The 57671-nt window shown below is 60.1% G+C and carries 38 protein-coding genes and 1 pseudogene (2 of these 39 cut by a window edge); 21 read left to right on the top strand and 18 right to left on the bottom strand.

The features are described 5' to 3' along the window. The 6 genes from U1A53_RS13695 to U1A53_RS13670 all read right to left on the bottom strand — a co-directional run. Nucleotides 1-1666, bottom strand: partial view of a PVC-type heme-binding CxxCH protein gene (locus U1A53_RS13695; RefSeq protein WP_322281733.1) — the 5' portion only. 1064 nt of this gene lie to the left of the window's left edge; the window shows 1666 of its 2730 coding nt (coding positions 1-1666); its start codon is at nucleotides 1664-1666; its stop codon lies beyond the left edge, outside the window. Nucleotides 1667-1768: 102 nt separating this feature from the next. Then, nucleotides 1769-2260: an OmpA family protein gene (locus U1A53_RS13690; protein ID WP_322281731.1), complete on the bottom strand. Its 492-nt coding sequence runs from the start codon at nucleotides 2258-2260 to the stop codon at nucleotides 1769-1771. A gap of 54 nt (nucleotides 2261-2314) precedes the next feature. After that, the gene (locus U1A53_RS13685) at nucleotides 2315-3532 is read right to left on the bottom strand and encodes a hypothetical protein (protein ID WP_322281729.1); all 1218 of its coding nucleotides are present in this window, start codon (nucleotides 3530-3532) and stop codon (nucleotides 2315-2317) included. A 9-nt stretch (nucleotides 3533-3541) separates the two neighbouring features. Then, nucleotides 3542-4402, bottom strand: coding sequence for a TonB C-terminal domain-containing protein (locus U1A53_RS13680; protein ID WP_322281727.1), 861 nt, complete (start codon nucleotides 4400-4402; stop codon nucleotides 3542-3544). Between the two features lie 6 nt (nucleotides 4403-4408). Next, the gene (locus tag U1A53_RS13675) at nucleotides 4409-4825 is read right to left on the bottom strand and encodes a biopolymer transporter ExbD (RefSeq protein ID WP_322281725.1); all 417 of its coding nucleotides are present in this window, start codon (nucleotides 4823-4825) and stop codon (nucleotides 4409-4411) included. Next, nucleotides 4822-5664, bottom strand: coding sequence for a MotA/TolQ/ExbB proton channel family protein (locus tag U1A53_RS13670; RefSeq protein ID WP_322281724.1), 843 nt, complete (start codon nucleotides 5662-5664; stop codon nucleotides 4822-4824). Before U1A53_RS13670 ends, U1A53_RS13675 begins: the two co-directional genes overlap by 4 nt. A 256-nt stretch (nucleotides 5665-5920) precedes the next feature. Here U1A53_RS13670 and U1A53_RS13665 point away from each other — a divergent pair, with 256 nt between their 5' ends. The 4 genes from U1A53_RS13665 (at nucleotide 5921) to U1A53_RS13650 (ending at nucleotide 9775) form a co-directional block, all read left to right on the top strand. Continuing rightward, the gene (locus U1A53_RS13665; RefSeq protein WP_322281723.1) at nucleotides 5921-7561 is read left to right on the top strand and encodes an autotransporter outer membrane beta-barrel domain-containing protein; all 1641 of its coding nucleotides are present in this window, start codon (nucleotides 5921-5923) and stop codon (nucleotides 7559-7561) included. A 111-nt stretch (nucleotides 7562-7672) separates the two neighbouring features. Further along, complete coding sequence (gene fbaA, locus U1A53_RS13660) at nucleotides 7673-8704, top strand: class II fructose-bisphosphate aldolase (protein WP_322281721.1); 1032 nt, start codon at nucleotides 7673-7675, stop codon at nucleotides 8702-8704. Between the two features lie 757 nt (nucleotides 8705-9461). After that, a complete protein-coding gene (locus U1A53_RS13655) occupies nucleotides 9462-9593 on the top strand; it encodes a hypothetical protein (protein WP_322281720.1) in 132 nt (43 codons plus the stop codon). A 14-nt stretch (nucleotides 9594-9607) separates the two neighbouring features. Continuing rightward, nucleotides 9608-9775 carry a hypothetical protein gene (locus U1A53_RS13650; protein ID WP_322281718.1) on the top strand — a complete coding sequence of 56 codons (168 nt, stop codon included), beginning with the start codon at nucleotides 9608-9610 and terminating at the stop codon, nucleotides 9773-9775. 156 nt (nucleotides 9776-9931) lie between these two features. On the opposite strand, the gene U1A53_RS13645 is transcribed toward U1A53_RS13650, so the two are convergent. Then, nucleotides 9932-11344: a DUF1501 domain-containing protein gene (locus U1A53_RS13645; protein WP_322281717.1), complete on the bottom strand. Its 1413-nt coding sequence runs from the start codon at nucleotides 11342-11344 to the stop codon at nucleotides 9932-9934. A gap of 178 nt (nucleotides 11345-11522) precedes the next feature. Then, entirely contained in the window at nucleotides 11523-12509 is a 987-nt protein-coding gene (locus U1A53_RS13640; protein ID WP_322281715.1) for a malate dehydrogenase, read from the bottom strand. A 261-nt stretch (nucleotides 12510-12770) separates the two neighbouring features. Here U1A53_RS13640 and U1A53_RS13635 point away from each other — a divergent pair, with 261 nt between their 5' ends. Next, nucleotides 12771-15257, top strand: a complete 2487-nt coding sequence (locus tag U1A53_RS13635) for an Amuc_1098 family type IV pilus outer membrane protein (protein ID WP_322281714.1) — start codon at nucleotides 12771-12773, stop codon at nucleotides 15255-15257. A 29-nt stretch (nucleotides 15258-15286) separates the two neighbouring features. On the opposite strand, the gene U1A53_RS13630 is transcribed toward U1A53_RS13635, so the two are convergent. Then, nucleotides 15287-15568 carry a 4a-hydroxytetrahydrobiopterin dehydratase gene (locus tag U1A53_RS13630; protein ID WP_322281712.1) on the bottom strand — a complete coding sequence of 94 codons (282 nt, stop codon included), beginning with the start codon at nucleotides 15566-15568 and terminating at the stop codon, nucleotides 15287-15289. A 98-nt stretch (nucleotides 15569-15666) separates the two neighbouring features. On the opposite strand from U1A53_RS13630, the gene lepA reads away from it, so the two are divergent. The 6 genes from lepA to lepB all read left to right on the top strand — a co-directional run bounded on the left by lepA (nucleotide 15667) and on the right by lepB (nucleotide 33889). After that, entirely contained in the window at nucleotides 15667-17463 is a 1797-nt protein-coding gene (gene lepA, locus U1A53_RS13625; protein WP_322281710.1) for a translation elongation factor 4, read from the top strand. A 411-nt stretch (nucleotides 17464-17874) separates the two neighbouring features. Then, complete coding sequence (locus U1A53_RS13620; protein WP_322281708.1) at nucleotides 17875-22692, top strand: S8 family serine peptidase; 4818 nt, start codon at nucleotides 17875-17877, stop codon at nucleotides 22690-22692. Nucleotides 22693-23049: 357 nt separating this feature from the next. Continuing rightward, complete coding sequence (locus U1A53_RS13615) at nucleotides 23050-30981, top strand: cadherin-like beta sandwich domain-containing protein (RefSeq protein ID WP_322281706.1); 7932 nt, start codon at nucleotides 23050-23052, stop codon at nucleotides 30979-30981. Nucleotides 30982-31040: 59 nt separating this feature from the next. Continuing rightward, nucleotides 31041-32201: a histidine decarboxylase gene (locus U1A53_RS13610; protein ID WP_322281704.1), complete on the top strand. Its 1161-nt coding sequence runs from the start codon at nucleotides 31041-31043 to the stop codon at nucleotides 32199-32201. After that, on the top strand, nucleotides 32198-32602 hold the full coding sequence (locus U1A53_RS13605; protein ID WP_322281703.1) for an ACT domain-containing protein: 405 nt from the start codon (nucleotides 32198-32200) through the stop codon (nucleotides 32600-32602). Before U1A53_RS13610 ends, U1A53_RS13605 begins: the two co-directional genes overlap by 4 nt. 72 nt (nucleotides 32603-32674) lie before the next feature. Then, nucleotides 32675-33889, top strand: a complete 1215-nt coding sequence (lepB, locus tag U1A53_RS13600) for a signal peptidase I (protein WP_322281701.1) — start codon at nucleotides 32675-32677, stop codon at nucleotides 33887-33889. Between the two features lie 43 nt (nucleotides 33890-33932). Here lepB and accC read toward each other — a convergent pair whose 3' ends face one another. The 3 genes from accC to U1A53_RS13585 form a co-directional block, all read right to left on the bottom strand. After that, complete coding sequence (gene accC / locus U1A53_RS13595) at nucleotides 33933-35294, bottom strand: acetyl-CoA carboxylase biotin carboxylase subunit (protein WP_322281699.1); 1362 nt, start codon at nucleotides 35292-35294, stop codon at nucleotides 33933-33935. A 95-nt stretch (nucleotides 35295-35389) separates the two neighbouring features. Next, nucleotides 35390-35938: an acetyl-CoA carboxylase biotin carboxyl carrier protein gene (accB, locus tag U1A53_RS13590; protein WP_322281697.1), complete on the bottom strand. Its 549-nt coding sequence runs from the start codon at nucleotides 35936-35938 to the stop codon at nucleotides 35390-35392. 136 nt (nucleotides 35939-36074) lie between these two features. Continuing rightward, entirely contained in the window at nucleotides 36075-36512 is a 438-nt protein-coding gene (locus U1A53_RS13585; RefSeq protein ID WP_322281695.1) for a YidB family protein, read from the bottom strand. A gap of 141 nt (nucleotides 36513-36653) precedes the next feature. On the opposite strand from U1A53_RS13585, the gene htpG reads away from it, so the two are divergent. The 3 genes from htpG (at nucleotide 36654) to ruvA (ending at nucleotide 40665) form a co-directional block, all read left to right on the top strand. Continuing rightward, nucleotides 36654-38495: a molecular chaperone HtpG gene (gene htpG, locus U1A53_RS13580; protein WP_322281693.1), complete on the top strand. Its 1842-nt coding sequence runs from the start codon at nucleotides 36654-36656 to the stop codon at nucleotides 38493-38495. 135 nt (nucleotides 38496-38630) lie between these two features. Next, complete coding sequence (locus U1A53_RS13575) at nucleotides 38631-39986, top strand: hypothetical protein (protein ID WP_322281691.1); 1356 nt, start codon at nucleotides 38631-38633, stop codon at nucleotides 39984-39986. A 73-nt stretch (nucleotides 39987-40059) separates the two neighbouring features. Continuing rightward, the gene (ruvA, locus tag U1A53_RS13570; RefSeq protein ID WP_322281689.1) at nucleotides 40060-40665 is read left to right on the top strand and encodes a Holliday junction branch migration protein RuvA; all 606 of its coding nucleotides are present in this window, start codon (nucleotides 40060-40062) and stop codon (nucleotides 40663-40665) included. 54 nt (nucleotides 40666-40719) lie between these two features. On the opposite strand, the gene U1A53_RS13565 is transcribed toward ruvA, so the two are convergent. Continuing rightward, nucleotides 40720-43485 carry a cytochrome c gene (locus U1A53_RS13565; protein ID WP_322281687.1) on the bottom strand — a complete coding sequence of 922 codons (2766 nt, stop codon included), beginning with the start codon at nucleotides 43483-43485 and terminating at the stop codon, nucleotides 40720-40722. 105 nt (nucleotides 43486-43590) lie between these two features. Here U1A53_RS13565 and U1A53_RS13560 point away from each other — a divergent pair, with 105 nt between their 5' ends. Beyond that, nucleotides 43591-44418: a LamG-like jellyroll fold domain-containing protein gene (locus U1A53_RS13560; RefSeq protein WP_322281685.1), complete on the top strand. Its 828-nt coding sequence runs from the start codon at nucleotides 43591-43593 to the stop codon at nucleotides 44416-44418. Between the two features lie 120 nt (nucleotides 44419-44538). Here U1A53_RS13560 and U1A53_RS13555 read toward each other — a convergent pair whose 3' ends face one another. The 3 genes from U1A53_RS13555 to U1A53_RS13545 form a co-directional block, all read right to left on the bottom strand. Continuing rightward, entirely contained in the window at nucleotides 44539-45174 is a 636-nt protein-coding gene (locus U1A53_RS13555; RefSeq protein ID WP_322281683.1) for a transposase, read from the bottom strand. Nucleotides 45175-45279: 105 nt separating this feature from the next. Continuing rightward, nucleotides 45280-46509: a serine hydrolase gene (locus U1A53_RS13550; protein ID WP_322281682.1), complete on the bottom strand. Its 1230-nt coding sequence runs from the start codon at nucleotides 46507-46509 to the stop codon at nucleotides 45280-45282. Between the two features lie 60 nt (nucleotides 46510-46569). Further along, entirely contained in the window at nucleotides 46570-47163 is a 594-nt protein-coding gene (locus tag U1A53_RS13545) for an acyloxyacyl hydrolase (protein WP_322281680.1), read from the bottom strand. A gap of 6 nt (nucleotides 47164-47169) precedes the next feature. Here U1A53_RS13545 and U1A53_RS27085 point away from each other — a divergent pair. From U1A53_RS27085 to U1A53_RS13520, 6 genes and pseudogenes are all read left to right on the top strand, one after another. Continuing rightward, nucleotides 47170-47367, top strand: a pseudogene (locus U1A53_RS27085) (hypothetical protein); the annotation flags it as partial. A gap of 79 nt (nucleotides 47368-47446) precedes the next feature. Next, nucleotides 47447-48412 carry a phosphoglycerate dehydrogenase gene (locus U1A53_RS13540; RefSeq protein ID WP_322281679.1) on the top strand — a complete coding sequence of 322 codons (966 nt, stop codon included), beginning with the start codon at nucleotides 47447-47449 and terminating at the stop codon, nucleotides 48410-48412. A gap of 79 nt (nucleotides 48413-48491) precedes the next feature. Beyond that, entirely contained in the window at nucleotides 48492-49586 is a 1095-nt protein-coding gene (locus U1A53_RS13535) for a sugar kinase (RefSeq protein ID WP_322281678.1), read from the top strand. A gap of 130 nt (nucleotides 49587-49716) precedes the next feature. Beyond that, nucleotides 49717-50910, top strand: coding sequence for a carboxynorspermidine decarboxylase (nspC, locus tag U1A53_RS13530; RefSeq protein ID WP_322281677.1), 1194 nt, complete (start codon nucleotides 49717-49719; stop codon nucleotides 50908-50910). 117 nt (nucleotides 50911-51027) lie between these two features. Beyond that, the gene (locus tag U1A53_RS13525) at nucleotides 51028-54372 is read left to right on the top strand and encodes a PVC-type heme-binding CxxCH protein (RefSeq protein ID WP_322281676.1); all 3345 of its coding nucleotides are present in this window, start codon (nucleotides 51028-51030) and stop codon (nucleotides 54370-54372) included. A 149-nt stretch (nucleotides 54373-54521) separates the two neighbouring features. Next, nucleotides 54522-56570 (top strand): hypothetical protein, encoded by a 2049-nt coding sequence (locus U1A53_RS13520; protein ID WP_322281674.1) that lies wholly within the window; start codon nucleotides 54522-54524, stop codon nucleotides 56568-56570. A 29-nt stretch (nucleotides 56571-56599) separates the two neighbouring features. Here the strand turns inward: U1A53_RS13520 and U1A53_RS13515 are convergent, their stop codons facing one another. Further along, the gene (locus U1A53_RS13515; protein ID WP_322281672.1) at nucleotides 56600-57082 is read right to left on the bottom strand and encodes a glycine cleavage system protein H; all 483 of its coding nucleotides are present in this window, start codon (nucleotides 57080-57082) and stop codon (nucleotides 56600-56602) included. Nucleotides 57083-57223: 141 nt separating this feature from the next. Then, nucleotides 57224-57671 carry the 3' end of an ABC transporter ATP-binding protein/permease gene (locus U1A53_RS13510; protein ID WP_322281670.1) on the bottom strand. 1307 nt of this gene lie beyond the right edge of the window, so the window shows 448 of its 1755 coding nt (coding positions 1308-1755); its start codon lies off the right edge, out of view; its stop codon occupies nucleotides 57224-57226.

Below are 57671 nucleotides of genomic sequence, written 5' to 3'. Positions count from 1 at the left end.
GCCACTTGCGCGTGGCGATGATGCCACTCTCGCCGAGTTGTGCCACGAGCCAGACGGCACGGGAGGCGATGTAAGGATTGGCATGGTCTCGCAGTTTAAGAACCTGCGGCAGCACCGAGGTTCCCGCTTCCTTCAGGCGCGTGAAGGCGACGTGACGGACGTTGGTCACGGGTGATTGCAGTGCGGCGAGCTGTCCTTCGACGGTGTCGAGATTGAACGCGGGGATTTGCGGTTTGAATCCTTTGGGTGCGACGCGGTAAATCGTGCCGCTGCAGGTTTCATCGGTGTCCTGGTGGCCGCCGGTGCGTTTGTCGAACCAGTCGGTGATGTAAACCGCGCCATCGGGTCCGACGCATACATCGCTGGGTCGGAAGAGCGTGTGACGGTCGTCAGAGAGGTTGTTCGCGCCGCCGACGAAGTCGCTGCCTTTGAAGACACCGGTGGTGTTGGTGGTGCAGAAGTCGAAGCGTTCGAGTTTGAAGCCCGCGCCGTTGGGTTTGGGCAGGTAGCCGAAGACGACGTTGCGTCCGGTTTCGCAGCTCAGCAGCAGGCCGTTCCATGAGTCGCCGAGGGCGCCGTTTTCATAGAAGCACATGCCGGTGGGAGCGCCGCCGCCATAGACATCGCCCGCAGGGATGCTGCCGGGATCATCCTGACGCCATTCGGCTTCGGGAATGGTCTGGCCAGGGCGTTTGTCGGCACGCCACTGGCGTTTGCCGTCGCGGGAGAAGAATCCAAAGCTGCCGCCTTCGATGAGATGGCTCACGCGGCAGGCGGGTGGATCATCGTTGTCGTTGAGGAACATGTCGCCGAAAGAGGTGCGTACGCCTTCGTAACTGTTGCGATAGTTGTAGCCGAGAACCTTCGCATTGTGGCCGCTCGGGTCAATGCTCGCCGTGAAGCCGCCGACATAGACGTGACCGTCATCGCTCTTCTGACCGGCGTAGTCGTTGTTCAGGTAAGCGCCGCCGATGCGAAAGGTGTTGCCGCTTTTGTCGCTGAATTGAGCGCCGCAGTTGCCATTGCTGAAATACAAACGGCCATCGGGTCCGGCATAGACGCTGTGCAGGCTGTGATCGTGCTGCGGCTGCTCGAAGCCGGTGAGGAAGACCTCGCGCTTGTCCACGGCAGGATCGAACTTCAAATCGCGGTTCACATCGGTGTACTTGATGATGTTGGGCGTGTTGGAGACGAAGATGACGTTGTCGAACACGGCAACGCCGAGCGGGCACTCGAGTTCTTTCTCACGCACGAAGACATGGCTGGTGTCGCACTTGCCATCGCCATCGGTGTCCTGCAAAACGCGGACGCAATCGCCCTCGCGGCTGCGACCGCTGTGGCGGCGGTAATTGACGCCCTCGGTGACCCAGATGCGACCCGCGTGGTCGATGTCCATGTTTGCCGGATTGAACAACTGCGGTGACGTGGCCCACACGGTGATTTCGAGACCCTCGGGCACTTTGAACGCACTCGGCTCCAAATGATCGGGCTTTACCTTGGCGGGGTCGAACGCGGGATTTTTATAATCTGGCGTGAAAGCAGGTTTGGCAGCCACGAACGGGCCTTTTTCCTTCTTGGGCTTGTTCGGTTTGTCTGGCGCGGCGGCGAGCAAGGCCAGTGGAGCGACGAGAGCGAGTACGACGAGGAGGTTGTTACGATTGGGCATGACTGGGAGCGGAAGGAACGAGGGAAGTGAAATGATCTTGCCGAGTGACCGGAGTTGCGGGGAGAACGGAATGAAGCTTGGTACAGACCCGTCTTCCAGACATCAATTCTGCCGGTAGATGACGACCACGGCCGAGGACGGGCCGCTGGGGGAGAAATCGTTGCCGTAGCCGACGGTTTGCAGATTCGCGGCCTCGATGCCGAGTTCGATGAGGCGCTGGCGCACGGCCAGGGCACGGCGTTCAGAGAGGGAGCGGGCGTGATCCTGCGGGAGATTCGGCGGCGCGTAACCGGCGAGGAGGAGGGTGGCTTTTTTGTTCTCCTGCATCTCCCGTGCGACGGTGCGGATGGCGCGTTCATGCGCCTCGGTGGTCTTGAAACTCTCGTCGTCAAACTCAAGCGCCGGGCAGGCGGGCTTGAGACTGCCGTTCAAGGGGGAAGTGTAACCATCCCGGGGGCCGAGGGCATAGACGACGGCTTCATCGGAGGGATTCCTGAGGAAATCGGGCATCGGAATGCTGCCGCAGGAAGGAAGGAGGAGAAGAAGAATGACGAATGGCGAATGACGAATGATGAATGTGGCCAGAACATTCACGCGTGCCGGAGTTGGTGGAGAATTCGTCATTCTGGTTTCGTCATTCGTCATTTTTCATCTCATCCAGCGGGGTTCGGTGATGTGGCCGAAGCCACGCAGGAGGGACCGGCGGTTGCCGCTGCGGAGGTCATGCACGAAGAGCTCGCCATGTTGGACGTAGGTGATGAAATGCCCGTTGGGACTCCACGACGGGTGCTGGGCACCGCTGGCCTGAACGATGCGCACACTGCCGTTGGGATAGGGTTTGATGGCGACCGTCCATTCGCCGCCTTTGCGGATGGTGAAGGCGATGCTCTGGCCGTCAGGCGACCATTCGGGGTCGGTGCAGAAGTGGTAGCCGGTGCGCCAGCGAAAGAGCCGTGAGGCATCGCCTTCCTTCTGTGGCACTTCGACGATGTAGAGCTTCGGACCACTGCCGTCGTCGTTGGAGAAGACGATGTGTTTGCCATCGGGATTCCAGGAAGGACTGGAGGGCGCGCCGATGGAATCGCTCACACAGGCGGCGGTGTTTGAGCTGAGGTCACTGACAAAGATTTCGGGATTGCCGATGAAGCTCATCACGGCGGCGAGATGCGTACCATCGGGGGAGAACGCCGAGCCAAAGCTGCTGCCGGGCGTGTCGGTGACACCACGTTCCCAGCCGACATTCAGATCGAGCAGCCGGATGATGGGAAAGCCGCTGCGATAACTGGTGAAGGCGACCATCGAGGAATCGGGCGAAAGCGAGGGGGAGACGGCGCCGTGTTTGTCATGCGTGACCTGATGCACTTCACCGCCTTCGGCATCGCAGACATAAATCTGGCGGCGGCCTGATTTATCACTGACGAAGACGATGCGGCTGGTGGCGAGGCCGGGCCTGCCGGTGATGGTGTAGATCACGTCGTCGGTGAGCGCCTTGAGGTTTTCATCGAGGCCCGGGGCGGCGTAGCTGCGCTGAAAGAGCTCCTTGCCTTTGGCATCACGCAGCCTGCCGGTGACACGCCCGCCGATGGAGGAGCCTTCCACGGTGTAATCGATCTTTTCCTCCGCACCAGCGACGAAGAACTCGCGCGAGTCCAGCAGTTCCTTGCGCAGCGCCTGCTGGGCGCTGGCCCCGGTACCACCGGTAAAGGTGCCGATGAGAATGCGCGGCATCGTTTTCTTGGACTCCGCGCTCTTGTTTTTGCCGCCCAGGCCGATCCAGCCGCGCACGGTGTCCAAGATGCCAGCCTCGGCCTGCGTGCCGTGGCAGGCGGCGAGGGCCAGAGTGAGAAGCAGAGCGCGTGCGTTCATGCGTGGGGATCAGGGCAGCAGGAGGAAGTTCAACTCCAGATCGTAGCTGTCTTTGGAGAAATTTGAAGGCAGTGCTGCGGAAATTTTTTTCACCTGGCCGGCGGCCTCGAGAATGGACTGGTCCAGGGCATGCGAACCCGAGAACTTGCTCATCTGCGCCTTCAAGATGGTGCCATCCTTGCCGATGGAAATGTTCAACCGCGCCTCGCGCTGCGCGACGGGCACGGCATCAATGGGCGGAGCGGTCCAAGTGGTGAGGAACGCGGTGTTCACGGCTTCATCGACGGCGTCCAGGTTCACTTCTACCTTGGCGGCCGCGTCGCTGTCTTCAGGCGGTGGCGGGGGTGTCGGACGCAGGGTGTTGAGGCGTGCGATGTCCAGCAGCGTGGGGCTGGCCATCGGTGGAGCAGGAGAGCCAAAGGGTGTGGTGGCAAGGGGCTTTTCGGGTGCCCGGCGCAGCGTGATGCTGCGGTTGGCGGCAGGCTTGGATGGCGGTGAGGCGGAGGCAAACAGCGGCGTGCCTGATTCATTCGGCACCGGCACCATTTGATGCTGTTGCGGTGGTGCGGCGACCAGCGTGGCCTTTTGCACGGGTGGATCGTCCGTTTTCTTCGGTTCGGCGGTCGTGATCTTGGCGGCCTTCGGTGCTGCTGCCACAGGTTTGGAAACGGGGGTGGCAGCGGGCGGCATGGACAATTTGAAATCACTGGGATACATCCAGGCAAGCTGTGATTCCCCGGCGTTTCGTTGTCTGGCTCCATTTTCCTGCCGCCACCACCAGACACCGAACGCTGCGGCGATGTGCAGCGACACGATGACAAACATCGCCGCCGAGATCGGTTCCAGCGTGGTGGGACGACTGCGTTTCATCGTGAATCAGGGTTCGTCCGCATGCGTTGTGACGGCGGTCTTCCGGATGCCTGCGGTTTCAAGCATGTGCATCGTTTCCACAAGCTGATGCACAGGCAGATCGCGATGGATGCGCACTTGGATTCCGAGGCCGGGGCGGCGCTCCGCAAGCTGTTTCAATGAGGCCGGCAGATCCGCCCGCGCGAGCATGGCGCCGTCGAGCGTGACGGATTGGTCATGATTTACCACCAGCGTCATCGTTTCCGCCGGAACAATCACGCTTGCAGGAGCCGGGGCGCCTGCGGCTGGCATCCCTTTGCTTGCTTTGAGCAACGGAGCGGTCAGCAGGAACACAAACAGCAGCACGAGCACCAGATCGAGCAGCGGGGTAAGGCTGATCTCGGTGATGAGGCGGAGCTGATGCCGGTTCGAATGACGTTTCATGCGCGGAGGTGGGCGGCGTGCATGGCCGCAGGCAAGGGGGATGCGTTGGTGCCAGTGAAGGCGGGCATGGACGGGCTGCCGAGGGCGCTCATGCTCGGCAGAATCTCGGTGCTGAAACGATGGTCCACAAAGGTGCGGTCAAGGCCGGCGCTCAGCTCGCTGGCAAAGTTGTCCAGACGCACGACCATGCCGCGGATGCGGTTCACGAGGGAGTTGTAACACACCATGCTCGGAATCGCCACGAGCAGGCCCAGCACCGTGGTGACGAGAGCGGTGGTGATGCCTGGTGCCAGAGCCGCAAGATCAGCGGCACTCTCGGAAGCCGTCATCATGGCGAAGGTGTCCAGCATCCCCCAGACGGTGCCGAGCAAACCGAGAAACGGCGCACCACTCAACGCGGTGGCCACCCAGCTCATGCGTGCTTCGAGCCGCAGGGACGCCTCCGCCACGCTGCGTTCCATGGCGCTTTGCACAGCGCCCATTTGCGAAGGCGTGATGCGTCCTGCTCCTTGCAGCCGTGCGGCGAAGGTCTCGCCCGGTTCATCCTCACCCACCAGATACCACGCCATCTCCCGGCAGGCGGCATGGTAGATGTGGTAGTAGGGCGAGTACTCATGATGCTCGCGTCGTTGAAACTGCTCCAGTGCATGATTGCTGTCGCGATATTCGCGCAGGAAGGACAGGTTCGCACGGTGCACACGGGAGAGCAGGAAGTGCTTGCTCAAAATCACCGCCCAGCTTGTGATCGAGAGCAGCGCCAGGATGCCGCAGATGATCCAGCAGGTCAGAGTGCTGTGTTCCAGGCCATATTGCAGGCCAGGCGAGAGAAGGGATTCCATGGGCGGCATTGCGGGAGAGGGAGGGAAGTTGCCGCTAGTTAAAGAACCTTAACTGTCTGGCGTCAACTGACGAGTGTGGGGAGATGGCGGTGATGGAGGAATTGTGGTCCGTGATCTTGGCGTGCAAAGCACTTCTTGAAAGCATGTCGGAACTTGCTCCTTGTCGCCCTGCTCAACCAGGCGCGTCTCATTCATTAAATCCATAGTCATGATCCTTCGTGTTCCTCCTTGCCCTCGATCTTTTTCCATCCTTGGAATGCTGGCACTGCACCTCTTCGGCGGGGCCATGCCTGTGTGGTCAGAGACGATCTATTCGCAAACCGCGGCGGGTGGCAGCCGCCAGGTGATGCCCTATCCCACTGGCGACAGTGTTATCAACTGGATCACCAACGAGGGGCCGGGAACGCAGGCCCAGCCTTTCACCGTGCCTGGCAGGAACTACCTGCTGAACTCGGTGACGCTACAGATGAGCGATGCCACCAGCACTCTGGGCGGGTTTTCAGTGAGTCTCCGAACGTTGAACACCGGGGCAACGACTTCTCTCAGTTTGGTGGAAGCCCTCTCCGGTTCATCCAACCCCTCCACGGCCGGCAGCTACACCTACACCGGTTCTGGCTTGGTCCCTCTTGCTGCCAACAGCTCTTTCTGGGTGCTCGCGGAAGTTGGAACTGGCGGCGGCACCTACCTCTGGGACAAGTCCACCACAGGCGTCGGGCAGACGCTGATCCTGGCGAATGGTCCTGCCAGCCCCACCCTTAACGGCCCGCTTGATCTGAACGACGTCGTGATTTTTATCGACAGTGGCAGTGGTGGTCTGATGTTCTCCGTGGACGCCACGTTGATTGATGTGGAAGGCGGTCTGCAATTCGCCAATGCGCAGGGGCAGGCGCTTCTCGCCGGAGGTCAGACGGTGCTTGGCGACCTCAACAACCATCTCTTCAATCTTCGCGCTGGCGGTGGCGAGGAGTCCTCCGACGGCAGCATCGCTTCCTCGCTGGACGAGGGCGTCATCGAGGGGCAGGGGGATGGTCCTGAGAACCCCATCGCCAAGCGCGTGCGGCGTTCCCGTCAGTGGGAAGTTTTCACCACCGTCAATTACGGCAACGTCAACCTCAACGCCGTCGGCGGTCAGGCGGGTGTGAAGGTGGATTCCTGGGCTCCCGGTCTTGGCATCGAGCGCCATCTTTCCCGTGGCCTCACCCTTGGCTTCGCCGTTTCCTTCCTCTCCAGCCACCAGAGCTACACAGGGGGGCTTGGCAGCCTCGATCTCGAAGGTCCGGCTCTCTCCGCTTACCTCTCCTTCGTACGCCGCAACTTCTGGAGCGACCTGCTCTACAGCTTCGGCGCTTACGAGTTCGACACCGCGCGCAATCCCGGCCCCGGCATTCCCACCGCCAATGGCAGCACCCGCGCCTACACCAACGCCATCCAATACAACACCGGCTGGAACTTCCGCTTCCAGAACAACACGCTGGTCACCGGACCCTTTGCCGGCATCGACTGGCTGCATGGCAGTTTGGACGGCTATAGTGAAACAGGCGGTGGTCTTGCCGCGCTGCGCTATGCCCGTCAGAGCTTCGAGTCCCTCGTCACCCGCGTGGGCTGGTCGGTGTCCAAGAGGCTCAAAACCGATTGGGCCACCATCACACCGCAGGTGCGCCTGAGTTATGAGCGGCAGCACCTCAGCAACAACGGCACCAGCGTCTCGGCGATCAATGCGCCCTTCAGCGCCGCCGGCGGCAACCAATCTCCCGGTCAGGATTACATGGTGGCTGGTTCAGGCGTGAACTTCGAGTTCAGTCCGGCATTCAGCATGCTGCTCACCTATCAGGGCCAGTTTTTCCGCAGCGACATGCAGGCCCACTTTGGTGGCGTGCGCTTCAGTTACAAATTCTGAAGCAGGAGGTCACCGCTTCTGGCTGCACCGGCCGCCCAACCGAAGCCTCCCTTGCACCCGGCCCGAATCTTGCTCCCCTTCGGCGCTCAACTCCCCAACACACACCCAAAGATGCCCGTCGCCACCCCCGCCCAATACCGTGCCATGCTCGATGCCGCCCAAAAAGGCGGTTATGCTTACCCAGCCATCAATGTCACCTCCATCACCACCATCAACGGTGCGCTGAAGGCCTTCGCCGAGTCCAAGTCTGACGGCATCATCCAGGTCTCCACCGGCGGTGGTGAGTTCGCCTCCGGCACCGCGCTCAAAGACCAGGCCTTTGGGGCCATCGTCCTCGCCGAGGCCACGCATCGCCTGGCGGAAAAGTACAACATCCTCGTCGGCCTCCACACCGACCACTGCCAGCCGAAGAAGGTGGACAGCTTCCTCAAGCCGCTCATCGCCGAGACCGCCAGGCGCCGCGCCGCAGGCCTCAACAACCTCTTCCAGAGCCACATGCTTGACGCCTCCGAACTGCCGCTCGCTGAGAACATGCGCCTCTCCAAAGAACTCCTCGCCGAATGCGTGAAGCACGAGATCATCCTCGAAGTCGAGGCTGGCGTCGTCGGCGGTGAGGAAGACGGCCACGACACCAGCGGCGTCGCTGCGGACAAGCTCTACACCACCCCCGAGGACATGGTCACTGTGTACGAGACCCTCAACGGCATCGGCCGCTTCATGTTCGCCGCCACCTTTGGCAACGTCCATGGCAGCTACAAGCCCGGCGCCGTCAAGCTCAAGCCCACCATCCTCAAGGACGGCCAGGCCGCCGTCACCGCCAAGCACGGCGCGGCAGCCGAGATGGACCTCGTCTTCCACGGCGGCTCCGGCACCCCGCTGGAGGAAATCCGCGAGACCCTCGGCTACGGCGTCATCAAGATGAACATCGACACCGACACCCAGTACGCCTTCACCCGTCCGATCGTCGATCACATGATGAAGAACTACGCCGGCGTTCTCAAGATCGACGGTGAAGTCGGCGACAAGAAGACCTACGATCCCCGCAGCTACCTCAAGAAAGGCGAGCAGGGCCTCTGCGACCGCATGAAGGAAGCCTGCAACGACCTCCTGAGCACCGGCAAGACCATCTTCGGCACGGTTTGACCCTTACCGCACGACGACATTCATCCACTCAAAGGCAGCGCTCCGGCGCTGCCTTTTTTGTTTTTCAGCCTGTCGGTCTTCCAGCCGCTCTCTCCTTCATTTCCACAGTGGGAACGCCGGATGTCCCGCAGATTGAGTTTGCGGTTCCACAGATTGAATCTGCGAAAGCACCGAGCCATGCCATCGACAGGCTCCTTCAGCCGATTGCTGAGCCGTGGGGCTTGTTCAAAGACTCGGCGATGGCACAAGCACCCCATGAGCCAACCAGCCGCGCCGCCCCTTCAGGCGATCCCACCCGCCGACGGCCAAGGCCACACCGCCACCGGTTGTTGGGAGAGGGAATTCGGGTCTTGTTTGGTGCGGTGCTGAGTGATGGCCTCTTCCTGGGGATATTTTTCACTCTTCAATATCCGCCCACAGCGCGTCAACCGACAATTATGTTGCCTGAATACGACCTAGGAGGGTAAAACGACACCGATGCGTCCCGAAACCTGTACTCAGGCAACAAATCAGCCGGCTATAAAGCTGCTGACAAACCTCACGTTCTGTTAACCATCCACACTGTTCGGCTTCACCAGATCGATGGACAACTTAAAAGAGAACCAATCCTTGAGGTCATATCAGGCAGTGATATGGGGCACTGAACCAGAGTCGATGGGCACTCGCACCACCTTTTTAGCGACTGACCTCGAAGACGCGAAGAGACAACTGGAGTCCGCGTATGGTGCTGGTTGCATCTACACTTTGCATAACGAAGATGATGCTGCAAAACCGCGATAGCATCGCCAAGCCGAACAAAACGGATGCAGGCAACGGCTCGTATGGCATCTGTCGTGTCATCGACGCTTCCCGCTCGCCGTCGCCTGATCCGGGACGTTCGGCCAAATAGCAAAACTAACGTCCATGACGCCGCGCCATATCTCCTGGGCACTCACCATTGTGGGGATCGGAGCGCTTGCTTGTTGGTGGCTGCTAGCCACATCGGAATACGTGATGTGGATCGGCATGGCGCTTTTTATGACGGCGATCATCATCGATGGCACATGGCCTCAAAATCGCACAAAAAGGTAGTGGTGCTTCAACCTCCCAACTCCAGCCGGACTCATGAGCAGCCAGACAACGAATACTTTCAACTTTGAAGTGCGACGACTGGCCTTGGCCGTGGCGGTTTAGGTGCTGGTGGAGCGGTAGAATCGAGGACGAGTTCGAGCAGGGGGACGAGAAGATTTAAGCGATGATTTCCTTCACCACATGCCCGTGCACGTCGGTGAGGCGGAAGTCGCGGCCGGCGTGGCGGAAGGTGAGCTTTTCGTGATCAAGGCCGAGCTGGTGGAGGATGGTGGCATGCAGGTCGTGCATGTGGACTTTGTCTTCGACGGCCATGTGGCCGATGTCGTCGGTGACGCCGTGGGCGAAGCCGGATTTGAAGCCGCCCCCGGCGACCCAGACGGTGAAGCCGAGGGGGTTGTGGTCGCGCCCGGTGCCGTTGTTCTGCGCGTAGGGGGTGCGTCCGAACTCGCCGCCCCACCAGACGATGGTGTCTTCGAGGAGGCCACGTTGCTTGAGGTCGGCGAGGAGGCCGGCGATGGGTTTATCGACGGCGGCGGCGTGGTCGCCGTGCTTGGGCAGGTTGGAGTGCTGATCCCAGGCGGGATTGTTGGAGTTGTCGCCATAATTGACCTGAATGTAGCGCACGCCCTGCTCGGCGAGACGGCGTGCCATGAGGCACTGGCGGCCGTAGTTGTCGGTGGGCTGTTCGTTGATGCCGTAGAGCTTGAGGGTGGCCTCGGATTCGTCCGAGATGTCCATCGCGCCGGGTGCGTTGGTCTGCATGCGTGCGGCCAGTTCGTAGCTGCGGATGACGGCGTCGATCTCAGTGTCGCCGGGCATGGCTTTGGCGGCCTGCTCGGCATTGAGGGCGCTGAGCAGGCTGAACTGCTTGCGCTGCTGCTCGGGAGTCCAGATCGTGTTGGCGATGTTTTTGATGGTGGATTCTTTGGCCGGCTGGCCGCTGCGGCCGACGGGTGTGCCCTGAAACACGGCGGGGAGGAAGCTGTTGCCGTAATTGCGCGGGCCGCCGTTGCCCAGGCTGGGGCTGATGGTGACAAAGCCGGGCAGGTTTTCATTTTCCGCGCCCAGGCCGTACATCACCCAGGAACCCATGCTGGGGCGGATGAAGCTGGTGGTGCCGGTGTGGAGGAAGAGCGTGGCTGGGCCGTGGGCGACGCCTTCGGTGTGCATGCCATGCAGGAAGCAGAGGTCGTCGATGTGGTGGTTGATGTGGGGGAAGAGATTCGAGGCCCAGTGGCCGGTCTCGCCGTGCTGCTGGAAGTCCCACAGGGGCTTCATGACGCGCTGGGGCGCACCTTTGCCGGTCTTCGCCACAATGCGGGAGTCGGCCACGTCGATGAGCTTGCCATCGTCTTTGAGCAGGCGGGGCTTGTAGTCGTAGGAATCGACATGGCTGACGCCGCCCTGCATGAAGAGGAAAATGACGCGTTTGGCCTTGGGCTGATGATGCGGCCGCCGGATGGTGAGAGGATTGGCCAAAGCCGCCTGGCTCTGCGCCATGGCCTGCCAGGCAAGATAGCCGAAGCCGCAGCCAGTGGTCTGCAAGAAGTCGCGTCGGGTGGAAAGCATGGGGCTTTAACGTGGGCGGGAGTGTGGTTTTGCCGGGAGTGGCAAAAAAAGTCCCATGCGACCCGGAGGGTGGCATGGGACGGGGGAAGAGGTCAAGGGATAGTCAAGAGTCGTCAAGACGGCACCTGCTTGACCTCTTGGCCATGCTTTGACAGGCGAAGCCTTGACCGCGAAGCGCTTACTTCAGCATGTCAGCCACGAAAGAGCGTTCATCGACGAGTTCCTTGTTGGTGGCGGCGATTTTGGACTTGGCGAAGTCGTCCATTTCGTAGCTGGTGATGACTTCGTAGCTGCCAGGAGTCGTGGTGCGCACGGGCATGCCGGCCCAGACTTCGGGATCGAAGCCGTAGAGGCCGTTGCTTTTCACGGCGATGGAATGGATCGCGCCGGGAGTGACGAGAGAGCGGACGTGATCGACGAGGGCGTTCGCGGCGGAGGCGGCGGAGGAAGCGCCACGGGCGGCGATGATGGCAGCGCCGCGTTTGCCGACGGTTTCGCAGAACGGACCTTCCAACCAAGCCTGGTCATTGATGACGGCTGCCGCTGCTTTACCGCCGATGGTGGCGTGGGCGAAGGCGGGGAACATCGTGGGGCTATGGTTGCCGTAGATGAAGATGTTTTCGACGGTGGTGAGGTCCACGCCGGCCTTTTTGGCGAGCTGGGTCTGGGCGCGGTTTTGATCGAGGCGCACCATCGCGGTGAAGCGGTCGGGCGTGAGGCGCTTGGCCTGCGAGGCGGCGATCATGCAGTTTGTGTTGGCCGGATTGCCAACGACAGCGACGCGAGCGTCAGCAGCGGCCACGGCGTCGATGATTTTGCCCTGTTCGATGAAGATCTTGCCGTTGTCCTTGAGCAGGTCGGCACGTTCCATGCCTGGACCACGCGGCTTGGCGCCGACGAGGAGGATCCAGTTGGCGTCTTTGAAGCCGACGGCGGGATCGCTGGTCTGCACGATGCCTTTGAGCAGAGGGAAGGCGCAGTCATCGAGTTCCATGGCGACACCTGCAAGGGCTGCCAGCGGCTTTTCAAACGGCGCTTCGATGAGCTGGAGGATCACCGGCTGATCCGGGCCGAACATCGTGCCAGAGGCGATGCGAAAGAGGAGGGAGTAACCGATTTGACCGGCTGCGCCGGTGACTGCGACTTTGATGGGGGCTTTGGCCATGGATGGGAGGGGAATGGAGCGTGCATCAGAGCAAGATGCGCGGGCAGGGCAACTGCCGGGTCGAGATTCGTGGCAGAAAATGCTTGGGCGCTGGGCAGAGTCCTGTTATAAAGTCGATTTTCCAAAACCTTGATGCTTCCGCAGCCTTTCCCGAAACGCCCTGATGCCAAGTCCCTGCGCCGCCTGACGAGCTGTGGATTTTTTGTGTACCTGATGCTCACGCATGGGGCTGGGATGGTCTTGGCGGCTCCGCCGGAATCCGTGACTTCATTAGCCCAGGCTGAAGCGCGTCGCCGTGCCGTGCTGGTCAACAAGGCGGGTGACGAAATCGAGCGTGGCTACCATTTGATCGACGAGCGGAAGGCGGAAGAGGCCCTGGCGGTGTTTTCCGCCGCGTACGAGGCTCTGCCGAACATCCCGCTCGCTCAGGAGCACCGGCTTGCGGCTCGAAATGGTTATGTGGTGGCTGGATGCCTGCATGCCCAGGAACTGGCGGCCCAAGGGGATCTTGAGGCGGCCAACAAGCTGCTCGACACGTTGTTGTCACCCGAGGTCGCGCCAAATGATGCGCGCGTGCTGGCGTTGCAAAAACGCCTTGGTGATCCTGACCGTTTTCCGCCTGCGCTCACAGCGAAGCATGTGGGCAGTGTGCAGGCCGTCAAGGCGCTGCTGATCAAGGCGAACTCGTTCATCGAAATTGGTGATCCAGACAAGGCGATCCTCACCTATCAGGAGGTGTTGCGGATTGATCCTACCAACAGCACAGCGCGGCGCGGCATGGAGCGTGCCGAGCAGGAGAAGCAACGTTACTACAAGGCTGCCTACGATCACCAGCGCTCCAAGATGCTCGGCGAGGTGGACAAATCGTGGGAGGAGCAGGTGCCGTTGTCGTCCCTGGACGTCAGCGCGATGTTTGGTGCCAGCACCGAGTCCCGTGGCTACACGCAGAGCGGGCGTGAGTCGATCACGCAGAAGCTGCGCACCCTCATTTTCCCACAGGTGGATTTCGCCGGGGCCACCCTGGATGAGGTGGCCGAGCTGTTGCGCGTGCGCAGCAGTGATCTCGATCCGCAGGGCAAGGGAGTCAGCTTTGTCATGAACGTGCCGCCAGAATCGCGCGACAAGCCGATCACCCTGAATCTTTCCAACGTGCCCATGGAGGAGGTGCTGCGCTATGTGAGCGAAATGAGCGGGGTGACTTACAAGGTCGATGACCACGCCGTGATCTTTGTCTCCCTCAGCGAGCGCGGCAGTGCCGTCACGACGCGCACCTTCCGCGTGCCACCGGATTTCATCCAAAACTCACCGGCGGGTGATCCCGCCGCAACCGCGCCGGCGGATCCGTTCGGTGCCCAGGCTCCTGGGGGAGGTGGAGGACTTATCATTCGCAGGATGGGGGCCAAGGAGTTTCTCGAAGCACGGGGTGTGGCTTTCCCGGAGGGGACCAGCGCCAGCTTCAACAACGCCACCAGCATGCTGACGGTGCGCAATACGTTGCAAAACATGGACATGGTCGAATTACTGGTGGAACAGGCGACCAAGTCCGCGCCCAAACTGGCGGTGATCACGGTGCGCATGCTTGAGGTGAACCAGACGAATCTGGAAGAACTTGGCTTCGACTGGCTGCTGGGAGGAGCGGGGATGAATGGGAACAATGTTTTTGTTGGAGGCGGCAATGTGGGCAATGGCAATGGCTTTAATGCGGCCAGCTATCCGTTTTCCACGCCTTACACCACGCCTGCTCTGTTTACCGGGACTCCGCCAGTATTGGTTTTTCCTGCTATTCCTACCAATGGGGCGCTTGCGGGGCCGCTTCCATCGGGAACCATAGCTCCCTTCCCCTACGGCGGCGGCCCCATCACTTCAGGTCTCAGATCCGGCACTTATGCGGCAGGCGCGAGTTCACTCGACAGCTTGCTGCGCACTGGTTCGCCTTTGGGAAATCAGAGCGTGGCTCCTGGCATATTGTCGCTGGCGGGTGTGTTTACCGATCCGCAGTTTCAGTCGGTTTTGCGCGGCCTCTCGCAAAAAAAGGGAATTGATGTCAACGCCTCTCCCAGTGTGACCACCAAGAACGGTCTCAAAGCCACGGTGGAGATCACACGCGAGATAATTTACCCGACAGAGTTCGATCCGCCGCAGCTCCCTCAGGGACAGCCAGCAGTGCAGATCATTGCCGCAGGAGCCACGGCTGAGAAGATGATCGCCACACCGACGACGCCCACAGCCTTTGAAATGCGAAAAACAGGCGTCATGTTGGAAGTCGAGCCGGTGATTTCCGAGGATGGTCGCAGTGTGGAGCTTACCATCGCGCCAGAATTGACCGAGTTTGAAGGGTTTGTGAATTATGGTTCGCCGATTTTTTCGCCTGCCAGTCAAAGTGTGCTCCCGATTCAATTGACCGCCGGGATTCCTCCAGGAAACACATCATACATTCCCATAAGCCAGCCAGAGCAGCTAATCACGCCCAATATGATCTTGCAGCCCGTCTTCAAAACCCAGAAAGTCTCCACAGGTGTCAAGATCTGGGATGGTGCGACAGTGGTGTTGGGAGGTGCCAAGATTCAGAGGCGCACGCTCGTGGAGGACAAATTGCCCATTCTTGGCGATCTTCCCTTTGTAGGAAGGTTTTTCCAAAGCAGCGTCAATCAGACGGAGACGAAGAACATCATCATTTTTGTCACGGTGGATGTGGTGGACCCTTCGGGTCAGAAGATCAATCGTGACACGGCGGCGGTGAGCCGGTAAGAGCGTATCACCGAAGGCTGTGAAGGATCTCAGAGAGCCGCAATCTTTCCAGCCAGCTCAACATCCAGCTTGGTCAGCCCGCCGGCGCTGTGGGTCGTCAAACGAACGCTGACCTTGCGCCAGCGTACCAGCAGGTCGGGATGATGGTTCATCTCCTCCGCGAGGCGGGCGACTTGACGTACAAATTCAATGCCGGCCAGATAACTGGCAAATTGGAATTCCTTCGTCAGTTCCCGGCCTTCCACCTGCCAGCCCGGCAGGGCTATGAGCGCTTGCTGGACGGCTGCTTCATTCAAAAGCTCCGGCTTCATGGCTGGCAGCATCAGGCATTCGGAACCCTGCTGCAAGCATCGGAATTGCATTCTTGTTGCCACTGGACTAGATACACCGCCCCCTTCCAAGCCCCCGAATGTCCATCGCCAACACCCGCAACTTCTCCATCATCGCCCACATCGACCACGGGAAGACCACGCTCTCCGACCGCCTGCTGGAATTCACCAACACCATCACGGTGCGCCAGCAGCAGGACCAGTTGCTCGATTCCATGGACCTGGAGCGTGAACGCGGCATCACCATCAAGGCGCATCCGGTCACGATGAATTACAAGGCCAGGGACGGCCAGATGTACAAGCTCAACCTGCTCGACACCCCTGGCCACGTCGATTTCAGCTACGAAGTCAGCCGTTCGCTCGCTGCGTGTGAAGGGGCGTTGCTCCTCGTCGATGCCTCGCAGGGTGTGGAGGCGCAAACCGTCGCCAATCTCAATCTGGCGCTCGCCCAGAACCTCCATGTCATCCCCATCATCAACAAGATCGATCTCCCCAGCGCGGACATCGACAAGGTGAAACGCCAGCTTGAGGACATCCTCCAGCTTTCCGCCGATGAAGCCGTGCCGGCGAGCGCGAAGATGGGCATCGGCATCCAGGACATTCTCGAAGCGGTGATCGCCCATATTCCGCCGCCCACCGATCCCGGCGACGGCTACCTGCGTGCCACCGTGTTTGATTCGGTCTTCGACGCCTACCGTGGCGTCGTCAGCTATGTGCGTGTCGTCTCCGGCACCATCACGCGCGGCCAGAAAGTGCGCCTGATGTTCTCTGGCAATGATTCCGAGATCAAGGATGTCGGAATCTTCCGCCCGAAGATGACGAGTTGTGAGAAGCTCGAGGCCGGTGATGTCGGCTACATCATTGCCAACGTGAAGACGACCGCCGATGTGAAGATCGGCGACACCTTGACTGAATCGCGTCATCCCTCCCCGCTCCCGCTGCCGGGCTTCAAGGAAATCCACCCGCTGGTGTTCAGCGGCATCTATCCGGTCAGTACGGATGATTTCGAATCGCTCAAGGCCGCCGTGGGCAAGCTCCAGATCAACGACTCCGCCTTCAGCTTCATGGCGGAAAGCTCCGCTGCGCTCGGCTTCGGCTTCCGCTGCGGCTTCCTCGGCCTGCTGCACATGGAGATCGTGCAGGAGCGTCTGCGCCGCGAATTCCAGATGGATGTCATCTCCACCTATCCCTCCGTCATTTACGAAGTGCGCAAAACTGACGGCACTGAGATGATGGTCGATAATCCCAGCTTTCTGCCGGCCGCCAACGAGATCGACGAGATCCGCGAACCCATCGTCAAGGTGTTCATCATGATCCCAAATGAGTACATCGGCGACATCATGCAGCTCGTCATGGACAAGCGCGGCACCGTCGATACCACCGAGACCCTCGATGACCGCCGCGTCATGCTGCACACCGTCCTCCCGCTCAATGAGATCCTCGTGGACTTCAATGACAAGCTCAAGTCCATCACCCGTGGCTACGGCAGCATGGATTACGAGCACGCCGGCTACAAGGCTGACGACCTCGTGAAGATGGACATCCTCATCGCAGGCGATCCCGTTGATGCCTTCTCCTGCATCGTGCATCGCGGCAAGGCCGAAAGCCGGGGCCGCCAGCTCTGCACCAAGCTCAAGGAAGTCATCCCGCAGCAGCTCTTCGTCGTCGCCATCCAGGCCGCCATCGGCGGCAAGTTCATCGCCCGCGAATCCATCAGCGCCCTGCGCAAAGACGTGACCGCCAAGTGCTACGGCGGTGACATCTCCCGCAAACGCAAGCTCCTCGAGAAACAGAAGGAAGGGAAGAAGCGCATGAAGGCCATTGGCCGCGTGAACATCCCGCAGGAGGCGTTCATTGAGGTGCTGAAGAACAACTGAGCGATCACGCTGCCTTTGACGTGGGAAAACGGCGAAACGCGACACAGGATCAATTGTGATCGAGGGGGGCAACCATGGGTGGGTAGGCACTGGCGCCGTGACATCTGGTCGTGGCGTTCAAGGGCAGAGCCTAGATAGCGGACGCAGGCATCATTAGAAAATACCCATTGACGCATTTTCCCAATTTCCATTTAATCGCCCTTGATGAATCTCTCGGTTTCCATGTTCGGCGGCTGGACGACTGGGTGGCCCAGTTCGGCGGAACGTGACGTCGGTCTCATCCTCCTTCGGCGGAGAGGAAGCTGTGGCACGGAGCGTGCCTCCCTGTTTCCAGCAGTCCGTCGAAGCGCTTGTGACAAAATCTGGCTCTACGGATATTCAGACATTGAACAGTCGGTCACATAGCCCGAAATGAAAACGCAAGCACCTAATCGTTCCCCAGAGAGGAAGAAGACATTCTTCGCCCTGCTGGCTCTAGTCATGACGGCTGGTATTGCGGGGGTCTGGTGGACCGCAACCATTGAAGCGCCTTCCGCAGGCATGAAGCTGCAAAGCCTCAAGGCGGTGGATACTCCAGCACAAACCTCAAATAGCACGCTTGCCGCATCTGGCGGTGGTGCTTTGAGGCCAAGCTACGAAATCTCGACTGGAGGCACGAAACGCCATCTCACACTCGTGGCGGATGAGATAGCCGTTAAACAACCCGATGGCCGCCGGACGATCACGAAGTTCTCGGGCACCGATCTTGCCACGGAGGCGAAATCTGTGCGTTCACGCTCGGCACCGGCTTCGGAAGTCGAACTCGTGCTCACAGAGAAGGATGGCGGCCCAAAAGCACACCGTGGTGCGGAGAAGGTGCGGCATTATGTCACGCGCCAGGTGCTGGTGAAGCTCAAGGACGGTGCCACGGGCGAAACGGTGGCAAAAAGCGCGGACGTAAAGATTGCCAGCCAGCCCGGTTATGCGCCGGGTTATGTGATCCTCGACGCCACGACCTCCGAGGGCGCACTGGTGGCGATGGAGATTCTGCGAGCGCAGCCGGATGTCGAAAGCGCCGAGGTTCTGCTGGCCACGCAGAAGGCGAAGAAATTCACGCCGAATGATCCGCTCTTCTCCGAGCAGTGGCACCATCGGAACACGACTCAACTTGGCGGCGCGCTGTGGATTGACACGAACATTACCACCGCATGGGACAGCTACAAAGGCACGGGCATCACCATTGGCATCGTCGATGACGGTGTGGAGCACACGCACCCGGATATTCAGCCGAATTACAACACGGCGATCGATTTCGATTTCAACAGCAACGACGCTGATCCCGCTCCTGTTGATCTCGTGGCTGACTCGCATGGCACGGCTTGTGCCGGTGTCGCTGCTGCGCGCGGGAACAACGGCATCGGTGTCTCCGGTGCGGCACCAGAAGCCACGCTGGCCGGCTTCCGGCTCATTGCCGCGGCCAATACCGATCAAAACGAAGCGGATGCCTTCCTCCTCAACAATGATGTCATTCATGTGAAGAGCAATTCGTGGGGCTGGCCTGACGGCAGCGGTTACGGCGGCCCTGGCGCATTGGCCACGGCGGCACTGGAGACCGGCATCACCAGCGGGCGTGGTGGGAAGGGCGTGATCTACGTCTTTGCAGGTGGCAACGGCTTCTACGACGGGGATAACTCAAACATGGACGGCTATGCCGGTTCGCCCTATGTCATCGCAGTAGCCGCTGTGAATGATTTCGGCTTTCAGAGCTACTACAGTGAACTTGGGGCGAATCTTCTCATCTCAGCGCCTTCCAGCGGCGGCTTGCACAATGAGGGCATCCGCACCACTGACCTCACGGGTGAAGGAGGGGACAACAATACCACCGCTGGTACCAGTGATTTGGCGGATCGCAATTATACCAACCGCTTTAGCGGTACCTCTTCCGCCTGCCCGCTCGTCTCCGGCATCGTCGCGCTCATTCTCCAGGCGAATCCCAACCTCGGCTGGCGCGACGTGCAGGAGATCCTCATCCACACAGCACGGAAGAACCACCGCACCGACCCCGAATGGGCCACCAATGCCGCAGGACTTTCCTTCAATCACAAATACGGCGCTGGCATGATCGATGCCGCTGCCGCCGTCGCGCTGGCGCAGCAATGGACAAACCTGCCCGCGTTGTCCACGACACAGGTCTCGCAGACCGGCCTCGCCGTCGCCATTCCCGACAACAGTTCCACCGGAGTCACGCGCACGCTGAACTTCGCCACGGCGAACTTTCGTGTGGAGCATGTCACCGTCACCGTCAATGCCACGCACACGGCGCGGGGAGATCTGGAGGTGATCCTGACATCCCCCTCCGGCATGGTCAGCAAGCTGGCGAATGCCAGCAACGACGGCAGCGACAACCTCTCCTGGACTTACAGCTCCGTGCGGCACTGGGGTGAGACCGCTGCGGGAAACTGGACGGTGAAAGTAGCTGACCGAGTTCTCGCAGACGCTGGCACGCTCACTGCCGTCACCATCAAGCTGCTTGGCACGACGAATGCCGCCGCACGCATCGCCGGTGCCTCCGCTACCCTCAGCGCGGAAGGAAACCTGCCCGCCAACACCGCTGCCGATCCAGGGGAGGCCGTCACCTTCAGCCTCGGGCTGAAAAACATCGGCGCTGCGGCCACCAGCAGCCTCACTGCCACGCTCCAGGCCATCGGCGGCGTGCGCGAGCCTTCCGCGGCACAGAACTACGGTGCTCTGACGGCTGGCGGAGCCACGGTGACACGCACGTTTTCATTCAAACTCGACGGCGGCTGTGGCTCGTCGATACCGCTGTTACTGAAGCTCCAAGATGGTGCCACGGACCTCGGCTTCGCAAATATCAGCATCCCGCTGGGCACCTCGGCCTCAGCCACCTTCACCGGTGGTGCCATCACCGTCAATGACAACACTGTCGGATCGCCCTCGCCCTCGAATCTGGCCGTCTCCGGTCTCGTGGGGCGTGTGCAGGACATGACCGCGCAGATCAATGGTCTCACGCATACATACATTGACGATGTCGGTGCATTGCTGCACGGGCCAGACGCTTTGAAAATCCGCCTCTTTTGTGGCGGCCCCGAGGCTCCTGTCAGCGCCGTCAACATCACCTTCGATGACAATGCCGCCATCGTCTTTCCATTCTCAGGTGCCTTGCCCTCCGGCAGCTACAAGCCAGTCAACTATTACAGCTCTCGGGTTTTCACTGGCGATACCGCTGCCGAGGTGGCCTACACCATGAGCGAGTACCGCGGGGTGCCCGCCGACGGCACATGGAAGCTCTACATGCAGGACTTCGCCGCCGGTGATTCGGGTTCACTCACCAACTGGAAGCTCTTCTTCACCACCGTCACCTGCACGGACAATGTCATGCTCACGCAGGCCGCCCCCAGCGGTGGCGAGGCTGCGGGCAGCATCGCCGTGTCCGTCACGCGCACGGGTGGCAAGGAAGGCAGCGCCACCGTTAACTACGCCACCAGCAACGGCACCGCCATCGCTGGCAGCGACTACACCACCACCAGCGGCACGCTCACCTTCGCGGCAGGCGAACTGGTCAAGACTTTCTCTGTTCCTATTACCAACGACAGCATCAATGAAGGTGATGAAACCATCAATCTAACCTTGAGCTCACCCACTGGAGCCGCAGTTCTTGGGACGCAAACGACTGCGGCATTGACCCTCCTCGACGACCCGCCGCCGACGGTGACTGTTTCTCCCAATGGCACCACGACCAACAGTGCGCCTGTTTCCTTTACGCTGACCTTCGCCGAGGCGGTGACGGGCTTGACCACCAGCGGCATCTCCGTGACCAATGGCAGCAAGGGGGCACTGTCTGGCAGCGGCACCACCTACACTTTGCCCGTGACACCGGGCGGTCAAGGCGCGGTGACTTGCCAGGTCATTGCCGCAGCGGCGCAGGATTCCGCAGGCCACGACAACCTCGTCTCCAACACCGCCTCAGTGACCTATGACACCGTGGTTCCGAGCGTCGTTGTAACACCTGACGCCATCAGCACCAACAATACGCCGATTACATTCACGCTGACCTTCTCTGAATCTGTGACCGGACTCGCGGCAAGCAGCATTGCCGTGACAAACGGCACCACGGGCGCGCTGTCAGGCAGCGGCACCACTTACACCTTGCCAGTGACGCCCTCCGGCCAGGGGCCAGTGACCTGCCAAGTGACCGCCAATGCCGCCCAGGATGCCGCCTCGAACAACAACACTGCGTCGAACACCTCCTCGGTGAACTACGATACCGTGGCACCCACGGTGGCCGTGACACCTTCGGGCACGTCAACCAACAGTTCCCCCATCACCTTCACGTTCACCTTCTCCGAGGCGGTCACGGGACTGGCCACCAGCGGCATCACGGTCACCAACGGCACCCAAGGCGCACTCTCTGGCAGCGGGACGACTTACACGCTGCCGGTGACACCCTCCGCGCAAGGAGCAGTGACCTGCCAGGTCAACACCAGTGCCGCGCAGGATGCCGCCGCGAACCCAAACACGGCGTCCAACACCGCGTCAGTGACCTACGACTCGGTGGCGCCAACGGTGGTGGTGACGCCCAGCGGCACTTCGACCAGCGATTCGCCCATCACCTTCACGCTGACCTTCGCCGAGGCGGTGACCGGTCTGTCGGCAGATGCCATCGCGGTCGGCAATGGCACCAAGGGCGCGTTGTCTGGCAGCGGCACCACTTACACGCTGCCAGTGACGCCTGTCAGCCAGGGATCAGTGACGTGCCAAGTAACTGCGGCAGCAGCGCAGGATGCGACGGGCAACCCCAACACCGCCTCCAACACGGCGAGCGTGACCTATGCACTCAGCAGTCAGCAAAGCTGGCGGCAGACCTACTTCGGCACCACCACCAATACGGGCAACGCCGCCGACAGCGCCGACCCCGATGGCGACGGCGTGTCCAATCTGCTGGAGTGGGCCGGTGGCCTGAACCCGACTACGAGCAGCACCCTGCCGACCCCTGCCACGGTCAACGGGGCCAGCATCGAGTTCACCTACACCCGCAGCGTTGTTGCCGTGACTGCCAGAGCCGTCTTCACTGTGGAGTGGAGTGACACGCTGGCCAACGACTGGCAGACGACGGGTGTCAGTGAGTCGATCCTCTCCGACAACGGCACTGTGCAGCAAGTGAAGGCCACGCTGCCTGCTGGCAGCGCCGGCCACCGTTTTGTGCATCTGAAGGTGACGGCACCGCCTTAAAAGCGCATTCAAACTAGAGGAGAGAAGGCAAGAAAAGAAAGCCATAGGCCGCGTGAACATCCCGCCGGAAGCCTTCATTGAAGTCTTGAAGAACAACTGAGACTGCGTCAAGCCGACTGCTCCTGTGTCCCAAGCGTCATTTGCTACTTGCGTCGTGACTGCCACTGCTCCTGTTCAGTGATGTTTCGCTCTGATCTGACGGGTTTATTCTATCGCCTTTCAGGCAATTTTTGCTCGACACTCACGCTTGCATTTAACTATTCTGCGCACGCACCGATTAATTCCGAATTAATGCCGATACGTTTGCCGGATTGAGAAGAAGACAACGTGCTACATCCTAAGTTTTCAGTTCATCTCATGACCACGCTTTTTGTGCGGGCGCTTGTCCTGCTATTGCTCGTGTTGCCAGCGCAGAGTGCTCCGCTCTCTGGCACCAAGACCATCGGCCCCACTGGGGACTATGCCAGCATCGGCGCGGCCATCACGGATATACAGACGCAGACGCTTTCCGGTGCGCTCGTGCTGGAACTCCAGCCCAGCTACCTCAGTAGCGTCGAGACCTTCCCCGTCACCTTTACCAACCTTGGCACAACGGCGGCGAACACCGTCACGCTGCGTCCGCAAACCGGCGCAGTGGGCCTCGCCATCTCCAGCGCGAACACCACGGTGGCAACGGTGGATTTGAACGGGGCGCAGTTCCTCACCATTGACGGCCGACCTGGCGGGGCAGGGACGGCGTCGCAGTTGAACATCGCAAATACCAGTGCTTCAGGCAGAGCGCTACGCTTCATCAATGAGGCGAGCAACAACATCATCCGTTACATCGCGCTCAAAGGGGTGAACACCAGTGCCACCAGCGGCACCGTCGTCTTCAGCACCACCACAGGCACGAACGGCAACGACAACAACACCCTCGACCACTGCGACATCTGTGACGGCGCGAGCACCCCGGCCAACGGCCTCTACGCGCTTGGCACCATCACCACCACGGCGCAGAACAACAGCAGCAACACCGTCTCCAATTGCAACATCTTCAATTTCTACGCCACCACTGCGATCGACGCGGCGGGTGTGCGACTCGACAGCGGCAACACCGACTGGACATTCACAGGCAACAGCTTTTACCAAACCGCCAGCCGTGCGGCGGTGGGGGCATTTGTTCGGCCCATCTACCTCAATAATACCTCAGGTTACAACTTCACGGTGACGGGCAACTTCGTAGGAGGCAGAGCGCCCAACGCGGGCGGCGCGGCATGGGCGACGACCGGCACCTTGCAAAATTATCGTTTCGTCGGCATCCAGCTCAATGTCGGCACCACCACGCCGAGCAGTGTACAAGGCAACACCCTTCAAAACATGGTCTGGACGAGTGGCAGCGGCGTTACCACGCTGCCCGGGGTGTGGAGTGGAATTTATTTGCAAACGGGTGCTGTCAACCTCGGCACCGTGTCGGGCAACATCATCGGCAACGCTACAGGAACGGGATCGGTTTCTGTCACGACTTCGGGCGGCGGCGGCACAACATTCGGCATCGGCTCGGACAGCAGTGGTGCAGTCACCATCGCCAACAACACCGTGGGATCCATCACTGCAAACGGTTCCGCAGCCTCTGTTTCTGGCTCACTCGTCGGCATTCAAGTCACCTCTGGAGCGAACACCATTTCAGGCAATACTGTCGGCAGTACCATCACCGCCAACAGCCTCAACGCTGCCACCTTATCCACCGACACCACTTTCACCCAGCAAGTCACCGGCATTCTTAGCTCCAGCACGACCAGTGCGAGTATCGCGGACAACACAGTTGCCAATCTCAATAACAACTATAACCACACCCTTACTTCAGGCCAAATTCGAGGAATTGTCACTTCCTCGGGGGGGAACACTATCACTGGCAACATTGTCCGCAATCTCTCGACGACGAGCAGGAACGCGAACGCAGTCGCTGCACAATCGGTTTACGGCATCCTTCAGACCGCCACGACGGCGGGCCAAACTGTGTCCCAAAACATCGTGCATTCACTTGCCAACACGGCGGTCTCGGCGGCGGTCTCGGTGACCGGAATTTACTTCTCCGGTCCGACCAGCGGGACAAACGTCATCGCACGGAATTTGGTGCACAGCCTTGCTGTCTCATCCACCAGCACATCATCGGTGGTTAATGGAATGTACATCGGTGCTGGCATGTTCAACGCGCAGAACAACATGGTGCGCGTTGGCATCAATGCGGCCGGGGCCAGTACGGCGGGCGCATCCAACGTGCGTGGTATCTATGACAACGGCACGGATGCAGGCAGGAACTTCTACCACAACTCCGTCCATGTTGGTGGTGCGCAAAGCTCGGGCGCGACCAATACGCTCGCTTTCACCAGCTCTGGTTCGAGCAACGCCCGCGCCTTCCAGAACAATCTCTTTGTCAACGCTCGTAGCAACAGCAGCGGTACCGGCAAGCACTATGCCGTCAACTACGGCGGCACTATCGTTAACCCCACGGGGCTGACGGCTGGCGGCAACATCTTCTTTGTCAGCGGCACCGGCGGCGTGCTCGGCTTTTACAACAGCGCCGACCGCACCGCCCTCGCCGCGTGGCAGACCGCGACCGGGCAGGATGTGACGAGCGCGGTGGTGGACCCGCTGTTCGTCAATGCCACCGGGGATGCCACAGCGGTGGATATGCACTTGCAAGCGAGCAATCCGGCGGAGGGCAGCGGCCTGGTCATCGCGGCGGTCGCGGATGATTTCGATGGCCAGATACGCGGCAGTCTCACTCCCGCTGACATCGGAGCGGATGCCGGGAATTTTACCGTCAGCAGCGATGTCTTCGCGCCAGCCATCAGCTACCTGCCGCTGACCAGCGGTACGACGAGTAACCGCACACTGACGGGCTTTGCCACCATCACGGACAACGTCGGCGTGGCGGGTGGCGTGACCGCACCGCGGCTCTACTTCAAGAAGTCCACCGATGCCGATGTGTTTGGTGTGCCCAACGATTCGACAGGTAACGGCTGGAAGTATGTGACCGCCAGCAATGGCACCAGTCCGTTCAGCTTCACCATGGATTACTCGCTCATCAACGGCGGCAGCGTGAGCCTCGGGGATGTGATCCAATACTTCGTCGTCGCGCAGGACGCGACGAACAACCTCAGTTCCAGTCCCGCCGGTGCCGGAGCCGCCGCGACTCCGCCCGTGCAGAACGTCAACGCGCACGCCACCTTGAACAGCTACAGCATCATCGCCGCACCCATCGGCACCAAAACCATCGGTCCCACGGGGGACTACGCCACCATCAGCGCGGCGATCAGCGCGATTCAAGCCGTTGGTCTGTCCGGCGCGCTCACCTTGGAGTTGCAGGCGGCCTATGTCAGCACCGCCGAGACCTTCCCGCTCGTCTTCACCAATCTCGGCACCGCGGCGGGGAATACCATCACACTAAGACCCGAGCTTGGGGCAACGGGGCTGTCTATCTCCAGCGCGAACACCACCGCGGCCACGGTAGATTTGAATGGTGCCACCTTCCTCACCATTGACGGTCGGCCTGGCGGCATGGGGACGGTGTCGCAGTTGAGCATCTCTAACACCAGCACCTCCGGCAGGGCGCTGCGCTTCATCAACGAGGCCAGCAACAACACCGTCCGCTACACTACGCTCAGAGGCGTGAACACCAGCGGCACTAGCGGCGTGGTCGTTTTCAGCACCACCACGGGGGCGAACGGCAACGATAACAACACTCTCGACCACTGTGACATCAGCGATGGCGCGTCTTTGCCGGTCAACGGACTCTACACGTTGGGCACTACCACCACCACGGCGCAGAACAACAGTGGCAATACAGTCTCCAATTGTAACATCTTCAATTTTTACGCCGCCACCGCGAGTGATGCGGCTGGTGTGCGGCTCGACGATGGCAACACCGACTGGACGCTCACGGGCAACAGCTTTTATCAAACCGCCAGCCGCACGGTGGTGGGGGCATTTGTCCGGCCCATCTACCTCAACAGTACCTCTGGCAACAACTTTACAGTGACTGGTAACCTCATCGGCGGCAGCGCACCTAACGCAGGTGGTGCGGCATGGACGACGACCGGCACCTCGGCGGCGTATCGCTTCGTCGGCATCCAACTCAATGTCGGCACCACTACGCCGAGCAACGTGCAGGGCAACATCATTCAAAACATCGTCTGGACGAGTTCCGCCAATAACTCCACGCTGTCCGGGGTGTGGAGCGGGATTTATATACAGGCGGGTGCGGCGAGTCTCGGCACGGTGACGGGCAACACCATTGGCACCGGCACCGGAACGGGATCAATCACTGTCACCACTTCGGGAAATTTCGCCACTACCTTCGGTATCAGTTCGGGAAGCAGTAGCGCGGTCGCCATCGCAAACAACAGCATCGGCTCCATCTCGACCAACGGCACCGGTTCCACAATTTCTGTTTCGCTCGTCGGCATTCAGGTCACCGCCGGAGCGAACACTATCTCCGGCAACACCATCGGTAGCACGATCACCGCCAACAGCCTCAATGCCGCTACTTCGTCCACCTTGCTCGGACAGCAAGTCGCCGGCATTCTCAGTTCCAGCACGATCAGCGCGAGCATCACGGGTAACACGGTGGCCAATCTCAACAACAATTTCGCAGGCACCGCCAACGACGGTCAGATTCGCGGGATTGTCACTTCTGCCGGAGCGAACACCATCATCAGCAACACCGTCCGCAACCTTTCGACGACGAGCCAGAACGCGAACATCTATAATTCAGCGTCGGTGATCGGCATTTTTCAATTCTCTTCGTCGGCTGGTCAAACCGTCTCCCAAAACGTCGTGCATTCGCTCGCTAACACGGCAGCATCGGCGGGAGTCTGGGTGACGGGCATCTATTATACCGGAGCGACCAGCGGCACGAACGTGATCGCACGGAATTGGGTGCACAGCCTGGCGGTTTCATCCACCAGCGCATCGTCCAACTTGATAGGCATGCAATTCGACGCTGGATCTTTCACCGCACAGAACAACATGGTACGCGTGGGCATCAATGCAGTGGGGACGAGCACGGCGGGTGCTTCCAACGTGTACGGCATCTGGGACGGCGGTTCAGATGTGGGTCGGAACTTCTACCACAACTCAGGTTATATCGACGGCACACAGACATCGGGCACGGCCAGCACCTATGCTTTTATCAATTCAGGGGTGAACAATGCCCGTTCCTTCCAGAACAATATTTTCGTCAACGGACGTGGCAACAGCGGCGGCACGGGCAAGCATTACGCAGTACAATATGGCGGCACGACAGTGAACCCCACTGGCCTGACGGCTGGCGGCAATATCTACTTTGCCAGTGGCGCCGGCGGCGTGCTGGGCCGCTACAACAGCGCTGATCGCACCACTCTTGCACTATGGCGAACCGCGACCGGACAGGACGCCACAAGCGCGGCGGTGAACCCGCTGTTTGTCAACGCCACTGGCGATGCTACGGCGGTGGATCTGCACTTGCAGGCAAGCAATCCGGGGGAAAGCGGTGCATTACCCATCACGGCAGTCACGGATGATTTTGATGGCCAGACGCGTAGCGGTCTCACGCCCACTGACATCGGCGCGGACGCCGAAAACTTCACCTCGTCTTCCGGCGACATTTACGCGCCTGCCATCAGCTACCAGACACTGACCAGCGGCTCGACCGCGAATCGCACACTGACGGGCTTCGCCGTCATCGCGGACAATGTGGGTGTGGCGGGCGGCGCGAACGCACCGCGGCTCTACTACAAAAAGTCCACCGATGCCGAGGTGTTTGACGGCAACACCTCTGCCGCCAACGGCTGGAAGTATGTGGCCGCCAGCAACAGCACCAGTCCCTTCAGTTTTACAATTGATTACTCCCTCCTTTATAATGGCGTCGGCGGAAGCGGCAGCGCGACTCCTGGTGATACGATTCAATACTTCGTCGTCGCGCAAGACGCGGCGAACAATCTCGGGTCCAGCCCCGCCGGAACCGGAGCCGCCGCGAGTCCGCCTGTGCAGAACTTGAACGCCAAACCGAGTGCCGGCGTGAAGAGCTACAGCATCGTTCCCATCATTAGCGGCACAAAGACCGTGGGTGTTGGCGGTGACTATTCCAGCCTTGGTGGCGCAGGCGGATTGTTCGCGGCTATCAATGGTTCCGTGGTAACGGGCAACCTCGTCATCAACATCACCAGCGATTTGGCCGAGGACGGCAGCAACGGCTTGAACGAATTCAATGCCAACGAGTATCCGCCTAGCGCCGTCAGCGTCACGATTCAACCCGGCAGCGCCACGATGAAAACCATCTCGGGCACCTCGGCGAGCGGTTTGGTCCGGCTCAACGGAGCCGATCGAGTGATCATTGACGGACGCTACGGCGGTACAGGCCGGTATTTGACCTTCCGCAATTCGAGCACCAGCAGTTTCTCTAATACTATCCTTTTGATCAACGACGCGAGCAACAATACTGTACGCAGTTGCATCGTGGAAGGGGCGACATCGAGTTTCATCGGCGTCGTCGGCCTGAGTACTGGGGTGGTAACGGGTAATGACAACAATCTCATTACCGACAATCAAGTGCGCGACTTGAGTTCGGCAGCGGGTGTGCCGTTTTATTTGATTGGTTCCATTGGTAGTTCCCAGGCCATCGTGAACTCGGATAACACCATTTCGAACAATGAACTGTTTAACTTTAGTGGTGCTGGTGCTGTTATCGACTCCACAGGCAACGAGTCGTGGACGATCTCCGGAAACAACATTTATGAAATAAATCCTGCAACCTTCACCGTGTATGGCATTCGGATGAATGGCGTCGGTACCAACGTCATCACTGGCAACTACATCCACGACCTGCTAACAACCGGCAGTCAGAGCTACGGTATCACTTTCAGCGGCATCAGCACCACAACGGTCTCCCGCAATCGCATCACTAACTTTAGCGGGAGCGCTGGCACGACCAGCGTCTATGGCATCTACGCAAGTGGCGGCACTGGCTCGACGCTCAACGTGGTCAACAACCAAATCACCCTCGTCCCTGCCGCGACCATCAACCGGACCATCTACGGATTTCTCGACCAGGGATCTTCCGGCAGTGTGTGCTATGTGTTCTACAATTCCATCCTCATTGGTGGGATTTCCAGCGCCAATTTTACCTCTGGGGCAAGCCTGCGCTCTGGAGCCACGACACATGTAGCGCGTAACAACATCTTCTTCAACAGTCGAACCGGCGGCACCGGCAGCCATTTCGCTGCCGGCAGCGAAACCACGGGTGGCAGCTACATCGCGAACTACAACGTCTATTCCGGCACCGGCGCGACGCCTGCAAGCTTCATGGACTTCAGTGCCACCAGCGGCACGCCCGTGCCCGTGACCTTCGCGACTTGGCAAACCAGCACCGGCGGCGACGCCAACTCGCAAGCCAGCAACCCTGGCGGCAACTTTACCACCGCGATGTTCATGAACGTCGCTGCCGGTGACCTGCACCTCGTCCCCGGCGGCAACCCCTTGGTCAGCGCAACCGGCACGCCCGTGGCCGGTATCACGGACGACTATGATGGCGAGTCTCGTGATCTCATAGCGCCTGATATCGGCGCGGATGAGTTCGCCTCCAACAACGCCAATCTGAGCGCCCTGGACCTGAGCAGCGGCACGCTCACCCCTGTCTTTGCATCGTCCACGCTGACCTACACCGTCACTGTCGCCAACGCGGTCAGTTCGATCACAGTGACACCGACTGTGGCAGATGCCACCGCAGCGGTGAAGGTGAACAACATCGCAGTTGTTTCCGGCAGCGCCAGCGGTGCGATCAGCCTCGCGGTGGGAGTCAACAGCATTAGTGTCGTCGTCACAGCGCAGGATGGAGCCACCACATCCCCTTACACCGTCACTGTAACGCGTCAAAGCGCCACGGAAAGCTGGCGACAGACCTACTTCGGCAGCACGTCAAACAGTGGCAACGCCGCGGACAGTTTCGACTTCGACAAGGATGGACTCCCGAACCTAATCGAGTGGGCCTGCAACCTCAATCCCACCACCGCGAGCACCCTGCCCATCACCACGACGCGCAACGGCGCGGTGTTTGAGTTCGCCTACACCCGCAGCGTGGCTGCGCTGAATGCGGGCACGGCCTTCACCGTGGAATGGAGCGACGACCTTCCCGGCAGCAGTTGGAGCACCACTGGCGTGACCGAAAACATCCTCTCCGACAACGGCACCGTGCAGCAGGTGAAGGCCACGCTGCCCGCCGGCAGCACTGGTCATCGCTTTGTGCATCTGAAGGTGACGGCACCGCCGTGAGCACCGGCGTTCAGGCGACGCTTGCATCCGGGCGGGGACGCGGGGACATTTCCGCCGCCGTGACTCCCTCCACCCTCAGCCCCGCAGACCAGCACCGGCTCGACGATCTTCATGAGCGGCTGTGCGCACTGAGCCGGCAGACGGTGGGCTATCCCTGCAATCAGGCCTTCGATTACAGCGAGCTGTTCCGCTTCCTCCACTTCAGCATCAACAACGTCGGCGATCCCTTCGGCGGCACCAACTACCGCCTCAACACGATGGAGTTCGAGCGCGAGGTGCTGGCGGACTTCGCCCGCTTCACGCGTGCGCCCGCTGACGAATGGTGGGGCTACGTCACCAGCGGCGGCACGGAGGGCAACATGTACGGCCTTTACGTGGCACGGGAACTGTTCCCCGAGGGAATCTGCTACTTCAGCGAGGACACGCACTACAGCGTGGCCAAGGTTCTGCGCCTCCAGCATACGCGGAACATCATGATCAAGAGCCAGCCCGACGGCCAGATGGACTACGCGGACTTGCGCGAGACGCTCCGCATCCACCGCGACGTTCCGCCGATCATTTTTGCCAACATCGGCACCACCATGAAGGGTGCGGTGGACGACCTTGCGCAGATTCGCGCCATTCTCGACGATCTCGCCATCACCAATGCCTACATCCATGCTGATGCGGCGCTCAGCGGCATGATTCTGCCGTTCGTCGATGAACCGCAGCCTTGGAACTTCGCTGATGGCGCGGACAGCATCTCCATCAGCGGTCACAAGATGCTCGGTGCTCCCATTCCCTGCGGCGTGGTGCTCGCCCGCAAGGCCCATGTGGATCGTATCGCTCGATCGATCGAGTACATTGGCGCGTTGGACACGACTATCGCCGGTTCGCGTAGTGCCTTCGCCCCGCTCATGCTCTGGCACCGCTTGCGCACCCTTGGCACGGCCGGGCTTCGCGCCATGGTGCAGGGCAGCCTCCAGCGTGCCGGATACGCCGTGCAGCAGCTCCGCGCGCAGGGCATTGAGGCTTGGCGGCACCCGAATTCCATCACGGTCGTCTTCCCACGCCCCCCGGCCGCCGTCATGGCGCGGTGGATCATCGCTCCGCGCAAAAACATCGCGCATCTCATCGTCATGCCCCACGTCACCACCGCCGTCATCGACGCCTTCGTCACCGACTTTGCCGCTGCGGTGAACTGCGAACCGAGAGCCGAGAACCGGGAACCATCGTCATGAAACAGCTCACCGTCCTTGTGCCGAACGAGCTTGGCATCGCCGCCAGGCTCACCGCTTGTCTTGCCGCGCATGGCATCAACATCGAGGAGATCGACATCGAGGGCGTGGCGGATCATGGCCTCGTCGTTCTCAGCGTGGACCGCTATGATGAAGCGCTACGCGCCCTCAGTGAGCAGGGTTTCCGCGTCATCACCCAGGACACCCTGCTGGTGCGGCTGGAGGACAAGCCAGGTGCACTTGCCACCGTCGCCATGCGGTTGAAGGACGCCGGGATCGACCTGCGCTCCATGCACATCCTGCGGCGGGAGGCGGACAAGACCACCGCCAGCCTGGTGTGCTCCGACAACGCCCGTGCCGCCGAGGTGCTGCGCGATGTGCTCGTGGTCGAGCCGCCAGGCTGAATCAAATCATTCAGGGCGGACGACAGAACTTGAGCATTGCCCGACACGCCCTAGTATCGGGCCTTTAGCCCCATGTTCTTCCTCACCCCACGCTACCTCAAGCACGCCAAACTCCTGCACAAGGGGGTGACACGCTTCATCAACTACAAGCGCGACATCCTGCCCCAGGCGAAACTGGATGAGATCACGACCCTGCGTACGAGCCTGGAGGATGCGATGAGATCGAAGGACAAGGCGCGTATCGCAACGTTGAACGACGAGATCAACAAAGCCTGCGAAAAAGCGCTGCCACATGCCGAGCAGTCGGACATTGCCGACAACGTGGAGGTGTTTTTCGTCGCCATCGTCATCGCGCTGGGCATCCGCAGCTACATTGCGCAGCCGTTCAAGATCCCCACCGGCTCCATGCAACCGACGCTGTACGGCATCGTGGCGAATCATACCGAGAAGGACGTCTCCCCAGGCTTCTTCCAGCAGTGCAAGGATTACGTGGCTGGGCGCAGTTACATCAATGTCGTGGCGAATCATTCCGGACGTCTGCGCCGTGAAGAGCCGCTGACGGAGCATGGCTTCATGGGCTTTTTCACCCACTGTCGTCTCCACTTTGAAGACGGGCATAATATCTGGATCTGGGCTCCGATACGCCAATTGGCAACCGATCCCGAGTTCAATCTGGGGCTGCTGTATTATGCAGGTGCCCAAATCTCGAACGACGGCAATCAGATCACCCCCGATGCCCAGATCGTGCGTTCCATCTGGGATCTTGGCGGCAAAGAGATCAAAGAGGGGCAGTTGCTCGCGCGGGGTACGCTCGACACCGGCGATCATGTGCTGGTGAACAAGTTTTCCTACCACTTCCGGCGTCCGGTGCGTGGGGAGGTGTTTGTCTTCACCACACAGAACATTCGCAGCCCTTACATGAACGTGCCAGTCGAGCAAGGCTCCCAGCATTACATCAAACGGCTTGTGGGTGTGCCAGGGGACCGGCTGGAGGTCAAATCTCCGGTGCTGTGGATCAATGGCAAGCCCGCCGAGGAATTCGGCATGAAGCGTGTGGGTGCCATGGAAGAACCCTACAAAGGCTACGGCAACTTCGGCATTTTGTCTGACGGCAGAGTGCGGGAACTGAGCGCGCGTGATGGTGCACGTGAATACTGGGCCATGGGCGACAACAGCTACAACAGCTCAGACAGCCGCTACTGGGGCACGGTGCCGGAACGCAATCTCGTCGGCCCGGCTTTGTTCTGCTATTTTCCGCTGGGTCGAAACTGGGGCGTGATTCGATAACAATGGAAAAGCGGACGAACTGGTCCGCTTCAATCTCAGGACTCTATGCTTTCATCCCTTCCTGGCGCAGGAAGCTTTCCACCCAGGTGATGTCGTACTGGCCGTGCTGGAAGTCGGAGGTGGTCAGGATCTGGCTTTGCAGCGGAATCGTGGTCTTGATGCCTTCGACAGTGAACTCGCCCAGCGCACGGCGCATCCGGCGGATGGCGATGTCGCGGGTGGCGCCGGTGACAATGAGCTTGGCGATCATCGAATCATAATACGGCGGTACGGAGTAGCCGGAATAGACGTGCGTATCGACGCGGACGCCACGGCCACCCGAGGTGTACCAGAGCGTGATCTTGCCAGGGCTGGGGGCGAAGTTGCGGGAAGGATCCTCGGCATTGATGCGGCACTCGATGGCGTGGCCGCGAGGCTGGGCATTCACGACGTGCTCGCTGAGCGGCAGGCCGGCGGCGATGCGGATCTGCTCCTTGATCAAGTCGCAGCCATAAACCTCCTCAGTGATCGGATGCTCCACCTGGATGCGGGTGTTCATCTCCATGAAGTAGAAGTTCTCGCACTTGTTATCGACGAGGAACTCGATGGTGCCGCAGTTCTCGTAGCCGATTTCTTTGCAGAGCTTCACCGTGGCATCGCCCATGCGCTTACGCATTTTTTGGGAGATTTTTGGGGAGGGGCATTCCTCGATGATCTTCTGATTGCGGCGCTGCATGGAGCAGTCGCGCTCGCCGAGATGCACCACGTTGCCGTGAGAGTCGGCGACGACCTGAAACTCGATGTGGTGGGGTTTTTCGACGAGCTTTTCCATGTACATGGAGCCGTCGCCAAAGCATTTCATGGCTTCCAGGGAGGCGGCTTGGAAGCTGGAGCCCAGAGTGGCCTCGTTGAGCACCGGGCGCATGCCGCGCCCACCGCCACCGGCGCTGGCCTTGACCATGACCGGGTAACCAATCTTGCGCGCCCATTCGAGGGCTTCTTCCTCGGTGTGGATGATGCCGTCGGAGCCAGGGGTGATCGGCATGCCGGCTTTCAGGGCAGTTTCACGCGCCACGTTCTTGTCACCCATCATGGCGATGACGCGAGCGGAAGGGCCGATGAACTTGATTTTGCACTTGTCGCAGACTTCGGCGAATTCCGCTTTTTCGGAGAGGAAACCGTAGCCGGGGTGGATGGCATCGACGTTGGCGATCTCGGCCGCGCTGATGATGCGGCTCATCTTCAGGTAGCTTTCGCTGCTCGGGCCGGGACCGATGCAAATGGCCTCATCGGCGAGGTGAACGTGCATCGAATCGACATCGGCCTCGGAATAGACGGCGACCGTTTTGACATCGAGTTCCTTGCAGGCGCGAATGACGCGGAGGGCGATTTCACCACGGTTGGCGACGAGAACTTTTTTGAACATGCGAAAAGCGAAGGGCTGAGGGCTTAGAGCGAAGGAGAAAGTGTGATGCGGGTATGGGTGGTGTGGGCAGGACTCTACGCCCTTTGCCCTTTGCCCTATGCCTTCAACTCAAACAGAGGCTGACCGTATTGGACGGGTTTGCCATCTTCCACGAGGACGCGGGCAATGGTGCCGCGGGCTTCGGCCTTGATCTCGTTCATAACCTTCATGGCCTCGATGATGCAGACGTTACTGTTTTCGTCCACGATGTCGCCAATGTTGGCGAAGGACTTTTCACCTGGGGCGGCGCAGCGGTAGAAGGTGCCGACCATGGGGGAATTGATGGTGGGACCGACGGGATCGGAGCCGGCTGCAGGTGCCGCAATGCTGGCGGCAGGAACTGCAGCAAGGGCAGGGGCTGCAGGAGCAGACATGGAAACAGGAGCGGCGGAGGCCACGGGCATGCATTTGAGCAGCTCCTTGACGGACTCCAGGTCAGAACCACGGCGCAGCTCAAGTTTGGCGTCCTTTTGCTCGCTGTGGAAATAGGTCAGGTTGTTCTCGGCCATCAGTCCGACGATCTCGCGTATCTGTTTCAGATCGTAGGCGCAAGAAGGTGCGGAGGCGGCGGGAGAGGCTGGTTTGGAGGTGGTGCGTTTGGCCATGTCGGGAGGAGTGTGTCAACGGACGCCCCGATACTACAAACTCCCCCGCCCGTGGCAACCACAAAGGCACTCTTGACTTTCAAGGCGCCGGCCGGGCTTGTTTGTGCCCCTGGCAGCCATCGTCGTCCTGTGGCTCTCAGCGTTTACCGCCAAACAATCCGCTGAAACTGCTGCTGATCACGCTGGTCAACGCACTTTGAATCTGGCTGCCGCTGGGGAGATTGTCGTCGATCTGGCCCTTGGGAGTGAGCTTGTCGATCACCTGTGGCAGGAACTGCGCGAGCAGCGGCAGCACGGTGTGGGTCTGCATGCCCACCTTGCTGGCGAGCCGCTGAATCTCATCCGCACCCACAGCCTTTTGCAGTTGTTCCGCTTCGATGGGCTGATTCGCGCCTGCGGAGACCCACGAGGCGAATTGATCACCAAAACCGGCCTTTTGAAACTGCCCCATCAGTCCTTGCAGGCCGCCTGCGTCGTTGAGAAGGCCGGAAAGCATCGTGGCCGGATCTTGTTTGGAGGCACCGCCGAGCATGCCGCCCAGCGCGTTTTTGGCGAGTGAATCGAGGAGTCCCATGAGTGTGCGGAGTGTGGGGGAGGGGATTTCAAAGTCAAGGTGGCTTCGCCTTCCGCCACGGATGCCTTCTTGACCCGCGAAGCCTTGACCACGCATTTCCACCCGCTACTCTCCCCACCCCCAACCCCAAAAATCATCACCATGAGCCAAACCCACGAATTCCAGGCCGAAGTCAAACAAGTCCTCGATATCGTCATCCACAGCCTCTACACCGACCGCGAGATCTTCATCCGCGAACTGGTGTCCAACGCCGCCGACGCGATGGAAAAGATGCGCCTCACCCAGCTCACGGAGAAGGACATCTTTGATGCCGCCGCCGAACTGCAAATCAGCATCACCACCGATGAGGCCGCCCGCACTCTCACCATCGCCGACACCGGCATCGGTATGACACGCGCTGAACTCGTCGAAAACCTCGGCACCATCGCCCACTCGGGCTCGAAGGCCTTCGCCGCCGCGCTGAAGAATGCAGGCAAGCAAAACGACGCGCAGCTCATCGGCCAGTTCGGCGTCGGCTTCTACTCCGCCTTCATGGTCGCGGACAAAGTCGAGGTTCACACGCATTCTTGGCGCAACGAGGGCGAGCACCTCGTCTGGACCAGCGACGGCGCCAGCAGCTACACGATTGATGAATCCGTCGATCAGAAGCGCGGCTGCAAAATCGTCCTCCATCTCAAGGAAGACGCCGCCGACTTCGCCAAGCAGCACACGGTGAAGCAGATCATCGAGAAACACTCGAACTTCGTCAGCTTCCCGCTCCTGCTCAATGGCGAGCGCGTCAACACGGTGGAAGCCCTCTGGCTCAAATCGAAAGACGGCATCACCGACGAGCAGTACAACGAGTTCTACAAGTTCACCGCCCACGCCTTCGATGATCCCAGCTACCGCCTGCATTTCCAGGCCGAGTCGCCCATTGCCATCAACGCGCTGCTCTTCACGCCAACGCAGAACATGGAATCCTTTGGCATGGGCCAGATGGAGCCCGGTGTGGCCCTCTATTGCAAAAAAGTCCTCATCGACCCCAAACCGAAGAAACTCCTGCCGGAATGGATGCGCTTCGTCCGTGGCGTCATCGATAGCGAGGACCTGCCGCTGAACATCTCCCGCGAGAGCATGCAGGACAGCGCCCTCGTGCGCAAAATCGGTGATGTCGTCGTCAAACGCCTCATCAAACACCTCGACAAGGAAGCCAGCGACGACGCGAAGAAGTACAACGAATTCTATGCGAGCTTCAGCCGCTTCTTCAAAGAAGGCGTCGCCACGGACCACACGAATCGCGACTCAATCGCCAAGCTGCTGCGCTTTGAATCCAGCATGACCCAGACCGGCGAAACCGTCGGTCTCGCCGACTATGTGAAGCGCATGACCAGCGAACAGAAGGCCATCTACTACCAAGTTGCTCCGTCCCGCGCCGCCATTGAAAGCGGCCCGTATCTCGAAGCCTTCAAAGCCAAGGGCATCGAGGTGCTCTACATGTTCGAGACCATCGACGAATACGTCGTCAGCAGCCTCAACAAATTCGACGACAAGGACCTCAAGTCCGTCAACGCCCACGACATCGACCTTGGCGACAGCGATGCTGAAGGCGAAGCCCTCCCTGAGGCCGAAACGACCACGCTCTGCGACTGGATCAAAGAACGCCTCACCGCGAGTGTCGATACCGTCCGTCCCGGCAAGCGCCTCGTCGGTTCACCCGCCCTCGTGTTGACTCCCGAAGGTGAAATGACCCCGCAGATGCGCCAGATGATGAAAGCCCTCGGCAAAGACGGCGGCATGCCCGGCCCGAAGGTCGTCTTCGAGATCAACCCGCGCCACAACCTCGTCAAAGGCCTCTCCAAACTCCACCTGACCGACCCCGAAACTGCCGGCCTCATCTCTGAGCAGATCCTCGACAACGCCTTGCTCTCCGCCGGTCTTCTCGACGAGCCTCAGCGCATCATCGAGCGCACGCAGAAGCTCATGGAGAAGCTGGCTGCTTCATGACCTGACATCTCACGGCTGCCATGCTGGATTCCGGTATGGCAGCCTGGAACAGGAGGATTTCACACACTCAACACGTGGCTCAGCTTGCTTTTGAAGGCTGCATCATGGTTGTTGGACTGTCTGCCATCCGACCGCATGAAACTTAAAGACCCTTTCCTCTGGCTCCGGGCCCTCTGGGATCATGGACGCGTGCCGCGAGGCACACGCGCACAATTGGAGGCCCGTCAGCTCAGGAAGTTTCGCTGCTTGGTGGCCCATGTTCAGGAACATTCACCCTACTACCGTGCCATCATCGCGGACCGAGGCATTGATCCTGCCACCTGTGTGCCGACTGACTTCCCGGTTCTGACCAAGCAGGACGTTGCCCGTCATTTTGATGACATCGTCACTGACCGTCGCATCACACGTGCCCGGATCATCGATTTTCTCGCTCAATCCTCGGATGGAGGGAATCTGTTCGATGGCAAATACCATGTGATGAACACCTCCGGCTCCTCAGGGGAACTCGGTTGTTTCGTCTTCTCCCATGAGGCCTGGATATCCGCGGCCAGTCTGGGGGTGCGCGTTGCACCGCTGCGTTGGCGGCAGCGTGTTGCCTATGTCGGCGTTGCACACGGACACTCGGGCGGTGTGAATCTGGCGCAGTCAGGCAATCAGGGGGCCAACCGCCTTTTTTACAACATCCGTACCTACGATGTGCTCCAGCCCATGGACGAGGTCATTGATGATTTGAACGCCTTTCAGCCACGGGTTGTGACTGCGTATGCGAACATGCTCAAGACCTTGGCTGAGTTTCAGGAGCAGGGACGTCTGCGCATTCGACCGCAGCGTATTGCCAGTGGTGCCGAGGCGCTGCTCCCTGACGCAAGGGCCTATGTAGAACGCGTGTTTCAGATGCCCGTGACCAATCTCTACGCCTCGACAGAGCATCTGTACATGGGCATCACGCTTCCAGGAAGCGACGGCATGCATCTGATGGAGGACGACTTGATCTTCGAACTCAATGAAGATCACACCTGTGTGACGAATCTTTTCAACGACGCCATGCCGCTCATTCGTTATCGGATGAGTGATGTCCTCACCCCTGACCGGGGTCCAAGACAAGATCGTTACCCTTTCACCAAAGTGACGGCATTGGTTGGGCGGCAGGAGCACAATCTGGTTTTCATCAATCAGCATGGCGGTGAAGATTTCATCCATCCCGCCGTCATTGCCGAAATGCTGGTGCCCGGACTGAAGGCGTGGCAGGTGGTGTTGGAAAGCCTGGAGGCATTCCGTTTTCGCGCTTGTTTCGAGCATGGGATCACGGAGCAGCGCCGTCAGGCCGTCTGCGATCAAGTGAGCGACATTCTACGGCACGTTCTGGATGGGAAAGACATGCGCAACGTTCGATTCGAGATCGAATGCGTGGATTCGTTGCCCGCCGATCCGCAAACAGGCAAGTTCCGTCTGGTGCTCAAGACGCCGCATGACGCGAGCAAAGCAGTGTGACGGACTTCATCTGAATTGAGGGGGCATTTGAACCTTCGCTTGCACCCCGGCCTGCCAACGCCTTCATGGGCGCATGATCGCCTTTCTGCGTGGAATCCTGGCCGAAGCCCTGCCTCATCGTGTGACAATCGATGTTCACGGCGTCGGCTACGTTGCCCTCATTCCACTGACGACCTTTGACAAGCTGCCGCAGGCAGGGGCGGAAGTGCAATTGCTCACGCATTACCACGTCACGGACCGTGATCACACGTTGTTTGGCTTCATGACCTCGGATGAGCGCGATTTGTTTCGCTTGCTGATGGATCGGGTGTCCGGCATCGGTCCCAAGATGGCGCTCAGCGTGCTCAGTGGTCTGCCGGTGGCTGCTTTTAAAGATGCGGTGATCGCGGGGGATGTGAAAGCGCTCTCACGCATCAAGGGCGTGGGCGGCAAGACCGCCGAGCGCATCGTGCTGGAGCTGAAGGACAAGGTCGGCGTCGTCGATGCCTGGCAGAACGCCCGCACGGCCAAAGGCACACACGATCCGAAGCAAGAGGCGCAAAGCGATGCCGTGCTCGGTTTGATCGCCCTCGGCTACAAGCAGGGCGAGGCGGTCAAAACCGTGAACGAATTGGCAAAGCAGCCCAGCCTCGACACAGCCGACAAACTCATCCGTGAAGCGCTGCGCAGCATGAACTAGCCCAAGGAGTGGGGGCTTCCAGCCCCCACATTCCGGGATCTGGAGACCTTGCTCCTATTTCAAACTCTTGATATACAGAATCAGGCTCTCGATCTGTGAGTCGTTCAAGATGCCCGCGTAGATCGGCATGCCAGTATCGAATTTCTCGAAGCCCTTCACGACCTTGGCGCTCGGATTCGTGATGGACTCGCGCAAGTAGGCTTCATCGGCTTTCAGCTTGCCTTTCATGCCCTTGGCGATGTCGCGCTCGGCACCGAACAAGCCTTTCCAACTCGGTCCCACTTTGCCGACGAGGGTGCCGTCTGTGCTATGGCAGGCCATGCAGCCAAACATTTGATACAGGCGCTCGCCTTCCGCCGCCGTCGGCTTCGTTTGCGTGGTCGCCAGCGCCTGGCGCGGTGTGAGATCGACCTTCAAGCCTGCTTCAAAGCCCTCTTTGGCCGGATCAAATGTCATGAGTTCCCACGGCGTGAAGTAGGCGGTGTTTTGCGCGGGCAGGCCGTCCGCGCTTTTGAGTCCCCAGCCGATGCGCATCTGATGGCAGGTTTTCATGTCGGGAAAACCTACCAACACACTCAAGCCGTCCTTGCTGAGGTAGGCGCTGCTGGCGGTCATGAATTCCTGGCCGGTGCTGCCGTCCAGCTTCAAATGCGGCGAGCCGTAGTCGAAGGTGCGCTTGTAGTTCCAGCGCTCGGCGCTGTAGCTGCTCGGATCAGTGGCCAGTTTGGCATCGAGCTTCGCGTTGAAGCGCAGAAGCAGGCCCTTGTCTGTTGGCGTCACTTCTTTGAGCAGTACTCGCGGTTTGTCCGTGTAGCGCACGCGCACCAGACCGCTCAACTTCTTCACCACTGTGCCCCAAACTTGGAAACCGGTGACGTAAAGCTGTCCGTCCGCCGGATTCACGGTCGCGTTGAGCGTGGGGAAGTCGAAGTCGCGGGAAAAGCTCACCACCGCCGCCTGCGGTCTCGCAAAGCGCGAGTTCATCAGCACGCGGAAAAGTTCCGGCCGGTTGTAGCCGATATGGATGAGTTCATCATTCACCGGACCCATCTTCGCGCCCACGAGCCAAGTCTGTGTCACACCACTTGGGTTCACCGGATGCGGCAGCCACGTCAGCGGCTCGGTGATCGTCTCGGGATACCGCTCCTTTGGCGCAATCGTCGGCAGATGGCCGTAGAAGTGATGATCCGAGATGATGTGCAGCGGCGTGGACGGCACGTAGTTGCCCTGCTGATCACTCGCCGTGACCAGCCCCGTCAGCGGATGCACGCCGATGAACGGCTGGCGTAGGCCATAACCGATCACGTCAATTTTCTTCCCATTCGCCGCCACCTTGATCACGGTGCCGTTGTGCTTGCCACGCGTCGTGCCCTCCTGGCCGCCTTTGGAGATGTACAGCTCGCCCTTCGGCCCCAGCTTCATCGAGTTCGGAAACTCCCGCGTCTCCGCCGTCTGCGCGAAGAGGTTGCAGAACATCTCATAGCGGTCGCATTCGCCGTCGTTGTTCGTGTCCACCAGCTTCCAGATGCCGTTGCGATCAAACACCAGGATTTCTGCTTTCTGCTTTTCGCTTTCTGCTTTTCTGACCACGATGCTCATCGGCTCATGCAGCCCGCTGGCGTAGCGCTTCCATGTCACCTTCTCCAAATCGCCCTTCAAGCCCGAGATCAGCCACACATCACCATCGAAGGTCACGCCCGCCGCATCCCCCTGGTCATTGAGAAACGCGATGTCCGCCAGCCGTACATTGCGCTTCCACGGATTCGCGAAGGGCAGGGGAATGTCGTCGATGACGTAGGCGTCGGGTTTGGGGGAGAGCGTGGCTTTGGTGGTGAGAGTCTGGGGCCAAGAGATGATCGGTTCAGACGGTTTTTGAGAAGCCGTGCGGACTTTTGAATCAACCGATGCTTGAAGCGGCAAGTTCAACGCAGATGCCACATAAAAGATCTGCCGGTCTTTCGTGGGCGGGAGTGTGACGCAGGCTACATTCAGTCCCTTTTGATCAATGATGTCGGCATCGATCTTCGTTTCCAAGCCTGGCTTGGGGCGGATTTCAATCGACTCCAACGGGCTGTTCCCACCGGAGATGATTGCGTAGTTCTCTCCTACCACTTTGGTAAGCGGCTTGTTTGATGAACAAACTGCGAAACTAATTGGCTTCGAATGCTCGTGGACTGAAAAACCGCGCATCAAGACATGAGTCTTGTCTCGAAAGGGTGGCTCTATCCATATCCATTCCTGAATGACTGTTCCACCAACCAATGAATTGATGAAAACGACGTTTCCGTCATACGTGACCTCAATGGATTGAAAAACTCCGATCTGCGCAGGGATTGGTCCTCTCCCCACTTCCTCCTTGCTCGCTGTCGGCTCACGCGGATCAGCGAAGCTCGGTTTCTCACCGACCTGCCAGCCGGGATAGATGCCATTCGCCAGCCACACCTTGCCCACCGGCTTCGGCAGATACTCCTGGCCATCCTTGGTCTTCTGTCCGGCGATGTGATAGGAGCCGGGTGCGAGCGCTTCGGGAGTGACGGGTGGTTTGCCCTCCTCGCCTTCCCAGATGCAGGCGATGCGGAGGAGGTCGGTGTCGAAGCAGGCCCAGAGGTTGTGGCCGAGGTTCAGGATGAGGCCGCGGGGCGTCAGATTGTCCTTCGGAAAGCCTTCGCCGAGGTCGCGACAGTCCAGCACGCTGCTGAAGAACGGAAAATCCTTCTCCACGAAATCGCCCCACGGCGAGGGCGTGGCGGGGGCGTCGGGCTTTTGCGCGATGAGCGTGGTGGCGAGGGCGAGTGACGCGAGGCACGTGCGGAATTTCATGGTCGGACAGAACAGGCGAGGCGGGCACGATCTGTCAATCACCAAGGCAAAACGACCCGCCGCCGCAAAGGTTCATGGCTGGCTAGCGTTCATGGCAAACCAGCCATGAAACCACTCGTCATCTTTCTCTGCCTTGCCTCGCCGTTGCTCGCCCAAGACTCGCTCAAGTCGTCACTCGTCTTCCATGCATCCTTTGATTCGAGCTTGAACGCTGATTTCAGCAAGGGCAGCAAGGATTGCGTGATCAAGAAGGGCAAGGACTTCGTGCCCTGTGTGCCGAATGACGATGTGAAACTCGCTGCGGGCGGGAAATTCGGTGGCTGCGTGCATTTCCCAAAGAAGGGAGTCACGCGGCCGCAGTTCAACGGGATGAACGTGCTGGGCTACAATGACAAGTCGTGGAGTGCCACGGTGTCGGTGTGGCTGCGGCTGACACCGGATGAGGATCTGGAGCCGGGCTACTGCGATCCCGTGCAGATCACGGGCGATGATGTGAAGAAGGGCTACATCTTCCTGGAGTTCTCGAAGGATGAGACGCCGCGCTTCTTCCGCTATGCTGTGCGTCCGTTATTTCACATCTGGAACCCGACGAATGTGCAATGGGCGGACATTCCCTTCGAGAAACGGCCGATGGTGCAGGTGGCGAAGCCGCCGTTCACCCGCGACACGTGGACGCATGTGGTTTTCACGCTTTCCAACGTGAACAACAAGGCCGGGAAGTCGAGTGGCAGTCTTTTCCTCAACGGCAAGCTCCAAGGGCGCATCGAGAACTGGGATCTGAGCTTCGGTTGGGATCCCGCAAGTGTGGCGCTGGTGCTCGGCGCATCCTATGTCGGTCATCAGGACGATCTGGCGGTGTTTGACCGTGCCTTGACCGACGCGGAGGTGGAGCGGCTGTTCAAAATGGAGGGGGGTGTGACAAGTTTGCGGTGACGAAGGCCTCGCAGCGATGTGCTCCTCACACTCCGTGTGCGGGGTTCGGTTGCCTAGGGACGCTCGTGCCGCACATGGAATGTGCGGACCACTTCACGCTGGTTCTCACGCCGTCTGTTTTCAATGCGTGAACTCGGTGTCCTTCAGGCGGGCTTTCACCGGATTCTCGGCGATGTAGCGACGAAATTTCTGGAAGGCATCTTCACTGCGCACCAGATGGTCGAAGCTCTCGTCCTGCCAAAACCTTCCGTGCTGCCCAATCACCTTGTTGATTTGTTTGGCGGTCCAGCGTTTCCAGGACTCCACCTGTGCCAGCATGGCTTCACGGGGCATGCTGCCGACGAGGACATGCACATGATTGGGCATCACCACGAAATCACCCAAGGTGTAGCGCTGTGCGTCGAAGAAATGCAGCGCATCGACGACGATCTGACGGAGTGCCGGTTGGCGGAGAACACAGGCACCGTGACAGGAGTCCATTTCATGCTCGAGACGCATGGTGAACTGGCGAAAATCTCGTCTTTCAGCTTCTGACATATTTTCGAGCAGTCTGCGCCAGTCGCGTTGAGCCGGATCAATGCCATGAGCAAGCAGCCAGTCATCACGAGCCAGCCGCCATTGCTCCCAAACGGGCTTTGGGATCGAATCTGCTGTGCGCCAGGTGATGAAGTAAGTCGCGCCTTCCTGATCCCAGTGTGGCAGGTGGCCATGCGTGATCGTCACACCCGCTTGAGGATTGAAGAACTGGAAAGGCATGGCAGGCCGGGAAGCGATGTGGTCCGCACATTCCATGTGCGGTCTGGGCTTCAATGTCAATCCTGACACCGCACACGGAGTGTGAGGAGCACGCCAATTTGCGGACTACTCCAGCCGCACTGCCGCGCACACCATCTCCAGCACGCGTCCGAGCGAGGCCGCGCCGCTGCCTTCCTGAAAGGCGTTGCCGGGAATAGGCTGCCAGTTGTCGCGATCGTGCTTCTGCTCAGGCTGCGGGATGCGTGTGAGCGTGGGATCATACTGGCCGTCCTTGCCGCCGAGCTTGTAGATGACGAGGTCGAGCGAGGGCACGACATAGAGGCAGAAGCCACCGGCACCGCTTTTCCAGAAGGCATCCTTCGGCGCTCCGGCCACATGACCGTCGGCGTTGTGCTCCCATTGCAGACTGAAGGGCGTGTGAGGGTTGTAGGGACTCCAGGTCTGGCATTTTTGGATGTAATCGAGCGGGACGAGTTGCTGATCCTTCCATTTGCCGTTTTGAGCGAGGCAGTAGCCGAAGCGCAGGGCGTCCGTAGCGTGCAAAGTGGTGCTGCCGGCTCCGTTCGCGTGCGGCATCACGAAATCGCCGCGATGCAGGCAGTAATCCCACGCGCCCCAGCCTTGTGGCTTGGCGAGGCGTTCGTGAATGAAGTTCTTCAACTCCATGCCGCTCACGTTGCGCAGCACGATGCTGGCGATGTGCGGGGAAGGGGAGGAATACGAGTAACCGGCGCCCGGATCGCACCACAGCGGCACATCGAGTGAGGATTTGTCGAGATCACGGATGTTCTGGCCGGGAACGGGTTTGAGTGCTTTCGGTTTCGGATCGCCTTTGACGTAGCCGGTGGGCGTTTGTCCTTCTCCCCAGTAACCTCCGGTCATGCAGAGAAGCTGACCGAGGGTGATGTTTGCTTTGCGCGGATCGTTCAGCGGGAAGGCCTGAGGCAGATACTGTTCCGTGAAGACCTTGGTGTCGAGACCTGCGGGGATTTTGTCTTTGAACTCATGCAGCATGATGCCGCAGGCGATGCTGCAAAAGGCCTTGCCGGTGGAGGCCATGTCGGGATTGCAGTTGCGACTGGCACGGCCGAAGTAGCGCTCGAAGCAGAGATAACCGTTGTGAACCACGAGCAGGCCGCCGTTGCCAGTCGAGCGCTCGGTGATCGTGTAAGCGGGTTCCAGCTTCACCAAATCCATGCCCGCGAGGTCACGGCATTCTTTTGCCGTTTTCGCCTCACGCCAGCCACCTTCGCTGTCGGGTTGTGGGAAGTAGGTGTCTGCGGCGGAAGCCAGAGAGATGGAGAGGACGACTGCGGGCAGGAATTTGAAGCTCATGATGATGCAATCTCACCATGAAATGCTTCCAACCCGCATGCGAGCCTCATTTCGCCGCCACTAAAAATCCCGGCTGAGGCCGATCAGGATGCCCAGGGAGTCGAGGCCGGGGTTGGGATTGGTTTGACCGCCGTTGGAGAGGTGCTGGAACATCGCACTGGCACGCAGGGACCAGTCTTGAGTGATCGTGCGCGAGACGCCGAGCTGGCCAAACCAGTTCAGCGTGAAGTCCTGGCCCTGGCCGCCGGGCACGTTCTGAGCGTCCACCCAGCCCACACCGCCGCCGATGGAGCCAAAGACGCTCCATGTCGCCGTGGGATCCCACCATTCGATGGATGGTGCGCCGGAAAGGCCGAGGTAACGATTTTCCGAGCCTGTTTCGAACCAGTTGGCCATGAGGCTGAACTTGTTGCGCACGCTGAGCGCGGAGCCGTTTTGGAAATGCAGGCCGAACATTTCCGGTGTGCGCCAGGAAACGATGAAGGGAACGATGCGGTAGTTGAAGGTGGTGTCACCACCCACCTTCCACAGCATGCCGGTTTCAAAATCGAAACTGTGCTGCGTCCACGGTTTGAACTCGGACGGTGCGGACTGGGAAAATCCGGTGGTGCTGAGCAGCAATGCAATGGCGAGGCAGGCGAGGCGGCGTGTCATGGGCTCATGCTAACTTCAACCGGCATAAATTCCAGCGTGGAGTTCTTTGCCGCTGGCGCGTGGCAGACGACGCCCATTTCCGCCCAACCTGCCTCCGACCTGCTCTCCCTCGGTGAAGTTTTGCTACGCCTCGATCCCGGTGAGGGACGCGTGCGCACGACGCGTCATTTCACAGCCTGGGAGGGCGACGGGGAATACAATGTGTGGCATGCGGGTTGCGGCGGGTTTGTTCCCGACTATGAAATCCCCCTGACCAAACTTCGAATCCACCCACTCTTTCCTCATGAGCTCCACCCGCGTCCTCCTCACCACCACGTCGTTCCAGGACACCCCTGGCCGGCATCACGACCTGATGACCGCCGCCGGTTTCGAGGTCGTCAGCGAGCGCGGCCCGCTGCCCGAATCGCGAATGCTCGAGCTCGCCGGCGAGTTCGACGCCTTCATCTGCGGCGATGACGCCATCACGCGCGCAGTGATCGAAAAATCCCTTCCGCGTCTCAAGGTCATCAGCAAATACGGCATCGGGCTCGACAAGATCGACGTGAAGAGCGCCACGGAGTTCAAGATCCCCGTGCTGTTCACGCCGGGCGTCAATCACACCACGGTGGCCGAGCACACTTTCCTGCTGCTCCTCGCTCTCGAGAAAAACTTTTTCTACCACTGTGATTCCACGCGCGCAGGCGGCTGGAAACGCAAGACCGGCCACGAGGTGATGGGCAAGACGATCGGCATCGTCGGATGTGGCCGCATCGGCAAGGAAGTCGCCATCCGCGCCCGCGCGTTCGGCATGGAAGTCGTCGGCTACGACCTCTACTGGGACGACAAGTTTGCCGCCGAGCACAACGTGAAGCGGGCCGCCACTCTCGACGAAATTTTCGCCTGCTCGGACTATCTCTCCCTGCATACGAACCTCACGCCGGAGACGCGCGACATGATCTGCACGGCCTCCATCGCCAAGATGAAAAAAGGCGTCATCATCCTCAACTGCGCGCGGGGCGAGATCGTCCATACTGACGACATTGTTGCCGCCCTCCAATCAGGGCAGGTGGCCGGTTATGGCACCGATGTGCTAGAGCACGAACCGCCGCCCGCCGATCACCCGCTGCTCAAACTGCCGAATTGCATCGTGACGCCGCACATTGGCTCCCGCACGTTCGAGAGCGTGCAACGTCAGGCCACCTGTGCCGTGGAGAATCTCACTTTGTTCCTCGCCGGCAAGCCGCCGCACGCCCAGGCCAACAAGTTCTGAGCAAATCTCCGCAACCACCGTCTCCCGTTCCTGATCTACATTTTTCCATATTCAGACATCATTCCTTCTTTCCCACACCATGAGCCTCTCCATCAAATCCCGCGAATCCTGCGCCTTCGATCAAATCTCGCTCGGCGAAGTCATGCTCCGTCTTGATCCCGGTGAGGGCCGGATCCGCACGGCACGCAATTTTCAAGCATGGGAAGGCGGCGGCGAATACAACACCTCCCGCGGCCTGAGAAAATGCTTCGGCTACAAGACCGCCGTTGTCACCGCGTTCGTGGACAACGAGGTGGGTCATCTCATCGAGGATTTCATCATGCAGGGCGGTGTTGCGACCGACTTCATCAAGTGGCGTGAGGATGACGGCATTGGCCGCACCGTCCGCAACGGCCTGAATTTCACCGAACGCGGCTTCGGCATCCGCGGCGCCGTCGGCAATCCAGATCGCGGCAACACGGCCGCTTCGCAGCTCAAGCTCGGCGACATCGACTGGGATCACATCTTTGGCAAACTCGGCGTCCGCTGGTTCCACACCGGCGGCATCTATGCCGCGCTTTCCGCCACGACCGCTGAACTCACCGTCGAAGCGGTCAAGGCCGCCAACAAGCACGGCACGATTGTCAGCTACGATTTGAATTACCGCCCCTCGCTTTGGAAAACCATCGGCGGCCTGAAGAAGGCGCAGGAGGTCAACCGCGAGATCGCCAAGTATGTCGATGTCATGATCGGCAACGAGGAGGACTTCACCGCGTCGCTCGGTTTCGCCGTCAAAGGCCAGGAGACGCTCGGACACATCGAGACCGACGCCTTCAAGGCGATGATCGAGACGGCAGTGAAAGAGTTCCCCAATTTCAAGGTCGCCGCGACCACGCTGCGTCACGTCATCACCGCCACCAAGAACGACTGGAGCGCTATTCTCTGGCACGACGGCAAGTTCCACGAGAGCCGCCAGTATCCCGGCCTCGAAATCCTCGACCGCGTCGGCGGCGGCGACAGCTTTGCCTCTGGCGTGCAGTTCGGCTTCATGGAGTTCAACGACGCCCAGAAGGCGGTCGAATACGGTGCCGCCCACGGTGCCCTCGCCTCCACGACCCCCGGCGACACCTCGATGGCAACGCGCAAGGAAGTCGAAAAGACGATCGCTGGTGCCGGCGCACGTGTGGTGCGGTAACACAGGCGTCTCCGCCTGCGCGTCGTTCAAGCTCTAGCGTGTGTCTGTGTGCGTTTTGTCACGCTGAAGCGTGAACATCACACGAGAGACTCTTGCGAGGCTGGTATGAGCCGCTATTCTCCGCGCCCCCATGGCATCCACGGACTTCACGCCTTCGCACGTTTACGAACAGCCGTATCCGGCCTTCGACATCAACGCCATCGAGACGCCCGCTTATGTGGTCGATGTGGCATTGCTGCGCAAAAACATGGAGAAACTCAACCGCGTGCAGAGCGAGTCGGGTGCCAAGGTGCTGCTGGCGCTGAAGGGCTTCTCGATGTTCAGCGTGTTTCCGATCATGCGTGAGTATTTGAGCGGCTGCTGTGCCAGCGGTTTGAATGAGGCGCTGCTGGCGCAGGAGTTTGGCAAGGAGGTGCATGTCTATGCGCCCGCATTCAAAGAGGCGGAGATGCGCGAGATCATTCCCATCGCCCATCACATCAGCTTCAACTCGCTGGCCCAGTTTCGGAAGTTCAAGCCGATGCTGGATGCCGCGAAAGCTGCCGGTCATGCGCCCAGCCCCGGCATTCGCGTGAATCCTGAGCACTCCGAGGTCGAAGTCTCTCTTTACGACCCATGCTCGCCCGGTTGTCGCCTCGGCATTCGTGCCGAAGCGCTCGAAGGCGAGGATTTGAGCGGCATTGAGGGTTTGCACTTCCATGCGTTGTGCGAGCAGGATTCGGACGTGCTGGAACGCACTGTTGCCGCCGTCGAAAAGCGATTCCCGCGTCTGCTGGAGCAGGTGCAGTGGGTGAACATGGGTGGCGGACATCACATCACACGCAAGGACTACGATGTGGAGCGTCTCATTCGTGTGCTGCGCAGCTTCCGTGAGAAATGGGGCAAGGAAGTTTACATCGAACCGGGTGAGGCCGCCGGTTTGAACACGGGTTACCTCATTGCCGAGGTGCAGGACATCGTGGCGTCGGATACTCCGACCGCCATTCTTGACCTCTCTGCCACGGCTCACATGCCTGATTGCCTGGAGATGCCTTACCGTCCGCGCATTTTCGGCGCGGGCTTGCCGGGCGAGTTTCCGCATGAATACAAGATGGGCGGCATGAGCTGTCTCGCGGGCGATGTGCTGTCAGGCTTTTCGTTTCCTGAGCCGCTCAAGGTTGGACAGCGGCTCGTGTTTGCCGACATGGCGCACTACACGATGGTCAAAACGACCACCTTCAACGGCGTGCCGCATCCCGACATCGCGATCTACGATCCAACGACGAAGGAGTATCGCGTGGTGCGGCGGTTCGGTTACGCGGATTTTCGGAACAAGCTCTCGTGACGTTGGCGGCGCTTGTGCCGTTGTTCCGTCACAAAAGCACCAAGTTTGGCTTCATTCGTGTCTGCATCAGTGGTGCTCATTTCGTAATGGTTGCTTCTCTTCATCCGTAATCTAGCCATGCGCCTACTCACATCAGTCCTATCGATCCTATCCGTTGCATCAGTCCTAACGGCCCAGCCAGTCACGAAGAAGATCGACCTCCTCGAAGTCATCAAATCCGGCAACGTGGAGCACCACGTCAATCCCAAGGCCGATTTCCACGATGATCCAAAAGACATCTGGACCTTCGCCAAGGATGGCACCTTCAACATCAGTGGTCGCGGCTACGGCTACGTCGCCACCAAGGGAAACTACCGCGATTACCATCTCGTCATCGAATTCAAGTGGGGTGCGAAGACCTGGGGCAAACGCGAGAAGGCCGCGAAGGACAACGGCATCCTCCTCCACGCCTACGGCCCGCACGGAGCCTACGGTGACACCTGGATGGCCAGCATCGAGGCGCAGATCATCGAGGGCGGCGTGGGCGACATTTTGGTGCTCTCGCCAAAGCTCGCCGACGGCACGGAGCTGACCACCTCACTCTCCGCCGAGTTCACACTCGACCGCGACAAGGAGAAAATCTGGAAGAAGGGCGAACTGCGCCAGACCGTGACCAAAGGCCGCATCAATTGGAAAGGTCGTGATGAAGACTGGGCGGACAAAGTCGGCTTTCGCGGCAAGAACGATGTCGAAAGCCCCAGCGGCGAGTGGAACCGCCTCGAAGTCATCGCCAAAGGCGACACGCTGCAATATTTCGTCAACGGCGCGCTCATCAACGAGGCTTTCGACTGCAAACCCGCCGAAGGCAAAATCCTCCTCCAGACCGAAGGCGCGGAGATGATCGTGCGCCGCTACGAGCTGTATCCGCTCGGCGAATTCAAAGAGAAATGGTCCGCCATCCAGGCCAGCGGCGGCAGCGACATCGGTGCGGTGCGCGATGGTCAGGACCAACCGCTCTCGCCCGAGGAATCCATGAAGCGCATTCAGCTCGATGGCGATTACGAGGTGCAACTCGTCGCCGCCGAACCGCTCGTGCTTGATCCCGTCGAGGCCACTTGGGACGACAAAGGCCGCATGTTCGTCGCCGATATGCGCGACTACCCGCTCGGCCCGCCGAATCCCGGCGATCCGTGGCTCTCGCGCATCCAGTTGCTCACCGACGAAGACGGCGACGGCCGCATGGACAAGGCCGTGACCTTTGCCGACCACATGGACAACGTGCAGGGCCTCCTCCCCTACAACGGCGGCCTCATTGCCACCACGCGCTCACAGATTCTCTTCCTCAAAGACACCAACGGCGACAACGTGGCCGACGAGATCAAACCGCTCATCCGTGGCTTCAATCCCAAGCACAGCCAGCTCCAGGTCAGCGCCCCGCGTTGGGGACTCGATGGCTGCGTCCACTTCAACAACGGCCTCGATGCCCGCGAGATCTATCCCGCCGATGCACCGACCAAGGTCGTCGGCATTCCCGGCTCCAACTTCAAATGGAACCCCAAAACCGGCGAGATCACCCCCACCGGCGGCAAAGGCCAGTACGGCGGCGCTTTCGACGACTACGGCCACCACTTCTACTGCTCGAACCGCAACCCGCTCATGTTCACCGTCATGCCCTACGAGGCCATGCTGCGGAATCCACACGCTGGCATCACGCAGGTGCATGAGGACATCGCCACACCCGGCGCGGAGACCCGCGTCTATCCGCTGCAAATCACGCACACCACCGCAGACGCCCATGCCGGCACAAACACCGCTTGTTCCGGCCTGGGCGTCTATCGCGGCCAGCTCATGCCCGAGCTGCGCAACAACGTCTTCGTCCCCGATCCCACCGGCCAGCTCGTCACCCGCTATAAAGTCGAACCGAACGGCGCATCATTGAAAGCCACCCGCGTCGGCGACCGCACGGAGTTCTTCCGCAGCAGCGACGAATGGAGCCGCCCCGTGAACTTCACCACCGGCCCCGACGGCGCGATCTACATCTGCGACATCTACCGCCGCTGGATCGACCACGCCCGCTTCTTCCCCGAAGAGTTCGTCAAAACCCACGACATGCGCCAGGGCGAAAACCACGGTCGCATCTGGCGTGTCGTGCCTAAAGGCACCAAGAAGCTGGTCACCAAGACTCCCGGCAAATATCACGCCATTCCTGAAGTGGGTTGGGGCAAAGTGCCCGCCGAACACGCCGACCGCGCCCTCTTCCTGAAAGTGCCAGGGATTACCGATGCCAAGGAACTCGCCGCGATCCTCACGAAGCACGCAGACGATCCCTGGATGGCAAAAATGGTCGCCAGCGCCTCCAGCAAGCAAATGGGCCGTATCCTCAGCCAACTCAGTGACAGCTTCTTCAGCACCTTCTCCGAAGACCGCTCCACCACCGTGCGCACTTTTGCCGCTGGCGCTCTTGCCGATGCAGAGGCCGAGGATGTGAAGGCAGCGCTTTTCCTTCTCCAAAAACAACCCGGCCAACTCCTCTGGTGGAAACCCGCGTTGCTCCAAGGTCTTGCCAAGCTGCCCAAAGGCCACGAAGACGCCGCCAAAGAGATCGCCGCGCTGCAATCCAAGATCGACGCTATCGTCGCCGACGCGAAAGCACCGCTCGATCAACGCCTCGCTGTCCTACCGCTGCTTTCCACGAGGAAATGGGCCGCCGTCGAGCCGGTGATGAAAAGCCTGCTCACCAGCAACCAGCCTGCCGAGATGACCACCGCCGCCGTGGCCTTGCTGAAGAAATTCGCTGCCACCAGCACCGCGCCGCTCATTTATGAACTGCTGCCAAAGGCCGGCCCCGCACTGAAGCGCGATCTCGCAGCCATCCTCACCGCCAACGCCACCACCGCGCTCGAACTCTTCAAGCGCATGGAGAAGGGCGAGTTCCCCACCGCCTGGGTCGATGTCGAAAAGCGCTGGAGCTATCAGCGCGGCAAGGGAGAGATGGCCGACCTTGCGAAAAAACTTTTCGGCGAAGCCAGCAGCGACCGCGCCGCTGTCGTCAAAAACTACATGGCCGCCACCACCATGCACGGCGATGCCAAAAAGGGGCAAGCCGTCTTCGCCACCATCTGCATCACCTGCCACAAGCACGGCACGATAGGTGTCGATGTCGGCCCGCCGCTCTCCGACGTGAAAGTAAAGCCACCGGAAGGCCTCCTCTCCGACATTCTTGATCCGAATCGCATGTTCGAAGCCCGCTGGAGCGCTTACCAGATCGACACGAAAGACGGCCGCACCCTCAGCGGTCTCATTCAAAGCGAAACCAGCGACAGCGTCGTCCTCGCCATGATGGGCGGAGCCAAAGAGACGCTTTCCCGCAGCGCCATCAAGGAGATGAAGAGCCTCGACCGCACCCTCATGCCCGTGGGCCTCGAAGCCGCGATCACGAAGGAGCAGATGGGCGACTTGCTGGCGTTTTTGCTTGGGAAGTAGCCGATGTGGAGGTCAAGCGTCGTCAAGGTGGTATGAGGGGCAGTCTTGACTTCTTGACCGCGATGCGGGCCTTGGATGCGAAGACAACTTGAGCGCTCTTCAAAGATTAGTCTTGCCTTGGCCGTTGTCTTTACGCTGAAATCACCCTTATGTCTGCCAACTTGGACCAGCTTCGCGCCCAACTGCGCCGTACTCCGGCGGACTGGGGCGTCCGTCTCGAACTGGCGGAGGCGCTGGTGGGTGATGGCAGCGGCCAGCAGGCGGCGGTGCTGATTTCCACCGCGCCGAAGGAGCCCCCGGATGTTGATTCGGTGCTGCGGGCGGCCAAACTGGTGATGCAGCTCGATTCCAAGCTGGCCATGCGCTTCACTGATCGCGCTTTGGCACAGGACGAGTTCAATGTGGAGGCGGCGCTGGTGCGGGCACGCATTCACCAGCACCGTAGCGAGCCGGAGGAGGCGCATCGCTTCACGGTGGTGGCGTCCATGCTTGATCCGGCGCGTTGCGCACGTGAAACGGCCCTGCTGGGCTGGCTGACCTCCGAGGGGCTGCCACTGGAAGCCACCACTGCCGCAGAATCAGATCGTGCCGAGCCTGTGGCAGCTTCCATTCCATTGACCGAGGAAGCTTCGGCAGTGGTTTTCGAGGAGGAGGAAGAGCAGCCTGTGCTGGCGGTGGCAGATGAGGAACCACCGCCTGCACCCGTGATGGCGGTGAAGGTCGCACCAGTCATCGAAGAGGAGGAAGAGGCACCCATGCTCGCTGCGGTGGTGATGGAAAAGACGGCGGAAGAAGCGCCTGTGGTGTCGGCGAAGAAGGAGGATTTGAAGAAGGAGACCACGGCAGAAGCCCCGCCCGCCCTTCCGATGGACGACAAGCCTGTGAGCGACGGAGCGGTGCTGATCGCCCCACGTCGCAACAGCCACGTCGTGCAGAAGGCCTCGGCGATCACCGTGGCACTGGTGGTGCATGTGGCGTTGATTTTGCTGCTCGGCCTGCTGGTGGTGATCGTGCCGGAGCCGCCGGTGGCGGAGTTGGTGGGCATCGTGGCGCCTGAAGCCGATCAGGAACAGCCGCAGACGAAGCAGGTCATTCCATCCGCAATGCCGACTTCAACAGCGGTCGCGTCCGCTCCGACGCGTGCGATCACTGCGGCGGGCATTTCCTCCATTTCGCTGCCGGATTTTGAATCGAAGTCCGAAGGACCGCAGGTGATGGAGATCGCCACCACGGACCTCGGCGCGAGCTTTGCGATGCCGTTTTCGCCCAAGGGCACCTCCGCCGTGAATTTCTTCGGCATCAAGTCGCAGGGCCGGCGCGTGGCCTTCCTGATCGACGTGGAGCGTTACATGCTGACCGATCCGCGCGGAGGTTACCCGGCCTATGAGATCGTGAAGAACGAGATCGCCGGCATGATCGGCAAGCTGGGCCTCGAAACGCATTTCAACGTGATCTTGTATGAGGGCGGCGGTGTTTCGGCCTACTCTGAAAAACTCATTCCCGCCACGACAGCGAACAAGGACAAGATCAGGGAGTGGCTCTATCCGGTGAACCGTGAGTTTGAAAAGCTGGGCATCCGGCCGATCGGCTACCCGATTCAAACGGTGAGCAGCGAGGTGCAGCCGGTGGAGGCACGCCATCTTTCCGGCTACCTGCGGGCCATCCAGTATGCGCTGGAGTCAGATGTGGACGCGGTCTTCATCATCGCCAGCGGCTACCGCAGCATGGTCATCCCCAGCGACATGACGAAGGAGGAGCGTGAGAAGGAGCTCAAGCGCCTGCGCTGGACCGAAAAAGATGCGCTGGCCTGGCAGGCGGCTGTCAAGAAAGGCCAGGACTGGCTGGCGAAGGAAAACGCCGCCCGCAAGGCCAAGGGCATTCCACAGCGCGTGATCGTGAACATCGGCGAAGTCTGGCGCGACATGGGACTGGTCCCACCGCGTGGGCCGCCGGACTTCAACAAGCAGATCACCGCCGACATGCGCGAAGACCAGGTGAAGAACGCCATCCGCCTCTACTACCAGCAGAAGGGCAAGCCCAAGCCGCAGATCAATTTCGTCATCTTCATCGGCAAGGACCAGGACAAGGAGAAGGTGCCCTACCTTGATCACTTCGAGAACATCGCCCAGCGTGCTCGCAGCGGGAAGGTGCGTGTGCTGCAGGGACTCGCGGCGCTGAAGAATGTGACGGGAAAATAATGACGAATGACAGAACCAGATCAGCATCGTCATTCGTCATTCGTCATTTCCTCTTCCCCATGTCCTTCTTCAGCCATGCGCTGAATCGTGCCGCTGAGGAGGTCAATGTAGCCGTTCACATCCATGCTTTCGGGCTCTGGATCACCGCGCACACTGTAGAGCCAGCCTTGCTCATAGGGATCACTGCGGACGATGCAGGCATCGACCTTGAGTTCAGGATTGCCGCCGGCAAAGGCACCATTCATCACACAATAGACATCCGACGCGGCTTTGAAGCCTTCGACCCAGCCGATGTTGTCGCCGGGGGCCACAGGGCCGCCTTCAGCGGACTTCCATTCGCAATCGACCAGTTCACCGAGCATGCGGGTGGCGAATTTGGTGAAGCCGACGCGCCACAGATTCGATTCACCCTCCACCGGAGCCATCCAGTAGTGCGAGCGTGAGTAGCGGAAGGTGTCGGGGAAGCGGGCGGAGAACCGGGCGTGTTTGAAGCGGACGAAATTCAGCGGCATGAGATGAGAGGAAGAAAGAGAGCTTCAGATGGGTCAAGAGGTCAACGGTCAAGGCGTGGTCAAGTCTCGGGCGTTCGAATGTTCGCAGGTACAACTCTTGACCACCTTGACCTCTTGACGGCTCAGCCATCTTGACCGGCGTCAGCCGCGACGGCGCAATCCCACGAACGTCAGCACCACGCCGACGACGAAATGCACGCCGAGCATGATCATCGCCAGATTCGGCGTGGCGAACCACGTCTTCACGAAGTGGTCGATGAAGCCGAAGTAAGGCGTGTTTTGCATCGAGTGGATGATGCCGGACCAGCCGTAGTGCGCTGTGATGAAGGGATGCACCACATGGCCGAGCGTTTGCGGAAAGCCGAGCAGCGCCCCGCAGAACAGCACATTCGCGCTCAGCAGCGTGAGCGAGACACTGTGAGCCCGTTCGGCGGAGCCGGAGTTGGCCGAGATGCCCAGGCAGAGGGCGGCAAATGCCGCGCCTGACAGCGCTGGCAGCAGCAGCTTGGCCAGGCCTGCGCCCGGCAGCCCGCCCGTGATGATGTCGAGAAACATTTCCATCCAGATGCTCTGCACCAGAATGATCGGC

Source organism: Prosthecobacter sp., from assembly GCF_034366625.1.
Classification (GTDB): domain Bacteria; phylum Verrucomicrobiota; class Verrucomicrobiia; order Verrucomicrobiales; family Verrucomicrobiaceae; genus Prosthecobacter.
This window is presented reverse-complemented; position numbering and strand designations above follow the sequence as displayed.

Coding starts and splice junctions, on each gene's coding strand:
- ruvA (WP_322281689.1), top strand. CDS start 40,060: ATGATCGCCTTTCTGCGTGGAATCCTGGCCGAAGCCCTGCCTCATCGT.
- U1A53_RS13675 (WP_322281725.1), bottom strand. CDS start 4,825: ATGAAACGTCATTCGAACCGGCATCAGCTCCGCCTCATCACCGAGATC.
- U1A53_RS13650 (WP_322281718.1), top strand. CDS start 9,608: ATGACGCCGCGCCATATCTCCTGGGCACTCACCATTGTGGGGATCGGA.
- U1A53_RS13630 (WP_322281712.1), bottom strand. CDS start 15,568: ATGAAGCCGGAGCTTTTGAATGAAGCAGCCGTCCAGCAAGCGCTCATA.
- U1A53_RS13545 (WP_322281680.1), bottom strand. CDS start 47,163: ATGACACGCCGCCTCGCCTGCCTCGCCATTGCATTGCTGCTCAGCACC.
- U1A53_RS13685 (WP_322281729.1), bottom strand. CDS start 3,532: ATGAACGCACGCGCTCTGCTTCTCACTCTGGCCCTCGCCGCCTGCCAC.
- U1A53_RS13615 (WP_322281706.1), top strand. CDS start 23,050: ATGACCACGCTTTTTGTGCGGGCGCTTGTCCTGCTATTGCTCGTGTTG.
- U1A53_RS13605 (WP_322281703.1), top strand. CDS start 32,198: ATGAAACAGCTCACCGTCCTTGTGCCGAACGAGCTTGGCATCGCCGCC.
- U1A53_RS13670 (WP_322281724.1), bottom strand. CDS start 5,664: ATGGAATCCCTTCTCTCGCCTGGCCTGCAATATGGCCTGGAACACAGC.
- htpG (WP_322281693.1), top strand. CDS start 36,654: ATGAGCCAAACCCACGAATTCCAGGCCGAAGTCAAACAAGTCCTCGAT.
- U1A53_RS13540 (WP_322281679.1), top strand. CDS start 47,447: ATGAGCTCCACCCGCGTCCTCCTCACCACCACGTCGTTCCAGGACACC.
- lepB (WP_322281701.1), top strand. CDS start 32,675: ATGTTCTTCCTCACCCCACGCTACCTCAAGCACGCCAAACTCCTGCAC.
- U1A53_RS13585 (WP_322281695.1), bottom strand. CDS start 36,512: ATGGGACTCCTCGATTCACTCGCCAAAAACGCGCTGGGCGGCATGCTC.
- U1A53_RS13655 (WP_322281720.1), top strand. CDS start 9,462: ATGATGCTGCAAAACCGCGATAGCATCGCCAAGCCGAACAAAACGGAT.
- U1A53_RS13645 (WP_322281717.1), bottom strand. CDS start 11,344: ATGCTTTCCACCCGACGCGACTTCTTGCAGACCACTGGCTGCGGCTTC.
- U1A53_RS13565 (WP_322281687.1), bottom strand. CDS start 43,485: ATGAAATTCCGCACGTGCCTCGCGTCACTCGCCCTCGCCACCACGCTC.
- U1A53_RS13680 (WP_322281727.1), bottom strand. CDS start 4,402: ATGAAACGCAGTCGTCCCACCACGCTGGAACCGATCTCGGCGGCGATG.
- fbaA (WP_322281721.1), top strand. CDS start 7,673: ATGCCCGTCGCCACCCCCGCCCAATACCGTGCCATGCTCGATGCCGCC.
- U1A53_RS13525 (WP_322281676.1), top strand. CDS start 51,028: ATGCGCCTACTCACATCAGTCCTATCGATCCTATCCGTTGCATCAGTC.
- accC (WP_322281699.1), bottom strand. CDS start 35,294: ATGTTCAAAAAAGTTCTCGTCGCCAACCGTGGTGAAATCGCCCTCCGC.
- U1A53_RS13555 (WP_322281683.1), bottom strand. CDS start 45,174: ATGCCTTTCCAGTTCTTCAATCCTCAAGCGGGTGTGACGATCACGCAT.
- U1A53_RS13535 (WP_322281678.1), top strand. CDS start 48,492: ATGAGCCTCTCCATCAAATCCCGCGAATCCTGCGCCTTCGATCAAATC.
- accB (WP_322281697.1), bottom strand. CDS start 35,938: ATGGCCAAACGCACCACCTCCAAACCAGCCTCTCCCGCCGCCTCCGCA.
- nspC (WP_322281677.1), top strand. CDS start 49,717: ATGGCATCCACGGACTTCACGCCTTCGCACGTTTACGAACAGCCGTAT.
- U1A53_RS13640 (WP_322281715.1), bottom strand. CDS start 12,509: ATGGCCAAAGCCCCCATCAAAGTCGCAGTCACCGGCGCAGCCGGTCAA.
- U1A53_RS13665 (WP_322281723.1), top strand. CDS start 5,921: ATGCTGGCACTGCACCTCTTCGGCGGGGCCATGCCTGTGTGGTCAGAG.
- U1A53_RS13560 (WP_322281685.1), top strand. CDS start 43,591: ATGAAACCACTCGTCATCTTTCTCTGCCTTGCCTCGCCGTTGCTCGCC.
- lepA (WP_322281710.1), top strand. CDS start 15,667: ATGTCCATCGCCAACACCCGCAACTTCTCCATCATCGCCCACATCGAC.
- U1A53_RS13575 (WP_322281691.1), top strand. CDS start 38,631: ATGAAACTTAAAGACCCTTTCCTCTGGCTCCGGGCCCTCTGGGATCAT.
- U1A53_RS13620 (WP_322281708.1), top strand. CDS start 17,875: ATGAAAACGCAAGCACCTAATCGTTCCCCAGAGAGGAAGAAGACATTC.
- U1A53_RS13520 (WP_322281674.1), top strand. CDS start 54,522: ATGTCTGCCAACTTGGACCAGCTTCGCGCCCAACTGCGCCGTACTCCG.
- U1A53_RS13515 (WP_322281672.1), bottom strand. CDS start 57,082: ATGCCGCTGAATTTCGTCCGCTTCAAACACGCCCGGTTCTCCGCCCGC.
- U1A53_RS13550 (WP_322281682.1), bottom strand. CDS start 46,509: ATGAGCTTCAAATTCCTGCCCGCAGTCGTCCTCTCCATCTCTCTGGCT.